The sequence below is a fragment of the Pseudomonas sp. PS02288 genome, assembly GCF_029959715.1.
GTDB classification, from domain to species: domain Bacteria; phylum Pseudomonadota; class Gammaproteobacteria; order Pseudomonadales; family Pseudomonadaceae; genus Pseudomonas_O; species Pseudomonas_O kuykendallii.
In genome coordinates this window covers 1-54,753 of the sequence record NZ_JASCPA010000032.1, presented here as the reverse complement: position 1 = coordinate 54,753, position 54,753 = coordinate 1, and the positions used below count along the sequence as shown (strand labels likewise).

Below are 54,753 nucleotides of genomic sequence, written 5' to 3'. Positions count from 1 at the left end.
CTGGGCGGAGAAATCGATCTGCATCGGGGAACCACTTGGTAGGAGGATCGCCACCGGCGCCACGGGCGTGGCGCCGGCGTGCGGGTCAGCGGCCGGCGCGGGATTCGCGCAGGTAGAAGCGCGCTTTCTCGACCTTCTTCACGCAGCCCGAATAGGCTTCGAACTGCTGCTGGGTCTTGGCGGCGGTGAGCAGGGTCACCGCCTTGGAATAGCTGACCGTACCGGCGAAGCCTTCGGCTTCGGCCAGGCTCTGCTCTTTCCAGGCGGCATCCAGACCATTGGCGCAGCTGGTGCGGTATGAGGTCTTGCCTGCACAACCGGCCAGCGTGAGCGCCATCAGGGGAATCAGTATCCAGGCTTTCATGTGTTTCTCCTTCGGAAGGTGTACAGCTTGCCTTCGCTGAGACCGGTCTGCCACTCAAAAAGTGCCGGCCTGGCGCGGCTTCTTGGCGTCGGCAAAGCGGACGCGTATCGTCGCACGATCGGTTTCCGGGGAGGTGTGGATGAGCAAGCGAGTGGCCCTGGTTCTGGGTTCGGGAGGCGCGCGTGGCTACGCGCACATCGGCGTCATCGAGGAGCTCGAGGCGCGCGGCTACGAGATCGGCTGCATCGCCGGCTGTTCGATGGGCGCGGTGGTCGGCGGCGCCTATGCCGCCGGGAAGCTGCGCGAGTACCGCGAGTGGATCGAGAGCCTGGACTACCTCGACGTGCTGCGCCTGGTCGACGTCAGCTTCTCGCTGGGGGCGATCCGCGGCGAGAAGGTCTTCGGCCGAATCCGCGAGATCGTCGGCGAGATCGATATCCAGGACCTGCCGATCCCCTATACCGCAGTCGCCACCGACCTCACCCACCAGCAGGAAATCTGGTTCCAGGAAGGCAGCCTGCACCAGGCGATGCGTGCCTCGGCGGCGATACCGAGCCTGTTCACCCCGGTGGTCCAGGGCAACCGCATGCTGGTCGACGGCGGCCTGCTGAACCCGCTGCCGATCGTGCCGGTGGTGTCCAGCCACTGTGACCTGATCGTCGCGGTCAATCTCAACTCGTCCAGCCAGCAGCATTACCGCTTGCCGGTGATCGAGCGCCCGGCGCTGCTGAAATCGCGCTTCGATGCGCTGGTCGCGGCGCTGAGCACGCGGTTGCCCTTCCGTCGCCGTGAAGAAAGCGGCGAGCCGCTGCTGATGATCGCCGCGGAAGGCGGCGAGACCGTCGACCCCTGGCTGGATGCCGCGCCCGACGCCCAGCAACCCTCCGCCGCGCCGCAGGGCAGCAGCTCGCCGAAATCGGCCAGCGGATCGCGGGTGCTGGAGAACGTCGGCCCAGCGTCGTTGCTGGACCTGGTCAACCAGAGCTTCGAGGTGATGCAGACCTCGCTGGCGCAGTACAAGATCGCCGGCTATCCACCGGATGTGCTGATCAACGTGCCCAAGCGCGTCTGCCGCTTCTTCGAGTTCTACAAGGCGCCGGAGCTGATCCAGCTCGGCCGGCAGATCGCCAGCGACACGCTGGACAGTTACGAGGCGATGCACTGACCCGCCATGTAACGATCTCGTTACCTGGCGGAAAACGGGCCGATATGAATGCGTGCGAGCATCGCGACCTTTTTTGTGATCGCCTCGGGAGCCGAGCCTCGTGGAAACAGCCAGCAGCGCCTTCAAAGCCACCCGCGTCCTGATCGTCGATGACGATGCCGACATCCGCGAACTGCTCTGCGGTTACCTGGAGCGCTTCGGCATCCAGGCCGAAGGCGTCGCCGACGGCGTGGCGATGCGCGCAGCGCTGGATCGCGAGCATTTCGACGCCCTGGTGCTGGACCTGATGCTGCCCGGCGAAGACGGTCTTTCGCTGTGCCGCAGCCTGCGCGCCAGCTCCGACATTCCGATCCTGATGCTCACCGCGCGTTGCGAACCCACCGACCGCATCATCGGCCTCGAACTGGGCGCCGACGACTACATCGCCAAGCCCTTCGAGCCGCGTGAACTGGTCGCGCGCATCCAGTGCGTATTGCGCCGGGTGCGCGATGGCCGTGACGCGCCACGCAGTGACCAGCGCAAGAGTGTCCGCTTCGATGGCTGGCGACTGGACAGCGTGCTGCGCCAAGTCGAATCCGCGGACGGCATGCTGGTGCCGCTGTCCAACGCCGAATTCCGCTTGCTCTGGGTGTTCCTCGAGCGCCCGCGACGCGTGCTCAGCCGTGAACACCTGCTCGACGCCGCGCGCGGGCGCAGCATCGAGGCGTTCGACCGCAGCATCGACCTGCTGGTCTCGCGGCTGCGGCAGAAGCTGCGCGATGATCCGAAGGCGCCCCGGCTGATCAAGACCGTGCGCGGCGAAGGCTATCTGTTCGACGTGCGGGACATCGACTGATGCGCCGCGGCGATACGCTGTTCGCCCGGCTGTTCGGCATCTTCGTCGCCGCCATCGTGCTGGGCCATCTGATTGGTTTTCTCTGGTTCCGCGCTTATGGCCCCCCGCCACCGCCGCCACCCAAACACCCGAATTCACTGGTGATTCTCGAAGAGTCCGAACTGCGCCAACCCTCACCACTGGGCGGGCCGCTGGTGCCGCTGCTGCTGCAACTCCTCCTGTTGCTGGCCGCCGCCTGGTTCGGCGCGCGCCTGCTGACCCGGCCGATCCGCCAGTTGAGCGCCGCCGCCGAACGCCTGAGCGAGAACATCGACAGCGCACCGCTGGCCGAGAGCGGCCCGCAGGAGGTGCGCAAGGCCGCCCGCTCGTTCAATCGCATGCAGGCGCGTATCCGCGAACAGATCGCCCAGCGCAGCCGCATCCTCACCGCCGTCTCCCATGACCTGCGCACGCCCCTGGCGCGGATCAAGCTACGCGTCGAAGAACTGGATGACGGCCACCTGCGCACCCGCATGAGCCAGGACCTGGGCGAAATGACCGCGATGCTCGACGCCACCCTCGCCTACCTGCGCGAGCAACGCGCCAGCGAGACGCGGCACCTGTTCGACCTGCAGTCGCTGGTCGAATCACTGGTGGAGAACGCCCAGGACAACGGCGCCGCAGTCAGCGTCATCGGCGCGTGCCGGCCGCTGCACACCCAGCCGCAGGCCTTGCGTTCGTGCCTGAACAACCTGCTGGACAACGCCCTGCGCTACGCCGGCCACGCGCGCATCGAGCTGCACGACAGCGAGGGGCGGGTCGAAGTGCGGGTCATCGACAATGGCCCGGGCATTCCGGCCGAACAGCGCGAAGCCGTCTTCGAGCCGTTCTTCCGCCTGGAAAGCTCGCGCAACCGCAACTCGGGTGGCGTCGGATTGGGATTGTCGATTGCCCGTGAGGCGGCGCTGCGCCTGGGCGGCGAGCTGCTGCTGGAAGAGAGTCGCGGCGGCGGGCTGACCACCGTGCTGCGCCTGCCACGCCGCTAACGAGTGCCGTTCCACGCCCCGGGATTGAACGTGCCTTCAGCGCGCCGACGCTCAGAGCGGCGGCGCATCCTTCTTGTCGCCAGCGGGCAGAACCTGGTGCGCCCGCGGCGCGATCCAGTCGGAAATCAGGCTGAAGGCTACTGCCAGAAGCGTCGGGCCGAGGAACAGGCCCATGAAGCCGAACGCCAGGATGCCGCCGAACACGCCGAGCAGCACCACCACCAGCGGAAGGTTGCCGCCCCGGCTTATCAGGTAGGGCTTGAGCACGTTGTCCACCCCGCTGATGACGAACACGCCCCACACACCAAGGAAGATGCCCATCCCGTAGCTGCCGTGCCAGAGCAGCCAGGCCGTCGCCGGAATCCACACCAGCGGCGGCCCAACCGGTATCAGGCTGAGCACGAAAGTCAGCAGGCCGAGCACCAGCGCGCCCGGAATCCCGGCGATGGCGAAACCGATCATCGCCAGCAGCGCCTGGGCCGCGGCGGTGCCGATCACACCGTTGACCACGCGCTGGATGGTGCCCGCCACCAGCCGCTGGTAGTGATCGGCGCGCTCGCCGATCAGCCGCTCCAGCAGGCGCATGACGAAATCGGCCATGCGCGGGCCGTCGCGGTAGAAGAAGAACACCAGCACCAGGCTCAGGGCGAGTTCCAGCATGCCGCCGCCCACCCGCGCGCTGCGTGCCAGCAGCCAGTTGCCGACCTCGCCGACGTAGGGACGCAGGGTGACGAAATAGGCGGTGCCCTGCTCGTCGACCCGATTCCACCATTGCACCAGCCGATCGCCCACCAGCGGCACGTTGTCCAGCCAGTCCGGCGGAGGCGGCAGGCCGTCGACCTGGACTTCCTTGATCAGTTGCATGCCGTCGCGGATGTGGTCGGCGACGTTGAAGCCGAGCAGCACCAGCGGCACCGCCACCAGAATCATCCAGCCTGCCGTGAGGATCGCCGCCGCGAGATTCTCTCGCCCTTTCAACGCCCGCGTCAGCAGGCGCATCAGCGGCCAGCTGGCGAAGGCCAGCACGGCGGCCCAGAACAGCGCGGAAACGAACGGCGCCAGCACCCACAGGCACGCGCCGAGCAGCCCGAGGAGCAGAATCTGCACCAGCAGGCGGTCGTTGTTGGGCATCGAAAAACGCTCCGAAAACACGATTGGGGGAGGATCAGGCCGCCGAGTGTGACACTTCGGCGGCTTGGCGGCATGCCGCCTAGCGCAACAGGTCCAGATGCAGCCCCTCGCGGGTCGCGCCGTCCACCTCGATGCGCGGCGCGCGTACGCCGCCCTGCACCAGCGCATCGCGCCATTGCTCGGCCTGCACACCGGACAGCGTCACGCGTACGCCGCTGTTCTGGTTGAGGCTGCGCACCAGCAGTTTCACCCAGTCGTCCTGCGGGCCTTCGTCGAGCAGGCTCAGGTCCAGCTCGCCGCTATCCAGCAGTTGCCGCAGCAGGGTCGCCGGGGTCGGCAGAACCACGCCCAGCGGCCTGCTGGCGTCGAACTGCTCGACATGCAGATAGGCGCGCCGGTTACCGCGAGTGATCGCATAGAGCGCCACCAGGCGGTCGTCTATCTCGCCGACGCTCAGGCGCACCAGCGCATAGGCCTGGCGATCGTCGGGGCCGTAGAGCTTGGAGCTGCCGAACACCGCGTTGGCCCACAGGCTGCTGGAGCCGCAATCGCGCTCCTCGCACCAGTAGAGCAGATGCCCGCCCTGCTGCTGCAAGGCGCGGCGGGCCTGAGTGAAGGCTTGCTCAGAGGTGTGTTCGGCAGGCAGTTCGTAGGTCAGCGAAAGCTGTCGTCCCTGGGTCGCCACCTGCTGCTCGAAGCGCAGGTCGCCGCTGATCCTGCGGATCGAGCCCTGCGGGAAGATGCGCTCGAGATCGGCGGTTTCGCGGAAATCGACGATCTCGGCATTCGTCGGACGCGGCAGTATCTCGAGGTCGTGACTGCCGGCGACGTCCGCCGCCTGGGCATGCCCGACCATGACGAAGAGGCCGAACAGCATCGGCCGAAGGCTATGAATGCTCACCGGACCAGGATGTCCTGGGCCGTCTTGATCTTTGCGTCGCCCTCTTCCCGGCTCGGCCTGGCGAGGCCGCGCTGCACCGCGGGTCGCGAGTCGATGGCGTCCAGCCAGCGCTGCAGATGCGTCAGCCCGTCAAGTGAAACGCCGGACCAATCGTGGATCTTCACCCAGGGGAAGGTGGCGATATCGGCGACGCTGTAGTCGCCGGCGAGATACTCGGCCTCGCCCAGGCGGCCATCGAGGACCTCGTAGAGCCGCCGGGTTTCGTTCTGGTAGCGGGAGATCGCGCCGGGCAGTTTTTCCGGAAAGTAGCGGAAGAACACGTTGGCCTGGCCTTGCATCGGACCGACGCCGCCCATCTGGAACATCAGCCACTGCAAGACCCGCGAACGGCCCTTGACGTCGCTGGGCATCAGTTGGCCAGTCTTCTCGGCGAGGTAGACCAGAATCGCCCCGGACTCGAAGACGGCGAAGTCGTCGTTGTCGCGGTCGACGATCGCGGGAATCCGCCCATTGGGGTTGATGCGCAGGAATTCGGGGGTCTTCTGCTCCTTGCGATCGAAGCTCAGCACGTGCAGGTCGTACGGCAGGCCGAGTTCTTCCAGAGCGATTGAGACCTTATGGCCATTGGGCGTGGCGGCGGTGTAGAGGTCGATCATGATCTTCTCCCTTGTCTGGCCGCCCAGCCTTCCCAGTTGCCGGCGGCAAGTCAAGCCGAAGCGAAGCGCCTATTGAAACAGTCTGCTACGGAGGCGGCGCCCGCCTCGTCGTCTAGGTGAAGGTGATGACCGCCGGCGAGCCGGGTGACGTTGAACGGCAGCGCTTCGAGCATCTGCAACAGCGGCAGCTCGCCCTTGAGCAGGCCGTTCTCGGCGAGCACCAGGTCGACCGGGCACTGTACCGCGGCGAGAAACGCCTGGCTGTGCGCGCGGGTGAAACGCAACGGGCTGGGCAGCGTCAGCCGCGCATCGGTACGCCAGGTGTAGCCGCCGGGCACCGGCATCAGCCCGCGCTGCGCGAGCAGCTCGGCGGCGTCCCGGCTGACCGCGCCCACTCCCTTCATGCGCGCCATCACCGCCTGCTCGACCTTTTCGTAGACCGGCTTGCGCTTGTTCGGCAGGTCGAGCTGCGCCTGCAGCGCCTCGCCCAGTTTGCGCGGCGCGTCGGCGGCCTCGCCGAGGTAGGGAATCAGACCGTCGATCAGTGCCAGGCGCTCGATGCGCTGTGGCATGGCGCCGGCCAGCAGGACGGAGACGATGGCGCCCATCGAGTGGCCGAGCAGCGAGAAGCGCGGCCAGCCCAGTTGCTCGGCGACTAGCAACACGTCCAGCGCGTAGTCCCAGAGTTGATAGCCGGCGCCCACGGCGCGGTGCGCGGAATGGCCATGGCCGGCGAAATCCAGGGCGACGATGCGCATTCCGGTCAGCTTAGGCGCCAGCCGGGCGAAGCTTGCCGCGTTGTCCAGCCAGCCGTGCAGGGCGATCACCGGCCGCCCGTCCTCCGGACCGTAGAGATGGGCGGCCAGCTCGATGTGCGGGAGGTTAAGGCGGATCTCTTCGACGGGCGCGCTCATGCGGGCTCCTTTTCGGCATCGGAATGGGGTTCCCAGCGCTGGAACAGCGACCTGAGCAGGTCCGCCGTCTGCGCCGGGCGCTCCAGCGGGAACATGTGGCCGCCAGGCAGCGTCAGGTACTCGCCGCGCGGGATGCGCTGCACGGAACGCGCATGGTGCGGCAGTACTACCCGACTGTGCCGGCCGCGCACCACGGCCAGCGGCACCTGCAACTGCTGCGGCCGCCCGGGGCTCAGGTGCGGCACGCTGCGGTAGATACTGATCTCGGTGGCCGGGTCGAATTTCAGGCGCAGTCCCTTATCGCTGAGTGCGAGGCCGTGCTCGACGTAGGCGTCCAGGCATTCCGGATCGAAGCGGCGGAACAGACTCTTGCCGGCGAAGTACAGGCGCGCCTGGGCGGCGTCGTCGAAGGCTTCGCGGCGCCCCAGGGTGCGCCCGGCCGGGGTGATACGGTCGATGAAGCCAAAGCGTTTGGCGGCGCGAATGACCAGCCGGTCGGCGAGCGTCAGCACCGGCGAGTCGAGCATCACCACGCCGCGGTACAGCTGCGGGCGGCGTAGCGCCGCGTGGTAGTGCAGCACTCCGCCGAGCGAGTGGCCGACGCCCCACACCGGCTGCTCGAGGGCCTCGAGGTGATGCAGCAATTCATCCACCAGCCCGCCCCAGTTGTCATCCACCGGGAAGCGCGGGTCGTGGGCATGCTGCTCCAGGTAGTGCAGCGGGTAGTCGGGTTGCAGCGCGGCGAACAGCTTGCCGTAGGTGGCGGACGGAAAGCCGTTGGCGTGGGCGAAGAAGATCGGCGATGGCATGCGCGGCACTCGGCTCGGGATTCTCTGGGGAATCTATCGGGGAATCGTCCAGCGGATTCTTCCGCAGCCGTTCCAGCGCGGCAACGATCGTAACTGCCAGTGATGGCGGTGCAACGGCCAGGCGTCAGTGCGGCAACGCCAGCCGCAGCAGGATCGCACCGGCCACCAGCAGGAACACCAGCCCGCAGAGGCCGTCGATGACAGGCGCGGCACGCAGCAGGCGCCGCTGCAGGCGCGGCTGGGTCAACGCGACGCTGAGCAGGCTGAACCAGGCCAGGCCGAAGAAGAACAGGATGCCCGCGGCGGCGAACTTGCCCGGCAGCGACATGTGCGGCGGGATCAGGCTGGTCAGCAGCGCGAGGAAGAACACCAGGGCCTTGGGATTGAACAGGTTGGTCGCTACCCCGCGCAACCAGGGGCCAAGCGGCGACGGCGCGAGTTCACCGTCGAGCCTGCCTCCGGACGCTTCGCCGCGGCGAAACCAGGCGCGCAACGCACCGACGCCGAGCCAGCCGAGGTAACCGGCGCCTAACAGCTGGATCGCCGTGAACAGCAACGGCGACCGGCTCAACAGCAGCGAAACGCCGGTGAGCACCAGGGTGCCGTGCAACAGGATGCCGCACGCCAGGCCCAGCGCGCTGAGCAGACCGGCGCGACGGCCCTGATGGATCGCGGTACGCACCACCAGCGCCACGTCCGGGCCGGGGCTGACCAGCGCCACGGCGAACACCGCCATCAACGACAGCAAGACAGAAGTCTCCTGCATGCTTTTCTCCAAAATTCGGGGGTAAGGTCGCAATGAACGAGCGTGGCCGTCAGCCCTGGCGCAGGCGCGCCGGCGGCAGCCCGTAGGTACGGCGGAACAAGCGAGAGAAGTGCGCCTGGTCGTAGAAGCCCAGGCGCAGGGCGATGTCGCTAAGCGGAAGACCGCGCAGCACCAGCGGCAGCGCCCTCTCCAGGCGCAAAGACATCAGCCACTGGTGCGGCGGCAGGCCGGTGTGCTTGCTAAAGCGGCGCAACGCCTGCCACGGGCTGACGCCACAGAATGCCGCCAGCTCTTCCAGGTTCGGCGGCGACTCGAGGCGCGATTCGAGCCAGTCGCGCAGGCGCCTCCAGGTCGTCGGGTCGAAACCCAGGGCGGGCTCGCTGATACGCAGGCTCGAACCCATGTCCAGCAGATGCGCCAGCGCCTGCCAGAGCGTGCTTTCCTGGGACAGCGGCGAGCCGCCGAGCATGGCCGCGTGGAACTCCTGCAGATACGCCTGCAGGCGAGGATCGCGCAGTACCGCGCTGGTCAGCCGCGGCGCGCCCTGGCGCCCGTCACTGAGGCTGCGACTGGCGTCGTCGAGCCATTGCGGGTCGAGCGCCATCACGCGGATGCGATAACCCTCGCCCGTCAGGCTGGCGCCGTCGTGGATGCATTCTGGAGCCATCAGCAGCATGTCGCCGGCGCCGACCTGGCGCTTTTCTCCGCGGTGCACGTAGCGGTGCTCGCCGCGCAGCAGCAGGCCGACGTGGTACTCCAGATGGAAATGCCGGGGGAAGGCGAAGCTGTGGTACTCGGCATCGATGAGACGCACGCCCGACAGCCCGCTGGTGATGTGGTTGATCTGCTCCATGCGCCCATTTTACCCGCTGACGGCGCCACGCTCTTGGACAAAATTGCAGCGCGGCGCCGGTGGGCACCGGCGGTCAGTCGTGCCAGAGCACCGCCTGCGATCGGGCCGCCCATTCGCCGAAGCGCGCTCCGTAGGCATCTTCGATCATCGCCCGCTTGATCTTCAGGGTCGGCGTGAGGAAGCCGTTGTCCACTGCCCAGACGTCCTTGACCAGCACCAGCCCCTGCAGCCGTTCGTGCTTGTCGAGGCCGTCGTTGACCTCTTCGAGCAGGTTGCGCAGGCTGTTTTCCAGTTCATTGCGGGTGCCGTTAGCCGCTTCCGCGCGACCGACCTCGGAGAGCACGCACAGCGCCATCGGCTGCGCGAGGCCATCGCCGATCACGCAGACCTGCTCGATCCGCGAATGCACCGCCAGGCGGTTCTCGATCGGTGCCGGGGCGACGTACTTGCCCTTGCTGGTCTTGAAGATTTCCTTGATCCGCCCGGTCAGCCGCAGATAGCCCTCGGCATTCTGTTCGCCCTTGTCACCGGTACGCAGGAAGCCGTCCTCGGTGAGGGTCTCGGCGGTTTTCTGCGGGTCCTTGTAGTAGCCGCTCATGGTCGCGTCGCTGCGAATCAGCACTTCGCCGGAATCGTCGATCCGCACCTCGACGCCCGGGCTGGCGATGCCGATCCAGCCCGGGCGTTGCAAACCGGGGCGGCCAAGGTGCGAGTAGCCGCAGTTCTCAGTCATGCCGTACACCTCGAGCACCTCCAGGCCGAGGCGCCGATACCAGTCGAGCAGCGCCTCGGGCACCGGCGCGGCGCCGGACAGCGCGAAGCGCACGGCGTCCAGGCCTAAGCCGGCGAGCACCTTGCGCCCGACGACACGGCCAACCAGCGGCAGCGCCAGCAGGCGATCCAGCTTGCGCGCGGGCATCTTGCTGTAGACGCCCATCTGGAACTTGGTCCAGATCCGCGGCACGCCGAAGATCACCGTAGGCCGCGCACGCCGCATGTCATCGAGGAAGGTTTCCAGGCTTTCGGCGAAGAACACCGTGAGCCCGGCATACAGCGAGGCCATCTCGACGAACATGCGCTCGGCGACATGACACAGCGGCAGGTAGGACAGCACGCGATCGTCCTCGCCCACCTCGGTGAGCTGGCTGCCGTTGCTGGCGGCGAAGCCGAAGCTGCCAAAGGTCTGCATCACGCCCTTCGGCGTGCCGGTGGTGCCGGAGGTGTAGATGATGCTGGCGAGCTGATCGGCCGCCGGCAACGGATTGTCGTGGATCGGCGAGCAGGTCTGCAGCTCGTCCCAGGTGTGGTCGAAATCGGCCGCCGGATGCAGCGGCAGGCTGACCGTCTTCACGCCCGGCGGCACGCCCGGCGCCATCGCGCCCCAGTCGTCCAGCTTGCCGATGAAGGCCACCTGCGTCTCGGAATGCTCGAGTACCTGGCGCACCGAATCGGCCGTGAGGTTGGGATACAGCGGGACGGAGACATGCCCGGCCATCCAGATCGCCAGGTCGGCGACGATCCAGTGCGCGCAGTTCTTCGAGATGATCGCGACACGGCTGCCCGGCTCCAGTTCGAGGCCGCGCAGCCAGCACGCGGCACGCCGCGCCTGCTCGCCCACCTCGCCCCAGCTGAGCACCTGCAGTTCTCCGCCGGGCAACGGCTGGACCAGATAACGCTTGTTCGGATGCCGCTGTTCGCGCTCATAGAAGAGCGCGAGGGGTAAACGCTGCGCAGTAGCCACAGGGACGCCTCCATTGTTGTTATTATGGGGATCAACCAAGCACTTGCTTGGTTGACTATTCCATGAGCAACAAGGGGCTGCAACCGCGAGATTGTGTCTTTTTGAAATCAGACCCGCGGGTGGGTCAGGGAAACCAGCTGCATGCCGCCGGCTAGAGCCATGTCGCCGTCAAGGACCGCCAGGCTCGCCGTGCTCATGGGCAGCGGCTGCTGGCGGTGGCCGTGGACCAGCAGCCCGCCCAGCGCGCCAACCAGGGGCTGATGGGTGACCAGCAGCAGCTCGTCTTCGCCGCGCTCGTTCAGGCGGGCGAGGGCGTCGCGCAGGTCGCTGTCGGGGGTCAGCCAATCGGCGCTCTCGATCACCCCGCGGTAGCCGAGGTGGGTCGCCACCAGCTCGGCGGTCTGCTGGGTGCGCACGTAGGGGCTGGCGAGGATCGCCTGCAACGGTCTTTCGGCAAGCAACGCCGCGCTGGCGCGGACTTCGTCGCGACCGTGTTCGGTCAGTGCGCGGCGCGCATCGTTGGTACGCAGTGCCTCGGCTTCGCCGTGCCGCAGCAGGTACAACCTCACGGTTGTGCCTCGTCGCGGCTCAGCGGCTCGACCGGACGCAGGGGGGCTTCTCCGTCGGCGGCACGCGGCACCGGCCAGTCGGCGAACGGCCAGGGCTTGCTGTCGGTGTGAAAGGCGCCGAAGCGACCGATCTGCGCCAGGTACTGCGCGAGGCTGTCGCCAAAGTCCATCAGCGCACCGCTCGGCGCGCCGTTGATCAGACGGAACACCACCTGCGCCACCACCAGCAGCGCCAGCAGGACCTCGGTCACCTGCCAGACGAGAAAGAACAGCAGCATCCAGAGAATCCGCAGCACAAGGGATTCACGGCGCGGTTTGGCGTCGTTCATGTACAGCTCCTTGGGTTCAGAAATCGCTGATCGAGATGAAGTCCACGTCGGTCTTCGGCTCCGCCCGCATCAGGGCCTCGATGACCTGGGCCAGGGTACGGCCCTCGAAGAGGATCGCGTGCAGACCGGCGACCAGTGGCATGTAGACCCGCAGTTCCTCGGCCTTGGCACGCAGCACCTTGATGGTGTTGACGCCCTCCGCCACTTCGCCGAGGCGATTGACCGCCTGCTCCAGGCTGAGTCCTTCGCCGAGGGCGAAGCCGACCTGGTAATTGCGGCTCTTCGGCGAGGAACAGGTGACGATCAGGTCGCCCACCCCGGCCAGGCCGAGAAAGGTCATCGGATTGGCGCCCAGCTTCACCGCGAACCGGGTCATCTCGGCCAGCGCACGGGTGATCAGCATGCTCTTGGTGTTTTCGCCCATTCCCAGCGCCACGGCCATCCCGGCGATGATCGCGTAGACGTTCTTCAGCGCGCCGCCCAGCTCGACGCCGAAGCGGTCCTGGCTGGCGTAAACGCGGAACGTGCGGCCGTGCAGGACCTGCTGAACGCGGCTGCAGAGGTCGGCGTTCTCGCTGGCGACGACTGTCGCGGTGAGGGCGTGCTCGGCGATTTCGCGGGCCAGATTCGGCCCGGAAATCACCCCGATGGAAGCCTCCGGGGCGATCTCCTCGAGAATCTGGCTCATCAGCAGAAAGCTCTGCGCCTCGATGCCCTTGGTGGTGCTGACCAAGTACTTGCCGCTCAACCGATCGGCCACCGGCGACAGCACGCTGCGCAGCGCGCTCGAGGGCAGCGCGACGAACAGCAACTGGCTCGCCTCAAGCGTGGCAGCCAGATCGGTGACCGGCTCCACCGCCGGATGCACCTTGATGCCCTTGAGATAACGCGGGTTTTCGCGGTTCTGGCGAATCGCATCGGCCTGCTCGGGGTCGCGCATCCATTGGCGGACCGCCTGGCCGTTCTCGGCCAGAAGGTTGGCGATGGCGGTGCCGAAGCTGCCGCCACCGAGGACCGCGATGGGTTGCTGTGCTGTCATGGAAGGTCCGCAGGGTTATGGCAATCGGCGTCCATTATACGGCGCGCCGTTGAAGCGACCAGTGGCATGGCCAAATGCAACCGTGGTGCGCTGGCAAAGCCCGGCCGCTCGGTTAACATGCGCGCTTTGCTGCCCCCGATGATCGCCGTCGTGCCATTACGCCCTTCGCTCCCCTTCTCCTTCGCGCTGCTGGCGCTGGCCACGACCCATCCGGCAGTTGCCGAAGACCTCTTCGCCGACGGCGAAAGCGTGCCGCAGATTCTCACCGCGACCCGACTCAAACAGTCGCCCGCCGCCGTTCCCGGCAGCGTGACCCTGCTTGACCGGCAACTGATCGAGTCCAGCGGCGCGCGCAGCGTGCCGGAGCTGATGCGGCTGGTACCGGGGATGATGGTCGGCTACCTGTCCGGCAACCAGGGCATGGTCAACTATCACGGCAGCAGCGTCAGCGAAGCGCGGCGCATGCAGGTACTGATCGACGGCCGCTCGGTGTACCGCGCAGGCCTGGCGACGGTGGACTGGGCGGACATTCCGGTCGCCCTGGAAGACATCGATCGGATCGAGGTGTTTCGCGGGCCGAATACGGTCAGCTACGGCGCCAACGCGCTGATGGGTGTGATCAACATCATCACCCGCTCGCCGTCCGAGAGCATCGGCACGCGCCTGAAGGTTACCCGCGGCAAGCGTGGCGTAAACGACTGGTACGCCAGCCAGGGCTTCAACTGGCTGGACGGCGATATGCGCCTGTCGCTCTCCGGGCTGCAGGACGACGGTTTCGACCATGACGACGAAGGCAACGACTTCCGGGACAGTACCCGCGCCAACCGTTTCAACCTGTCCACCACCCACCGCCTCGATGCGCAGCAGACGATCGACTGGCAGCTGGCGGCCAAGGAAGGAACCAACCAGCGGCCCTACAACTATGAACCGGTGTTCGACAGGCTGATTCCGGGGGGCATCGCGCCGGGGGACAACAACTCCGACGTGGTCGCCCGCGACTATGCCGGCTCGATGCGCTGGACCTTCGACATGAACCCGCGCCACAGCCTTTACGTTCAGGGAGCGGCACAGCACTGGGACCGCAAGCAGGAATGGGTGGCCTGTGACGCCGCTCTGGCCTTCAGCCCGCAGCTCGCCGAGCTCTGGAGCCTGAACCCGGTACTGACCAAGCGGGTATTCCGCCTCCGACCGCTACCTGCCGGCACTACACCGAGGGAAGCAGAACTGGCGCAACAGGTGCTGCAACAAATGCAAGAACAGGTGACCACGCAGCAGCCGGCCGTCTGCGGAGACGTCAACCAGAACATCCGCGAAACTCGCTACGACCTCGAACTGCAGGACACCTACAGCGTCACCGACAGCCTGCGCCTGCTCAGCGGCGCCGGTTACCGCCGCGAGGAAGTGGCGTCGGACACCTACTTCGGCGGCAAGCTGGACAACGACATCCTGCGCACCTTCGCGCACCTCGAGTGGACGATCGACCCGCACTGGATCCTGCAGGGCGGCGCGATGCTGGAGAACGATCGCAACAGCGGCGAATCGCTCACCCCGCGCCTCGCCGTGAACTACCTGATCACCCCCAGCCACGGCTTGCGCGCCGTGTATTCCGAAGCCGTGCGCACCCCAGACATGGCCGAGAACAACCTCGACCTGCGCTATGAGGTGAGCAACCTTTCACCGAGCGTGAATGGCCGGAACAGCGCCTATTATTTCTCCAGGGTCACGGGTACGGGTGGCCTGAAGGAGGAGCACATGCGCTCGCGCGAGCTCGGCTACAACGGACTGTTCTCTAACCTGGGGTTGAGCATCGACCTGAAACTGTTCCGTGAAGACGTGAGCGACATGATCAGCGAGGCCTTCACCAGCGACGGCTACACCCCCAGCAATGCCAACAGCATGAGTTTTCAGGGTGCCGAACTGCAGGCGGACTGGCGCCTGAGCGCCAGTGACCGCGTGCGCCTGACGTACGCCTACATCGACCAAACCGCCACCGAAGACCGCGACCTGCGCCTTTCGGCACGCAACAGCGGCTCGGCGGCCTGGATGCGCGAATGGGCCCACGGCTGGTCGAGCAGCGTCATCTACTACGGCGCCGACGCCCTCAACGAACGACGCTTTGAACGGCTCGACCTGCGACTGGCCAAGCGCCTGCGCCTGGGCAGCGCCAACCTGCAGATCGTTGGCGTACTGCAACAGCGGCTGGACGACGAGGCGCTGACCTGGAAAGAAAACCTCTACGACGACCGCCAGCAGTTCTACCTCAGCGCCGAACTGGGCTTCTGAGATGCGCCCCTCCTCAAGGACGAGTCTGCTGAGCGCCACGCTGGCCTGCATGGCGATGCTGCTCGTCCTCGCGCTGCGCGGCGCGGATGCCGCCGAGATCATCCTCAGCGCCCAGGACGCTCCGGCGGTGCGCCAGTTCACTGCCGCACTGGCGGCGCAGCGGCCCGAAGATCAGGTGCGCTTCGTGCCGATCGGCGAGCTGGCGATCGGCCCGCTTCCGCCACCGACCACGCGGCTGATCCTGATCGGCGAGGACGCCCTCGTCTGGCGCCTCAAAACGGCCATCGAATCGCCCACCCTGATCATGCGGGTCAACCGCCTGGAGGCACGCCGCTGGCTGAATGGCCAGCGGCCGGAAAACGTCACGCTGCTGTGGAACGATCCGCCGCTGGATCGCCAGTTGAAATTGCTGCGCCTGCTGCTCCCCCATGTGCGCCGGGTAGGCGTGCTCTTCGACGCCGACAGCCAGCACCTGCTCGAACCGTTGCGCCAGGCCGCGGCGCCCTTGCAGCTGGAGATCGTCGCTCGGGAATGGCACAACCCGCGCGACAGCCGTCCACTCCTGGAGCTGCTCAACGACAGCGAGGTGCTGCTCGGTTTCGAGGCGCCCAGCTTGTACAACTCGCTGACCGCCAAGAGTCTCCTGCTGACCAGCTACGCCCGCCAGCGCGCGCTGATCGGCCCCAACGCGCCCTTCGTCCGCGCCGGTAGCCTGAGCAGCACCTACAGCGACCAGGACGACTGGCTGCAAAGCCTCGACGAACTGCTCGACCAGCCCCCAGCGAGCTGGCCGAGAGCGCTCTATCCGACGCATTTCAAAGTGCTCAGCAACCCCCAGGTCGCCCGCGCCCTGGGCATCGCCCTGGACGACGACGCCGAACTGGCGAGGCGCCTGGCAGCAGGAGAACACAGCCGATGAAGTTCCGACCGAGCTGGGATATCCATACCCGGACGCAGCTGATCAGCGTGGGGCCGGCGCTGTTGCTGACCCTGCTGCTCACCGGCCTGTTCACCTTCACCCGCCTGCAGGACCTGCAGCAGGAGCTGCAGCACACCGGCCAGTTGATCGCCGACCAGTTGGCGCCGGCCTGCGAATACGGGGTGATTTCCGGAAACCTGCCGGTCCTGCGCAGCCTGCTCAAGGCGACGATGGAAACGCCCCATGTGCGCTATCTCGAGGTACGCGACCGCGACGACAAGGTCCTGGTCTATCTCGAACGCGGAGGCCGGGATAGCGGAGGGAAATCCTCGGCGACCTTCCAGGCGCCCATACGCCTGCAGCCGCTGGTGTTTCCCGATGACGAGGCAAGCCTGACCGGTGAGCCGGAAATACCACCGCTGGCTAGTGGCGAGCACCTCGGCCGCGTGGTGGTCGGCATGTCCAACGACGCGTTCAGCAGCCGCCAGCAGGAAATCCTCCTGAAAGCCGCCGCGCTGGCACTGTTCGCGCTGGTCTTCACCTTCATGCTGGCGCGCCGGCTGTCGCTGCGCCTCGCCGAACCGATCAGCGCGATGGGCCAGGCGGTGCAGGCGATCCGCGCGGGGCGTTTCGAGACCCAGCTGCCGGAAGTCGACGAACATGAGCTGGGCGACCTGGCGCGGCACATCAACCGCCTGGCCGACGGCCTCGCCCAGGCCAGCGCCGAACAGGAAGGCACCATCGCCCAGCTGACCAACGCCCGCGAGGAAGCCGAGCAGGCCAACCGGGCGAAATCCGACTTTCTGGCGATGATGAGCCACGAGTTGCGCACGCCGATGAATGGCGTGCTGGGCATGCTGCAGCTGCTGGAAACCACCGAAATGACCCGCGAGCAGGAGGAATATGCCGCGCTGGCCAGCGAGTCCACCGAGCATCTGCTCAAGGTGATCAACGACATCCTCGATTTCTCGCGTATCGAGCGCGATGCACTGGAGCTGGAGAGGATTCCATTCTCGCTCTTCGAGCTGATCCAGACATCCGCCATGGTCTTCCAGCACAGCGCCGCGCAGCGCGGCCTGGAGCTGCGCATCGATACCCAGCCAGGGCTGGAATGGCTTCAGGTACAGGGCGATCCGACACGCATCCGGCAGATCCTCGTCAACCTGATCGGCAACGCGCTGAAGTTCACCGAGGAAGGCCAGATTCTGGTCGAGGTGCGCTGGCAGCCGCTGGACGCCGAAGTGCTCTGGCTCACCTGCGCGGTGAAGGACAGCGGCATCGGTATCCCGCCGGAGCGGCTTGAGCACATGTTCGACGCCTTCCAGCAGGCCGACAGTTCCATCTCCCGCCGCTATGGCGGCACCGGCCTCGGGCTGCCGATCGCGCGGACGCTGGCCGAGCGCATGGGCGGCACGCTGCGGGCGGAAAGCCAGGCGGGGCAAGGTTCGGTATTCACCCTGGAAATCCCCCTGCCGTTCCGCCAGCAGGTGCCTGGTGGTCACGGCCAGCGCGCCGTCGTCGGCAGTACCGGCAGCGGCCAGCGCGTGCTGCTGGTGGAAGACAATCCGGTCAACCAGACGGTCATCGAAGCGATGCTGCGCAGCCTCGGCTACACCGTCGCGCTGGTCGACGACGGCGTGCAGGCGGTGCGCGAAGCCGAGCGCAACGAATTCGACGTGATCCTGATGGACTGCCGCCTTCCCGGCCTGGATGGCTATGAGGCGACACGTCGCATCCGCCGGCTCGAAGGTCGCGCGATGCTGCCGATCATCGCGCTGACGGCGAACGCCCTGCAGGGCGACCGCGAACGCTGCCTGGAAGCCGGGATGAACGATTACCTCGCGAAACCATTCAAACGGGCAGAACTGCAGCATTTGTTGCTGCGTTGGCTGCCGCCCCGCCCGTTCGGAAGCGGTGAGTAATGATAAAGTGCCGCACGCCCGCCGAATCGGCGACAATGCAAGTGTACGACTGTACTCGCTACGCTGTGACTTTCAGCCATGCCGCGCAGTCTATGACTAGGCTGACGGCATGCGCTGCCGTCGCCAGGACGACGATCCACCCCGGTCTTCACGCACGGGACCATTGAGGAGCTCGCATGACCAAACAACACGCCTTTACCTACGAAGACCTGCTGGCCTGCAGCCGCGGCGAGCTTTTCGGTCCGGGTAATGCGCAACTGCCCGCCCCCAACATGCTGATGATCGATCGCATCGTTCACATCAGCGAAAGCGGCGGCAAGTACGGCAAGGGTGAGATAGTCGCAGAGCTCGACATCAACCCTGACCTGTGGTTTTTCGCCTGCCATTTCGAGGGCGACCCCGTCATGCCGGGCTGCCTGGGCCTCGACGCCATGTGGCAACTGGTCGGGTTCTACCTCGGCTGGCAGGGCAATCCGGGCCGCGGCCGTGCGCTGGGGTCGGGCGAGGTGAAGTTCTTCGGCCAGGTCCTGCCGACCGCCAAGAAGATCACCTACAACATCCATATCAAACGCACCATCAACCGCTCGCTGATCCTCGCCATCGCCGATGGTTCGGTAAGCGTCGATGGCCGCGAGATCTACAGTGCCGAAGGCTTGCGCGTCGGCCTGTTCACATCCACTGACAATTTTTAAGGGTTATCCGCATGCGCCGCGTCGTAATCACCGGTCTGGGTATCGTTTCCTGCCTGGGCAATGACAAAGACACCGTCTCAGCCAACCTGCGCGCCGGCCGTGCGGGGATCCGCTTCAACCCGGAATACGCCGAGATGGGCCTGCGCAGCCATGTCTCCGGCTCGGTGCAGCTGAACCTCGAAGAACTGATCGACCGCAAGCTGTTCCGCTTCATGGGCGATGCCGCCGCCTACGCCTACCTGGCGATGCAGCAGGCCATCGAAGACGCCGGCCTGAGCGAGGAGCAGATCTCCTCGCCGCGCGTCGGCCTGATCGCCGGTTCCGGCGGTGCCTCGACGCTGAACCAGATGGAAGCCATCGACACGCTGCGCGAGAAAGGCGTCAAGCGCATCGGCCCATACCGCGTCACCCGCACCATGGGTAGCACGGTTTCCGCCTGCCTGGCCACGCCGTTCAAGATCAAGGGCGTCAACTTCTCGATCTCCTCGGCCTGCGCCACCAGCGCGCACTGCATCGGCAGCGCCATGGAGCAGATCCAGTTGGGCAAGCAGGACATGGTCTTCGCCGGCGGCGGTGAAGAAGAGCACTGGAGCCAGAGCTGCCTGTTCGACGCCATGGGCGCCCTCTCCACCCAGTACAACGACACCCCGGAGAAAGCCTCGCGCGCCTACGACGCCAAGCGTGACGGTTTCGTCATCGCCGGTGGCGGCGGCATGGTGGTGGTCGAGGAGCTCGAACACGCTCTCAAGCGCGGCGCGAAGATCTACGCCGAAATCGTTGGCTATGGCGCCACCTCCGACGGCTACGACATGGTTGCGCCGAGCGGCGAAGGCGCGCTGCGCTGCATGCAGCTGGCGATGAGCACCGTCGACCAGCCGATCGACTACCTGAACACCCACGGCACCTCCACGCCGGTGGGCGACGTCGCCGAAATCAAGGCCGTGCGCAACATGTTCGGTGACAAAGCCCCGGCGATCAGCTCCACCAAGAGCCTGTCCGGTCACTCTCTCGGCGCCGCCGGCGTCCAGGAAGCGATCTACTGCATGCTGATGATGGAAGGCAACTTCATGGCCGGTTCGGCCAACATCGACGAGCTGGACGCCGAGGTCGGCGACCTGCCGATCCTGCTGAAGACCCGCGAGAACGCCAAGATCGACACGGTGATGAGCAACAGCTTCGGCTTCGGTGGCACCAACGCCACCCTGGTGCTGAAACGCTTCCAGAACTGATCGATTGCGATGACGGAAACGGCGCCCCAGGGCGCCGTTTTTCATGGTCGCGACGCATGTCGGCGCATCGTCACCATCCTCGCTCCGTCGTGCTCTGCATCGGCGGATTCGTTCATACGCATTGGAATTTTCCGCTGGAAACACCGCGCGGCGCTGCCGAAGATGAAGGCCTGATCAAGGAGTTCACCATGCTGCCCAGCCTGTTCATTTCCCACGGTTCGCCGATGCTCGCCCTGGAACCCGGCGCCAGTGGCCCGGCCCTGGCGCGCCTGGCCGCCAGCCTGCCGCGCCCGCGAGCGGTGCTGGTGGTATCCGCGCACTGGGAGAGCCCCGACCTGCTGGTCGGCAATGCCATGCAGCCGGAAACCTGGCACGACTTCTACGGTTTCCCGCCGGCACTGTACGCCGTCGACTACCCGGCACCGGGCGCGCCAGGCCTGGCCGACGAGCTCATCGCGCAACTTCGCGAGGCCGGGCTGGACGCCCAGCTCGACCCGCAGCGGCCCCGCGACCATGGTGCCTGGGTGCCGCTGCGGCTGATGTACCCGCAGGCGGATATCCCGGTGCTGCAGCTTTCCCTGCCGTCGCGCCGCGGCCCAGCCTTCCAGGAGCAGGTCGGGCACGCGCTCGCCGGCCTGCGTGAGAGCGACGTGCTGCTCGTTGGCTCCGGGAGCATCACCCACAACCTTGGCGAACTGGACTGGCACGCCGGGCCGGACCGCATCGAGCCCTGGGCGAGCGCGTTTCGAGACTGGATGGTCGCGCGACTGGCCGGCGACGACGAGGCCGCGCTGCTCGACTACCGTCGCCAGGCGCCATTCGCGGTGCGCAATCACCCCAGCGATGAACACCTGCTGCCGCTGTATTTCGCCCGCGCGGCTGGCGGGCCGGCGTTCAGCGTCGCGCACGCCGGCTTCACCCTAGGCGCACTGGGGATGGACATCTACCGCTTCGACTGAGCGCGGCACTTTCCAGCACCCATGAAAAAGCCCCGCAACGGCGGGGCTTTTTCGTTCAGCGAAGGATCAATCCTCGCGATAGCGACGCAGCTTCAGCTGCTTGCCGGCAACACGGGTGTCCTTGAGCTTGCCCAGGAGGCGGTCCAGGCCGTCTTCCGGCAGCTCCACCAGGCTGAAGCTCTCGCGGATCTGGATGCGGCCAATGGCTTCGCGAGCCAGACCACCCTCGTTGAGGATGGCGCCGAGGAGGTTCTTCGCGGCGATGCCGTCGCGAGTACCCAGCGCGGTGCGGCAACGCACGCGACCTTCAGCCAGAGGAACCGGCGCACGGCGTTCGCCGCTGCGTTCGCCGTCACGCTCACGGCGTTCGCGCGGAGCGCTGGAGCTCGGCACCAGCGGCTGCTCGCGCTCGACTTCGGCAAGGGTCAGCGCCTGGCCGTTGGTGGCCTTGCGCAGCAGGGCTGCGGCGAGGGCACGCGGGCTGCAGCCGATGTCGGCGATCAGACGGTCGAGCAGATCGCCGTGGCTGGCTTCGGCATCGGCCACCAGGGGCGAAAGGCTGGTGGTCAGCTTGCGGATGCGCGCATCGAGCACCTGCTGGTTGTCGGGCAGGCGCACTTCGGCGACCTTCTGCCCGGTGACGCGCTCGATCACCTGCAGCATGCGGCGCTCGCGCGGGGTGACCAGCAGCAGCGCGCGGCCGGCACGCCCGGCGCGGCCGGTACGGCCGATGCGGTGCACGTAGGACTCCGGATCGTAGGGCATGTCGACGTTCATCACGTGGGTGATGCGCGGCACGTCCAGGCCACGGGCGGCGACGTCGGTAGCGACGACGATGTCCAGACGGCCATCCTTGAGCGATTCGATGACGCGCTCACGCTGGTTCTGCGCGATGTCGCCGTTCAGTGCCGCCACCTTGTAGCCCTTGGCTTCCAGCGCCGACGCGAGGTCCAAGGTGGCCTGCTTGGTGCGCACGAAGGCGATCAGGGCGTCGAAGTCCTCGACCTCCAGCAGGCGGCACACGGCGGCGACTTTCTGGTCGGCGTGCACCATCAGGTGCGCCTGCTCGATCGCAGTCACGGTCTGGGTCTTGGTCTCGATCTTGACGTGCTTCGGCTCTTTCAGGTGCTTTTCGGCGATGGAGCGGATCGAGTGCGGCAGCGTGGCGGAGAACAGCACGCTCTGGCGGGACTCCGGCATGGCCTGGAAGATCACTTCTAGATCGTCCATGAAGCCGAGCTTGAGCATTTCGTCCGCTTCGTCGAGCACCAGGTGCTGGATGGTCGACAGGACCTTCTCGTCACGACGCAGGTGGTCGACCAGGCGACCCGGCGTGGCGACGATGACCTGGGCGCCCTGGCGGATGGCCTTGAGCTGCGGGCCCATCGGCGCGCCGCCGTAGACGGCGATGACGTTCAGACCGGGCATCTGCTTGGCGTAGGTTTCGAACGCGGTGGCGACCTGCAGGGCCAGCTCGCGGGTCGGCGCGAGGATCAGCGCCTGGGGTTCTTTCTTGGCCGGGTCGATGCGCGACAGGATCGGCAGGGCGAAAGCCGCGGTCTTGCCGGTACCGGTCTGCGCCTGGCCGATCATGTCGTGGCCGGCGAGGATCACCGGAATTGACTGCAGTTGGATGGCCGACGGCTCTTCGTAGCCGGTTGCGATAACCGCTGCGAGTACGTTGGGATTGAGTCCGAGCGCGGCGAAGCCGCCGAGTTCCTGGGTCATGGGTCTGCCTCGTGTGCATCCGCAAAGACCCATTGTTCCAAGGCTGCACATGCCGTGTAGGACCTTTTGGGTCACCCTGGCAGCCTGGTCGGCGAGAATTTGCGAGAACGCGTGATGAATGAATGAAACTAGATGCCCGCCTTGCGTGTGCAACCGAAGCAGCGCTTCGTGAGGTGCACAGTAACGGGGCCGGCTTTACGGCGGGCGCGCATCATACCGGAAAAACCTGACCCGTGGGCAGGTTTTTTCGATGGACGACGCATACTTAGCCAACGTCGAAGCAAGCCCTGCTACCGCGCGCGCCCGGATCGAACGCCTCGGTGGCGAAGCATTCTGACCCGCGCGTCGCGCGAAGATTCAGCGGGGCGGCCTGAAGTCCCCAGGCTAGAGGCCTTCGGACAGCAGCGTGGCCGCTTCCCTGAAGTCGCCATCCGCCTCAGCAGGCGGCCGACAAGCCCCCCACCGAGCTGACCTCGAATTGGCCGACCAGCTTCTGCAGCTTGTTGGCATTCAGCCGCACGGTTTCAGCGCTGTTCTGCAGCACGATGACGGTCTGGCGCATTTCTCCGGACGCCTGGTCGACCTGCTGGATGGTCTTGCCGTAGTCCAGGCTGCTCTCGTTGAGCTGCTGGATGATGTTGAACATCCGCTCGACCGCCTGGTGCAACTGGACGTTCTCCGACGAGGCTTCCTCGGCCAGGCGCAGGCTGTCGTCGACATCCTTCACGCCCTCCTCCATGAACGCTACGGCCTGCTGGGTTTCGCCCTGCAGTCCTTCGACCACCTGGCGTATCTCCTCTGCCGCCTTGGACGTGCGCGCCGCCAGGGTGCGTACCTCGTCGGCGACCACCGCAAAGCCGCGTCCATGGTCGCCGGCACGTGCAGCCTCGATGGCGGCGTTGAGGGCCAGCAGGTTGGTCTGGTTGGTGATGTCCGAAATCAGCCCGACGATACTGCCGATCTGCGACATGCGGCTGTCGAGCATCTGCACGCTGCTGGACGAGCGCTCGACCACGTCGCGGATGTTCTGCGTGCCGGCGCGCACGGCCTGGAACTGCTCGCGGGCGCGCCCGACCACCTCGTCCATCGCTCGCTTCATCTCTTCCGCGGTCATCGACGCCTGCTGGATTTCGCCCAGTTGCCCCTCGACGATGACCATCATGCGATGGACCGCCTCCGCGACTTCGCCGGACGTCATGTTCGCCTCCTGGCTGCGCCCAAGCATCATCTCGTTGGTCCTGCCGACAGTGAGGGACGCATTGATCACCTGTCCGACGATGCCGTCCAGGTTGTCGATGAAACTGTTGATCCAGCGTCCCATGTCGCCGGTCTCGTCGTTCGCCATGTGCGCGACGTCCAGGCGCTGGCTGAGATTGCCTTCGCCCTCGGCGAGCGTGCGGATGACCCCGGTGAGCTCGTTCATCCGCGCCGCCAGCCGCCTCGGGCCCAGGGTGGTGAACAGCAACGCGGCGAACAGCATGCTCAGCAGCTGCAACCCGTCGATCCAGGCCAGGCTGAGGCCGCTGTAATGCTGCACGATGAAATTGCAGCCGAGCACGCCCAGCATGGTGAAAACGTAAGGCTTCATCAGGTTGAAGCTCAGCGAGCGGCGCCGATAGACCTCTTCCAGGTCCGCCTCGCACATCATTCCCCAGCGGTCCGGCGAGCCGGGCAACTGGAAGGTGACGCCCTTGCCGATCACCGGAATGTGCCGGTAATCCGAGTAGCCGGGATAGGTGACGAACAGGTTCGAGCCGTTGCGGATGGTCTCCCGCACGCCGGGGTGCAACTGCCTGGTCGCCGGGTCGATGAAGCGCAGCTCCAGCTCGGTGTGGTGCTGGATGCGCACCGGGCCCCAGTCGGTATTGACGCCGCTGCGCAAGTTTTCGCCGTGAGTGAAGGTGTCGTCCTCGAAACGCGAGCGGGACAGCGCCACGCCCGGCTGGATGGAGGGGTCGAAATCCGAACGCACCATGAACAGGTAGTTGTCGCCGGATTCCGTATAGATGTGCCCGGCCTCGCGCTGGATCAGATCGCCCAGCACGTCGTTCGGCACGCGGCCACACAGGCAGCCCAGGGTGGTGCCGTCGAGCACCAGCGGCTGATAGAACATCAGCGTCACTTCATCGTGGAAGCGTGAGGAGGAAGGCCCGATCTCCAGGGTCAGCGGATCGGTGTAGGGGCCATGCAGAAAAGGCTGCCTGAGGCCCTGCGACAGTGCACGCGGGTCGAGATCCTTGCCGTTGCAGTGCGCCTGGTGCGTCGATGCGATCACCTCGCCACCTGGCGAGACGACGAAAAGCTCCGAGAAATCCCTGGCCTGGAGCAGTTTTTCGCCAAGTACGCGCGGGTCCAGGGCGTCGAACTCGCGGGCTAGGGTGGTCGCCAACTCGGCCAGATGATCCCACTGCTCCTGCGTCCAGTTCTGCAGGAGCTTCACACGGGTCTCGGCGATGCCCTCGAACGTCTGCTCGATAATGGGATAGATCGAACGATTGGCGCGGCAGGCCCAGCCCATCGCCAGTTTCCCGGTCTTGCCGAACACCGGTAACCAGCTTTTTTCGGCGGAGGTTAGCTGCATGGATTCACTGCGAAGATACATGGCCCGACTCCTTGACTTCTGCGAACGAGGCACATCGAATCTGATATCAATGCGACATCATGCAGAGCAAGTTCCGGACCATTGCAGTCGGGTATCGGACGAGACCTGACACAAGGCGGGTTCGACCCGCCGCTCTAGCTCGACGGGCGCAACGCGGCGAGCAGCGAATCCAGCGAATAACCGAGCCGACCTTCCAGTACCTTGCAGCGCGATCCCAGGGCATCCATGTCGAGCGACTGCTCGAGGTCCGCCGGCACCAGCAGGATGACGTTGCCCTCCTTCACCGGACACTCCCAGTAATGCCGATGGAAGAGGCCGCGCAGCAGCGCCGCGCCCAGCGGCTTGCCGTCGGTGGTGGCCCACTGGTTGATCACCAGCCAGCCGCCCGGATTGAGCTTGAGCTGGCAGGCTTCGAGGAATTTCCAGGCCAGGTGGCCGACGCCCGGCCCCTGGTCGGTATAAAGGTCGACGAAGATCAGGTCGGCGGTTTCCGCCGAGTCCAGCAAATCCAGCGCGTCGCCGATGCGGATGGTCAGCCGCGGATCGTCGGTCAGGCCGAGGAATTCCATGGCGAGCCGCGGCACGTCGGGGCGCAGCTCGATGACTTCGACATCCTCCAGCGGCAGGAAGCGCAGGCACGCCTGGGTCAGGTTGCCCGCACCCAGGCCGAGGAACAGCGCGGTTTCCGGCGCCTCGTGGCAGAGCGCGCCGATCAGCATGGCGCGGGTGTAGTCGTACTCCAGCCAACTCGGATCGCGGACGAACACGCAGCTCTGCTCGACCGAATCCCCGAATTCGAGGAAGCGGTAATCGCCCACCTCCAGCACCCGGATCAGGCCGAAGTCGTCGTGCACTTCGGCCAGCAGGCGTTCCTCTCGTTCCATTCCCGACTCCTCGTTGGCTCGGCGCATCTTAGAGGCTGCGCGAGGCGATTTCACCCCGCCGCCATACAGGCGCTCTATCGGCGGCCCGGCGGATGATCGGTTACCATGCCGCACCGCCGCCCTTCGACGAACAGAGCACGCAATGAGCCAGACCTGGAGCCCCGATAGCTGGAGAAGCAAGCCGATCCAGCAGCAACCCGAATACCCCGACGCCGCGCACCTGGCACAGGTCGAGCGCACGCTGGCCAGCTATCCGCCGCTGGTGTTCGCCGGCGAGGCGCGCGAGCTGCGCCGGCAGTTCGCCGAGGTCACCCACGGTCGCGCCTTCCTGCTGCAGGGCGGCGATTGCGCGGAAAGCTTCTTCGAGTTCTCCGCGGCGAAGATTCGCGACACCTTCAAGGTGCTGCTGCAGATGGCCATCGTGATGACCTTCGCCGCCGGCTGCCCGGTGGTGAAGGTCGGACGCATGGCCGGGCAATTCGCCAAGCCGCGCTCCTCCGGCAACGAGACCATCGACGGCGTGACCCTGCCGGCCTACCGTGGCGACATCGTCAACGGCATCGGCTTCGACGAGAAGAGCCGCATCCCGGACCCGGAGCGCCTGCTGCAGGCCTATCACCAGTCCACCGCCAGCCTCAACCTGCTGCGCGCCTTCGCCCAGGGCGGTTTCGCCGATGTGCACCAGGTGCACAAGTGGAACCTGGATTTCATCGCCAATTCGGCGCTGACCGAACGCTACAGCCAGCTCGCCGACCGCATCGACGAGACCCTCGCGTTCATGCGCGCCTGCGGCCTGGACAGCGCACCGCAACTGCGCGAGGCGAGTTTCTTCACCGCCCACGAGGCGCTGCTGCTGAATTACGAGGAAGCCTTCGTCCGTCGCGACAGCCTGACCGGCGAATGCTACGACTGCTCGGCGCACATGCTCTGGATCGGCGACCGCACGCGCCAGCTGGACGGCGCCCACGTGGAATTCCTCAGCGGCGTCGGCAACCCCATCGGCGTCAAGGTCGGCCCGAGCATGGACACCGACGAGCTGATCCGCCTGATCGACATCCTCAACCCGGAGAACGATCCCGGCCGCCTCAACCTGATCGTGCGCATGGGCGCGGACAAGGTCGAAGCCAATCTGCCGCGCCTGGTTCGCGCCGTGCAGGGCGAAGGCCGCCAGGTGCTGTGGAGTTCCGACCCCATGCACGGCAACACCATCAAGGCGTCCAGCGGCTACAAGACACGCGACTTCGCGCAGATTCTCGGCGAGGTGAAGCAGTTCTTCGACGTGCACCAGGCCGAGGGCAGCTACGCCGGCGGCATCCACATCGAGATGACCGGGCAGAACGTCACCGAGTGCATCGGCGGTGCCCGGCCGATCACCGAGGACGGCCTGTCGGATCGCTACCACACCCATTGCGACCCGCGGCTCAATGCCAACCAGTCGCTGGAACTGGCCTTCATGATCGCCGAGACGCTGAAACAGGTTCGACGCTGAGCTTCTAGAGCGCGGCCCGGAGCCGCGCGTCCAGTTCTCCACTGCCGGTCAACGCCACCTCCGGGAGGCCCAGCCAGCCGGCCATCGCTCGCAGCTGACCGGCGAGCGCGGCCAGCGCGGCATCTTCCAGTCCCATGCTTTCCGCATGCACGCCGTGCACCGCCAGGCGGCCATGGGCGCGCTCGGCGCGCAGGTCGACGCGTCCGACGAGGCGTTCGCCGTGCAGGAACGGCAGCACGTAGTAGCCGTACACGCGCTTGTGCGCCGGGGTATAGATCTCCAGCCGGTAGCGGAAATCGAACAGCCGCTCGGTGCGCGCCCGCTCCCAGACCAGCGAATCGAAAGGCGAAAGCAGCGCGCTGGCCTCCACCTTGCGCGGAATGCGCGGCTCGCCGAGGCAATACGCCGGCGTCTGCCACCCCTCGACGCCGACGCGCCGCAAGGTGCCGGCCTCGACCAATTCGGCCAGGCGCGCCTTGCTGTCCGTAGGGGTCAGCCGGAAGTAGTCGCGCAGGTCCTTTTCCGTGGCGACACCCAACGCCTGCATCGCATGCAGCAGCAGGCCGCGTTGCGCCTGCGCCGTTTCCAGCTCGGGCGCGTTGACCAGCGCCGCGGGCAACACGCGCTCGGTGAGGTCGTAGAGACGCTCGAAGCCCCGGCGCCCGGCGACGCTCACCTGGCCGGCGGCGAACAGCCATTCCAGCGCGGCCTTTTCCTTGCTCCAATCCCACCAGGGGCCGGCCTTCTCCACCCGTTTGGCGAGCGCGCCGGCGCCCAGCGGCCCCTGTTCGCGCACCGTTTGCAGCACCTGGGCGATCGCCTGCGGATGCTCGCGGCCGAAACGCGACAGCCAGTCATAGATTCCGATGCCCTGCTCGGCGCGGCGCATCCGCCAACGCAGCAGCGAGTAGAAGCCAAGCGGCAACAGCGACGCCTCATGGCCCCAGTATTCGAACAGTGCGCGGCGCCGTTTCGGGCCCCAGGCAAGTTCCTCGAGCAGCGCGGCGGGATAGTCGCCCAGGCGGGAGAACAGCGGCAGGTAGTGCGAGCGCACCAGCGCGTTGACCGAGTCGATCTGCACCACGCCGAGGCGTTCGATCAGCCCGCGCACGCGGCGCGTGTCGACCGTCCCGATCGGCTTGCCGAACTGCTGGGCCAACAATGCCAGGCGCCGGGCCTGCTTCAGCGAGAGCGAATCACTGCCGCGCATCGGCACTCCCGGCTGCCCGCAGGCCGAACGCCTTTCGCAGCAAGGCCTCACCATTCACCAAGCCGATACCGGCCAGTACCAGCAGCGCGGCGGCGATGAAGCTGGGCGCCAGTTTTTCGCCGAGGATCATCACACCGAAGCTGACACCGAACAGCGGGGTCATGAAGGTGAACACGCCGAGGTTCGCCGCGCGATAGCGGCGCAGCAGCCAGAACCACATGAAGAAGCTGAAGAAGGACACGACCAGTCCCTGGAACATCAGGCTGGCGACGCTGACGCCGGTCAGCCGGACATGATCCAGTTGCCCGCTCAGCGCGGCGTAGGCCAGCAGCAAGACCACCGCCATCGACAGCTGGTAGAACAGCGTCAGGCTGGGCGGTGCGTCGGACAGTTTCGAGCAACGCACCACCACCGTGGTCGCGCCCCACGCCAGTCCCGCCAACACCCCGAGGGCATCGCCGATCAGCACGCTCGAACCCATCGCCCGGCTGAAGCCGCCACTGAAGGCCACGCCGATGCCGATGAAACACAGGCCGATGCCCATCCACTGCAAGGGACGCAGGCGTTCGGTGGGCTGCAGCAGGTGCAGGCCCAGCGCGGAGAAGATCGGCGCGGTGTAGAGGAACACCACCATGTGCGAGGCCGACGTGTACTGCAGCCCCACGGCGACCAGACAGAACTCCAGGGCGAACAGCGAACCGGCGAGCATGCCGACCGCGCGCGTGCCCTTCCCCGTCGCCCAGGCGCCGCTCCAGCACAACGGAATCAGCATCAGCAACCCAGAGATGACCGAACGCAACGCCACCTGCATGACGGGCGCGATGTCGCCGGCGGCCAGCTTGATCGACACCTGCTGACCACCCCAGATCGCGCAGAGCAGCACCATCAGGAGGAACGCCTGGAGATCGGCACTCTTGCGTCCGCTCATCGGCGGACTCCGGCCAGGCAGGAGGGAACGGCTTGGAAGGACACGCGGATACCCTTGTTGGAGGCTGACGGGAAAGAACCCTCCCGGAGAACCTGTTCACGATCCGGGAACGTCACAACTGACGCGATCTTGAACAGTTTCCGAGGGGCGGCAAGGATAACCTCAATCATGCGGCCGGTCGTCGCTGAGCACGTCGCTCTCCGCCGGGCCGTCCCAGAACGGGCGATTGATTTCCTGCTCGATATCGGCACGCGAGAGGCCGAGGTCCTTCAACGTGGCCTCGCCGAGGGTCGCGAGACGATGACGCTGTACCGAAAGTGCGTGCCAGGACCTGACGCGTTGTGCCAGCCGCCGCCACAGCGGCAGGTAAGACGTTGGGCGCACTACCAGGGCGTAGCCTTGCTGTTGTTTTTTCATGCTGCCTCCGAGCGGAACAGGTCCGCGGACCGATTGATTCGTCCAGGAATCTATCCGGCGAGAGCCCGGAGCTCTTGGACGATCCTGCACGCCCGACACCGAATCGACTGCGTATCGGAGAAGGGATTGGCAACAGTCTCGGCTGCAGCTTAAGATCAATCCAACGAATGTTATTTATGCGTCGCATCTTGGAGATTGATGAATGAGCAGCTTCCCCAGCATCGATACCGAGTTGCTGCGCACCTTCGTCGCGATCGCCGACAACGGCGGCTTCACCCGTGCGGCGAAGATGGTCAACCGCACGCAGTCGGCGGTGAGCATGCAGATGAAGCGGCTGGAGGAGGACGTTCTGCAGCGTTCGCTGTTCGCCCGCGACGGGCGGCAGATCCGGCTGACGGCGGAAGGCCAGGTGCTGCTGGGTTTCGCCCGGCGCATCCTCAAGCTGCATGGCGAGGTATTCACAACGCTGCGCGAACCGCACATGATCGGCGCCGTGCGCATCGGCACGCCGGACGACTACGTGATGCGCTTTCTGCCGGGAATCCTGTCGCGCTTCGCCCAGGCCTATCCACTGGTGCAGGTGGACGTGCATTGCGAATCCTCGCTGCAGCTGTTGCAGCGGCAGGACCTCGACCTGACCATCGTCACCCGTGAGCCGGGCAAGGAAATCGGCCAATTGCTGCGCCAGGAGCGCTTCGTCTGGGCCGAAGCCAACGGCTTCACGCCGCACGAGCAGAACCCGATTCCCCTGGCGATGTTCAACACCGACTGTTTCTGCCGCGACTGGGCCTGCAACGCGCTGACCAGCCTCGACCGGCCCTACCGCATCGCCTACACCAGCCCGAGCCTGTCGGCGATCATGGCAGTGGTCAGCGCCGGGCTGGCCGTCACCGCGCAGTTGCAGAGCCTGATCACCGCGGACATGCGCATCCTCGGCGAGGCCGAGGGGCTCTGCGAGTTGCCGGTGGCGAACATCATGCTGCTGCGCAACGCCTCGAGCCAGGGACCGATTACCGAATGCCTGGCCGAACACATCGCCGAAGGCTTCAAGCTCTGAGCGACGCGGCGCTCACTTGAGATAGAGCGCCACCGCACTGATCACCAGAAACAGGCAGAAACCGGCCCGCAGTGCCTGTTCCGGCAACGTATGCGCCAGGCGCACACCCCAGCTGATGCTGAGCAGCCCGCCGATGGCCATCGGGATGCCCAGCGCCCAGTCCACGTCGCCATGCAGCGCATAGCTGACCAGGGTCACGAAGGTGCTCGGCAAGGCCAGCGCCAGGGAAAGCCCCTGGGCGACCACTTGGGAGGCGCCGAACAGGCTGGTCAGCCCCGGGGTGGCGACCACCGCGCTGCCCACCGCCATCAATCCGCCCATCACGCCGGCAATCGCACCCAGTACGGCGAGCGCGAACAGCCCGTGGCGCAACTGCGCACCGCCCGAGGGCGCACGGGTGACCAGTCGATAGAAGTTGTAGAACGCCAGCACCAGCAGGAACACCACGAAGAACAGGCGCATCACCTCGGCCGGCAGGCTCAGCGCCAGGCGCGACGCCAGCAGCGCGCAGCAGAGGCCGGGAATCGCCAGCGCGGCGGCCTGGCGAAGGTCGATGCGGTTGTGCTGGTTGTAGCGCCAGACCGCAAGCACCACATTGGGCACCACCATCACCAGCGCCGTGCCCTGGGCCATCTGCTGGTCGAGGCCGAAGAACAGGCCGATCACCGGAATCGCGATCAACCCGCCGCCGATGCCGAACAGCCCCCCGATGGTGCCGAGCACCAGGCCCAGTAACAGATCCAACAGCACGCCCAGCACAGTCATTATTGTTATCCCGAAAAAAAGCGGGTCATCCTACCGCAAATGCACGGCAGGTTGACCCGCGATGGCGTTCGACTTTCCGCTCGCTGTCGATGCGTCAGGCACCCTCGCCCAGTTCACGCATCACCGCGTACAAGGCCGACTTGGCTTCGAAGCCGACCCCGGGAATCTCCGGGAGACCGACGTAACCGTCCTCGACGCGGATGCCGTCGGCGAAACCACCGAACGGCTGGAACACATCGGGGTACGACTCGTTGCCGCCCAGGTGCAGGCCGGCGGCGATGTTCAGCGACATCTGGTGACCGCCGTGCGGCACCACGCGGCGCGACGACCAGCCCAGCTCGTCCATGACTTCCAGCGTGCGCAGGTATTCCACCAGGCCGTAGGACAGCGCGCAGTCGAACTGCAGGAAGTCGCGTTCCGGGTTCATGCCGCCGTGACGCAGCAGATTGCGCGCGTCCTGATGGGAGAACAGGTTCTCGCCGGTGGCCATCGGCCGGTCATAGTGCTTAGACAGTTCGGCCTGCAGCGCGTAGTCCAGCGGGTCGCCTGCCTCTTCGTACCAGAACAGGTTGTAGGGTTTCATCGCTTCGGCATAGGCGATTGCGGTTTTCAGGTCGAAGCGCCCGTTGGCGTCCACGCACAGGCGCTGGCCGTCGCCGACCACATCGAGCACCGCTTCGATGCGGCTGATGTCCTCGTCGAGCGAAACGGCGCCGATCTTCATCTTCACCGTGCTGTAGCCGCGATCCAGGTAGCTGCGCATTTCGTCCTGCAGCTTCGAGTGGTCCTTGCCCGGGTAGTAGTAGCCACCGGCGGCGTAGACCCACACCTTGTCGTCGGCCACGCCGCCGCGATAACGCTCGGCAAGCAGGCGATAGAGCGGCTTGCCGGCGATCTTCGCCACCGCGTCCCATACCGCCATGTCGATAGTACCGACCGCCACCGAACGCTCGCCGTGGCCACCGGGCTTCTCGTTGGTCATCAGGGTCTTCCAGATGGCGAACGGATCGAGGTTGTCGTTGGCATGGTCGATCAGGCTTTCCGGATCAGCCTCGGCGATGCGCGCGAGAAAGCGGTCGCGCATCAGCGCGCCCTGCCCATAGCGCCCGTTGGAGTTGAAGCCGTAGCCGATCACCGGCTTGCCGTCGCGGATCACGTCGGTGACCACCGCGACCACCGAGCAGGTCATCTTGGAGAAATCGATGTAGGCGTTGGCGATGGGCGATGCGATGGACGCGGTCTTTTCGCGGATTTCGACGATGCGCATGGGTACGGCCTCTTGTTGTAGAGGCCCGGACAGTAAGGCTTGTGAGCGCGCGACGACCAATGCTAAAAATGCGCCGCCCCATGCAGCCACGGCATCACCCATGGAATTGATCTGGTTGGAAGATTTCGCGGCCCTCGCCGAGCACGGTAACTTCTCGCGGGCCGCCGAGGCACGGCACGTCACCCAGCCGGCCTTCAGCCGGCGCATCCGCGCGCTGGAAAACTGGATGGGCGCCGAACTGTTCGAGCGCAGCGTGCACGGCGCCAACCTGACCGACGCCGGCCGCCAGGTGCTCGGTGGCGCCCGGGACCTGACCCGGCGCCTGCAGCAATTGCGCAGCGAGGCGCAGGAAGTCGCCGGCAAGGCCGCCAGGACGCTGCAGTTTGCCGCGACCCACTCGCTGTCGTTCACCTTCTTCCCGCGCTGGATCCGGCGTGCCGAGCGCGGAGCGCCGATCGAGGCCGTGCGCCTGCTGTCCGACAGCATGGCCAACTGCGAACAAATGCTGCTGCAGGGCCAGGTTCAGTTCCTGTTGTGCCATGGCGACCCGCACGCCTCGCCGCTGTTCGAGCCCGAGCGTTTCCACAGCAAGGTGATTGGCAGCGACGTGTTGCAACCATTAATCAGCCCTGCGCTAGGGCCGGGCGATGCGACCGGTGCCCTTCCCTATCTGGCCTACAGCGCGGACTCGGGGCTCGGCCGGATCGTCGCCGCGCGGCTCGCCAGCCGGGCGACGCCGCACGCGCTCGACGCACTGTTCAGCAGTCACCTCGCCGCCGTGCTGATGTCCATGGCGCTGGAAAACAAGGGCGTCGCCTGGCTACCGGAAAGCCTCGCCGAGGCTGAAGTCGCGGACGGCGCACTGATCCGCGCGTTCGACCAGGACTGGGACATCCCGCTCCAGATCCAGCTGATCCGCCCAAAGGCCCCGCTGAGCGATTTCGCCGAGGCGTTCTGGGCGCGTCTCTGACATTTGCGCAGGCATGAAAAAGCCCGGCAAATGGCCGGGCTTTTTCGTCGCGACAAGGATCAGGCCTTGATGCGCGACTTGTACTCGCCGGTACGAGTATCGATCTCGATCGAGTCGCCGATTTCGCAGAACGCGGAAACCTGCAGCTCGGCGCCGTTGTTCAGGCGCGCGGTCTTCATCACCTTGCCCGAGGTATCGCCACGTACGGACGGCTCGGTGTAGGCGATCTGGCGAACGATGGTGGTCGGCAGTTCGACGGAGATGACCTTATCGCCGAAGAAGATCGCTTCGCAGACATCGGTCATGCCGTCTTCGATGAAGGTCAGCACGCTTTCCAGGTCGTCTTTCTCGATCTCGTACTGGTTGAACTCGGTATCCATGAACACGTACAGCGGATCGGCGAAGTAGGAATAGGTCACTTCCTTGCGATCCAGAATGATCGGCTCAAGCTTGTCGTCGGCCTTGTACACGGTCTCGGTAGCGGAACCGTTGAGCAGGTTCTTCAGCTTCATCTTGACCACGGCGCTGTTGCGGCCGGACTTGTTGAACTCGGCTTTCTGGATGACCCAGGGAGCGCCGTTGATGTTGGCTACCTGGCCAGCGCGAAATTCTTGTGCGGTTTTCATACGGGATATCCGGTTGGATGAGTGACGAAAAATTGGCCGCCTATGATAGCCAATTTGCACCGAGCTGTAACCAGGGGCCGACCGGGGGCCCGGGCACCTGAGTCAACGGGGTCGGCCCGCGCGGTCAGGCGCGAGGAATCACCCCGGAGAACGCCAGCAGTTGCGTGGCCAGATCCTCCTGCGCCGCCAACGCCGCACACCAGTGCTCGGCATGCGCGTTCAGTTCCGCCTCGTGCCGGGCCAGTTCCGCCCATGCCGCGCCTATCGCTCCGTCGGCATTCCAGACGCGCCAGAGCGCCTCGAACGCGGCGCGCGCCGGAGCCGACAGCCCCTCGAGGTAGAGCCTGAGGAACGCCTCCAGCTTGTCCCAGTGCGCGTTGTCCTGCTGGGGATAGATGTGCCAGAGCAACGGACGGCCGGCCCACTGCGCGCGGAGGAAGGAATCCTCGCCGCGAACAGCGTTGAAATCGCAGCACCACAGCAGACGGTCGTAGTCACCCTGGCTGAGGAAGCTCAGCACCTGAATCGTCAGGGCGCCGCGCGCGAAACGCTCGCCGGCGCGGACGGACTCCACGCCGAGCCAGGCGGCAAGGCTCGTCCCGATGCGACCTTGGGGAACCAGCAACTGGGTGGGTATGCCGTCGCCGGACAGCGCCTCCAGCCAACTGCCCAATGCGGGGTTCTCATAGGCGAACAGCGAGACCAGACGGGAGCCCGCCGCCCGGGCCACGCCGATACCGGAGAGAAAGGCGGCCTGGGCCGCCGGGTCGCTCTGGAATGCCTTACGGCGCTCGAGCAGATCGCCTTCGCGCAATAGACCGCCGGTGCCGGAAACGAAGCCGGGAAAGAAAAAATACTTGCGCACGCCATTCGGCTGCAGCGACGGCAACGCGTGGCAGTTACCCACCCACTCCTCGGCGCTGAGGTATTCGAGGTTCAGCCAGAGACTGCGCGCGTGGCTAGCCATGGCGGCCTCGTACGCCTCCGGCAACTGGCAGGCGAACGCCTCGATCACCACGTCGGCCGGCTCGGTAGCGTTCGGCCAGCGCTGCGGCCATTGCCGGACCTCGACACCTTCATGCCATTGCTGCGCCGCGAGCGGGTCGGCTTGCGGACACAGCGCGGCGAACGCGCTGAGGTCGTCGACCCACAACCGGACCTCCTGACCATGCTCGCGCGCCAACTGCTTCCCCAGACGCCAGGTCACCCCGATATCGCCGAAGTTATCCACCACTGCGCAAAAGATGTCCCAGGATCTGCCCTGCATGCCCGCCTCGTTCGATCGGATTTCCAGATTGATGATGCTCTTTACTATCGGAGCAATAGTTAAACCGACATGGTCTTTCTGTAGACTTCCTGTAGAGTTTTATTGACGTCAATATGACATCACACAGCAGGCCCTTCCGCTAGGCTGTTCAGGCGATGGATCGCGCGCTTCCCCACGGGTGAAAAAATGAATCTTACCGTCAAGGCGAAGCTGGGCCTCAGCTTTGCCTCCGTCACCGCCACGGCGCTGCTCGTCTCGCTGATTTCCCTCTACGCACTCAATGCCGCCAACGACCGCCTCTCGGACATCGTGCACGGCGCCAACGAGCGCAGCCAGTTGGCCGGCAAGGCCCGTCTGGCCACCACCCTTCGAGCCATCGCCGCACGCAACCTGGTGCTGGTCAGCGAGAACGACGATCGCCAGCACGAGCGCGCGGCCGTGCTGGCCGCCCACGAGGACGTGCAGACCACCATCGACCAGCTGAAGCAGAAGATCGCTGCCAGCCCGGACGTAACGCCCGAAGAGAAGAACCTGGTTGCCCGCATCGACAGCGTCGAAGCGCAGTACGGCCCGGTGGCGCTGAAGATCGTCGACCTCGCCTGGAAAGGCGAGCGGGAAAAAGCCATCAGCATGATGAACACCGACTGCATGCCGCTGCTCAGCCAACTGATCGCGGCTACCGGCGACTACATGGCCTACAGCGAACGCCAGGCCGAGCGTGATTTGAGCGACGCCCAGAATGCCTACTTCAACCAACGCAACCTGCTCCTGCTGGTCTGCGTCGCCGCCATCATCCTCGCCTCGGTGCTCGGCCTGACCATCACCCGGGGCCTCTTCACCTCCCTCGGAGCGGAACCTTCGCTGCTTTCCGACGAAGCCCGGCGTGTCGCCGAGGGCGATCTGCGTGCCGCTGCCACAAGCCAGCCGGCGGGCAGCGTGATGGCATCGCTCGGCGAGATGCAGTCGAAACTCAACGAGCTGATCGGCAGCGTGCGAGGCTCGGCCAACGTCATCTCCTCGGCGGCCGAAGAGCTTTCCGCCAGTGCCGAGCAGACCCGCTCCGGTGTCGCCGCGCAGAAATCCGAGGTCGACCAGGTTGCCGCGGCGATGCACCAGATGACCGCCACCGTGCAGGAAGTTGCACGCCACTGCGAACAGGCCGCCGCAGCGGCACAACACGCCACCGACGAAGCCACCGCAGGCAACGGCATGGCGAGCCGGGCGGTTAGCCAGATCGAACGTCTTTCCGGGGAAGTGAACCGCTCGGCCGAGGCCATGGGCCGCCTGCAGCAGGAAAGCACCAACATCGGCGGCGTGCTGGACGTGATCAAATCGGTCGCCGACCAGACCAACCTGCTGGCCCTCAACGCCGCCATCGAAGCCGCCCGTGCTGGCGAAGCGGGCCGCGGTTTTGCCGTCGTCGCCGACGAAGTACGCAGCCTCGCGCGCCGGACCCAGGACGCCACCCAGGAAATCGAAACGCTGATCGCCGGGCTACAGAAGATCGCCCAGGAAGTGTCCACCATCATGCTCAACTGCAAGGTGACCAGCGACGCAACGGTCAAGGACGTTGGCGACACGGGCAACGCCGTCCTGAGCATCACCCGCATGATCAGCGACATCCAGCAAATGAACCTGCAGATCGCCACCGCCGCCGACCAGCAAAGCCAGGTTGCCGAACAGATCAGCCGCAACGTCCACAACGTCAGCAGCATCGCCGACCAGTCGGCCAGCGCCACCGACGAAACCGCCGCCTCGAGCATCCAGCTCGCCCGCCTGGGCAGCGACCTGCAATCGCAGGTGGCGCGTTTCCGTCTCTGAGTCTCAGCCAGAAGCCGCAGCTGTCAGCACAGCTGGCCGATCCCGGAAGGCCCGGAAAAGCAAAGCCCCGAGAGCCTGCCGGTTCTCGGGGCTTTTGGTCTGGCGGTGAAGGCGGAATTCGAGCCTTATCGGCATACGCTCGCTAGGGTCTGCATCGGTCAAAGCCAGCCAGAACAAGTCTCCCCGTCTCTTTCATTCGGTAACTCTTGCCTTGCATGGCTGCGATTTCGACACCATGGCTTCCGGGCATTGTTCTTCGCTTCATCTGCAAGCTAATCTCCGCTCAACCGCCAGCTTGCTGGCAAAGGGACTTGCAGAGCTGAGGCCGGTGTATAACGCCCCCCTCGTAGCGCGTGCCGCTGACTAGAGCTGTGCGCTAGATCTGCAAGAGATTTTTATCCACCAATTTTCGGTTTGTTATGCACCAATTGGTGTCTATTTATAGTTATGTCGCAAGCGATAGACCACAGTCATGAGCCAATCCAAAATTTGTAAGCGTTGCAACTTGCCTGTAATCGAAAACGCCGACCAGTATGAGGTTTTCGAGAATATGCATTGGCTTTGCTTCCACCTAGAGTTCGAGCACGAAGGCGATCCTGACGCTGCGTGTGGTGATCCAAGCTGTCCTTGGTGGCATATTGCAGCACTCAAAGGAAAACTGGTTGAGCTTGGCTTCGACCCCCAGCAAGTTTTGCTTGAAGCAACAAAAGAAAAGTGGAAACACTAAATGCGACATAACAAGTGGTTCAAATCGTTCGCTTCGCTCACTGGGACGGGCTAAAGCCCGCCCGTTAACCAAACGTTAGACCTGCGGAGGATGCATGAAGAGCTTTGACCGCTTTGCCCATCAAGGTGTTACACAAGAACTCTCGCGCCTCAAAGAATTTACGAGCGCCTTCGGCGATTTTAAATATGGAAGCAGCGGAGATGGAGAAATTACCATCCAAGGCCTTAACGCACCTTTTACGCCAGAAAATACAAAACAAAAAGCGGCTGGCGCCTCGTCACATATAAGAGCGGCAAGAAAACAGAGACTTTTCCGCCTACAACTGAGGCAGTTCTAGAGCACATAAGAAACGAATTCCGGTAAGGTCTAAAAATGCGTTCAACTATCGCTCACTTCGTTCGCTGGACAGCGCAAAAGCTGCGCTTTTGTCTGCCCATTAGCTTAATCATTAGGCCGCATTTGGCACTATAGAGGCGTTGCGGGCAGATAACTCCGTAGCGTTCCACCCTGGACTCCAGCATCCCATAGATCATTCGATGGATAACCTCACCGGAGCCTATTCCAGGCGCATCAATATCTAACACAGACTGGCTTATCAATCGCTCTAGGATGAACAGACGGTGAAGGTGCTCAGGCGCTGGCCCATCTACGCGTGAGACGCTCGACAGTTCTTCGACACCTGCAGGCCCCAGAAAGCAAAAAGCCCCGAGAACCTGCTGGTTCTCGGGGCTTTAGCTTTTTGGTCTGGCGGTGAAGGTGGGATTCGAACCCACGATACGGTTTCCCGTATACACACTTTCCAGGCGTGCTCCTTCAACCGCTCGGACACTTCACCGGATCTCGGCGGACTGTCTGGTCCGTCGAGGCGCGCTAATTTAGTCGAAGGCCGCCACGAAGGCAAACTTTTTTTCAGGCTATTCATGCGTTTAGGTGGCGGGCGTTTTTCGAGGGGCGCGCCGGTCGCCGCCGTGGTCGATCGGCGCACCTTCCGGCCCGGCACCAGGCGGGAAACCGCCGGAGGCGGCTGACTCACCGGTCAGTCACGGCGCTTTACCTGTGGCCTGTGGGTGGGTAAGTTCGGCCGACTAATTCCAAGGAATACCCGCCATGAGTGAGCTGATCTCCTACCACCTCGACGACGGCGTCGCGACCCTGACGCTTAACAACGGCAAGGTCAACGCGATCTCCCCGGACATGATCGTCGCCTTCAACGAGGCGCTGGACCGGGCGACGCAGGACAAGGCGATCGTCATCATCACTGGCCAGCCCGGCATTCTCTCGGGCGGATACGACCTCAAGGTGATGACCTCCGGCCCGCAGAACGCCATCGAGCTGGTGGCCCAGGGTTCGACGCTGGCGCGGCGGATGCTCGCGCACCCCTACCCGATTATCGTCGCCTGCCCCGGTCACGCGGTGGCCAAGGGCGCCTTCATTCTGCTCTCGGCGGATTACCGGATCGGCGTTGAGGGTCCGTTCAACATCGGACTTAACGAAGTACAGATCGGCATGACCATGCATCACGTCGGTATCGAGCTGGCGCGTGATCGCCTCGGCAAGGCCGCATTCCAGCGCTCAGTCATCAATGGCGAGATGTTCGATCCGCAGGGCGCGCGCGAGGCCGGCTTCCTCGAGCGGGTGGTGTCGGTCGGCGAATTGCTGCCCACGGCGATGGCCGTCGCCGCGCAGTTCAAGAAGATCAACATGAACGCGCACCGCAAGACCAAGCTGAAGGTTCGCAAGGCGCTGCTGGAAACCCTCGACGAGGCCATCGAGCTGGATAAACAGCACGCTGTCTGAGTCGCGCAACGTCCTCCTAGAGCCCGGCCCCTCGCCGGGCTTTTTTGTTGCCAAGTGCCCGGCTGGCGCGGCCGCGAATCCCGATTGCCGAAAACAGTGAACACTCATACACTCGGCGCCGTTTTCATCCCCGGGCGACGACCGATGCTGTTTCTCCTGCGTATGTTCTTCATGGGCGTGCACTTCATTGTGGCGGGTATCCTCGGCTTGCTGATCGGTATCTGCCGCCCGTTCAACCCGGATAACAGCCGTCTGTGCGCCCGCCTCTACGCACTCGGCGGGCTGCCGATTCTGGGATTGCGGCTGAACGCCGAGATGGCCGCGCCGAAGGATGTGCGCACCTGCGTTTACATCGCCAATCACCAGTCCAACTACGACCTCTACGTACTCGGCCGCGTCGTCCCCCGGCGCACGGTGAGCATCGGGAAGAAGAGCCTGAAATGGGTGCCGCTGTTCGGCCAGCTGTACTGGCTGGCCGGCAATGTGCTGATCGATCGCAGCAACGCCCGTCAGGCGCGCCAGGCGCTGCAGGCCACCACCGATGCGCTGCTGCATCGCGACACTTCGATCTGGGTGTTCCCCGAGGGCACGCGCAACCAGGGTGAGTTGCTGCCGTTCAAGAAAGGTGCGTTCCAGATCGCCCTGGATGCCGGCGTCCCCATCGTCCCGGTCTGCATCAGCAGCTACGCACGGAGCATGCGCCTGAACCGCTGGAACAGCGGGCGCATCCTGATCCGCTCGCTGCCCGCCATCCCGACCTTGGGGTTGACCCAGGCCGACCTGCCGGCGCTGGCGGAGCGCTGCCGGGTACAGATGCAGCTGTGCATACAGGCGATGGACCAGGAACTGGCGCGCGACTGAATCGGTACGGAGACGAAAAAGCCCGGCAATCGCCGGGCTTTTTGCTGGGCGGCGATCAGGCCGTGTCGGTCACTTTCTCGCGGGCTGGCGAGAACTGTGCGAGCCGTTCGCCAGCAACGAAGCGCATTATCCACTCGGCCACCGTGGGGCCGTGGTGCGGATGCTCCAGACTGGCGATGCCCTGCTGGTAGACATGCTCACCAATGCACTTCTGGCGGATATCCAGCAACGCCCGGGAATAGTCTGGAATGAACTCCGGATGGCCCTGGAAGCACAGCACCTGATCCTCGATACGGTAGGCGGCGATCGGGCAGAAATCGCTGGAGGCCAGCACCGTAGCGTTTTCCGGCAACTGCGTGACCTGATCCTGGTGGCTGATCAGCAGCGTCAGTTCCTCCACCGCCGGCTTCATCCAGGCCGGCTGCTCGGCGAGGCGGTATCGATGGATGCCTACGCCCCAGCCCTGGCTCGCGCGCTCGCTGCGACCTCCCAGCAGCAGCGCCAGCAACTGGTGGCCGAAACAGATCCCGAGCAGTTTGTCGCCGCGCCGATAACGATCTAGGAGGAAGGCTTTGAGCGTCTGGATCCACGGGTCGCTGGCGAAGGAATCGGCCTTGCTACCGGTTACCAGGTAGGCGTCGTAGCGCTCGTCTTCGTCCGGGTAGACGCCCTCGACGACGTTGAACAGCTCGAAACGGGCCGGAATCGGTTGCTGCGCGAACAGGCGCTCGAACATGCGCCCGTAACCCTGATAACGGTCGACCAGTTCGGGACGAAGGCTATCGGTTTCAAGAATGCAGATACGAAGCGACATTGGCGGATCCTGATTGTGACGATAAGGCGCACCCATAACGGATGATGGCCTTTTCTTAACATAGCCTCCGCTTCCGCGAAACAGGCTTCGGCTCACTGGCGCGTTCCGTGACCGTATCGAGCCGAACGATGGGCCGCGCCCGAATCATCAGCCGCTTCGATGTTCACCATGCGTGCCATTCACTTCCTGGCGCACCGGCACTCGGCAATGATTCAGCCATCGGGCACATCGCCCCATTGCCATTTCGAGAATACGCAGATGAACAAATACGCCGCCATCGCCAGCCTTATCGCCGCCTCCGCATTCGCCACACCGGCCTACTCGGAGTTCTATCGTCCGACGCCGAAAAGCACCGGCCAAAATGACCGCCAGGCAAACGCCAGCAAAAACCGCTGATACGGACGCCACTTCGCGGTGGCGCCAAGGAGCCGAGCAATGAGCAATATCCTTCACAGCAAGCGTGCCTATGGCGTCACTTATGTGACCCTGAGCGATGCGGGGCTGGAGTTCGAAAGCGAGGCAGCGCTGCATCTCGATGATGGTGGCCTGATGACCCTGAAGGTTCCAACGCTGCACAGCGAGCGACTGGCCGTACATGACCTGCTCTGCCTGCAGAACGGTCTATGCCAGGCGGCCTGAAGGCCGCTGGTTTTCGCCTTGATGCCTCTACTCAATCGGTCATGTTCACGCCATCGGCGCGGTCCTGATCGACAGGAGCAACCGCTGATGAACAGCCAGACCGTGAGATTCGCTCGTAACGGTGCCTTCGGCGCCATCTGCCTGTACCTGCTGGTGGCGCTTCCGCTGCTCGTGGTCAGCATGGCCCCGCACACCGCCAACGCGGCCTCGGCGGCTACGTTGGAAAGGCCCCGCTGACGTCGCGGTAGGCGTTCGCCCGAAGCGACGTACCTGATAAGGCACAGGGGCGCAACCTCAGTCGAAGCCCTCAACAGCCATTCCTGCTGGCCTGAAACGCGCCGGCACCCTACTGCTTGCGCTGGTTTTCCATCTCTCTGCCGATCTGCCGTCGCTGTTGTTCGAGCGAGGGGCGCTGCTGCGCCGAAGGTTCAGGGGCTGTGCTTCGCGCGTTGTTATTCGAGTTGTAGGCCGGTGCGTTGGGCGCACGCGGCGCCATCGGTGCACGCGGCGCCTGGTTCGAGACATTACCAGGAGCGACGCTGCCGGCAGCGCCGCCCGACGGCTGCTGCACCGGAGCTGCCTGCATGCCCGCCGAATCGGCGGCGACGCCGGTGCTGGCAGACACGCACAGCGCGAACAGCAACGGCAAACCAGCCGTTCGGATGAGCGTATTCATGGCTGATCGCCTCCCCTGGTCTGCTTGCGCAGTTGCTCTTCGGTGGTCTTCTGATCTTCGGCGCGGGGCTGTTCGCCCTCCTGATTCATGCGTTTGTTCTTCTCGCCGACCTTGCTCGCCTGCTCTTCGGTGTTCTCGACCGACTCTTTGCGCTGGCCTGACATGCTGAGGTCCTCTGTTGTGGGTCCTGAAGTTTTGGCAGCGCGCGCAGGCAAAGGTGCTATCGGGTGGCCTCCGCCAGCTGACCGGCGGGCAAGAAAAAGCCCGGCGGGTGCCGGGCTCTTTGTATCTTTCACCGCTCAGAAGCGCGCGCCGCTGGCCGCCTTCTCCAGCAACAGCGCCGGGGGCTCGAAGCGCTCGCCGTACTGTTCGGCAAGGTACTGCGCGCGGGCGATGAAGTCATCGATGCCGTACTGGTTGATGAACTGCAGCGCACCGCCGCTCCAGGCGGCGAAACCGATGCCCATGATCGAGCCGACGTTGGCATCGGCCACCGAGTTCAACACGCCCTCCTCCAGGCAGCGCACGGTTTCCAGGGCCTGCACGAACAACAGGCGGTCGCGCACGTCCTCCTCGGAAATGCGCGCCTCGGCCTTCTCGAAGTGCTCCTTGAGTCCAGGCCACAGGTGCTTCTTGGCGCCGGCCGGATAATCGTAGAAGCCGCCTCCAGCCGCCTTACCGGGGCGCTTGTACTCCTCCAGCATCAGCGCGATGGTGGCGAACGCCGGGTGCTGTGGCACCGCTTTGCCTTCGCCGGCGAGGTCCTTCTCGGCCTGCTGGCGGATGTGCTGCATCAGGCTCAACGAAACCTCATCGGAGATCGCCAGCGGGCCGACCGGCATTCCCGCCTTGCGCGCCTCGTTCTCGATCAGCGCCGCACCAATTCCTTCGCCGAGCATGGCGATGCCCTCGTTGGTGAAGGTGCCGAACACCCGTGAGGTGAAGAAACCACGGCTGTCCTCGACGACGATGGGCGTCTTCCTGATCTGCTGGACGAAGTCGAAGCCGCGCGCCAGGGTTTCGTCCGAGGTCTGCGCGCCGCGGATTATTTCCACCAGCGGCATCTTGTCCACCGGGCTGAAGAAGTGCAGGCCGATGAATTTCTCCGGGCGCGCCACGGCCGACGCCAGGCCGGTAATCGGCAGCGTCGAGGTGTTGGAGGCGATCAAGGCATCGGGCAGCGCGGAGGCCTCGGCGCTGGCGGTGACCTTGGCCTTCAACGCGCGGTCTTCGAACACTGCCTCGATGATCAGGTCGCAGCCGGAAAACGCCGCATCGCTGTCGGTCGGCTGGATCCGCGCGAGGATCGCATCGCGTGCTTCCGCGCTCATGTGGCCGCGGCCCACCTTCTTCTCCAGCAGCTTGGCCGAGTAGGCCTTGCCCTTCTCGGCCGCTTGCGTCGACACATCCTTGAGCACCACCTCGATGCCGGCGACAGCCGACACATAGGCGATCCCCGCGCCCATCATGCCGGCGCCGAGCACGCCGACCCGGCTGACCTTGCGCCGCTCGAAGCCCTTAGGCCGGGAGCCGCCGGCATTGATCTCGTTGAGCTGGAACCAGAAGGTTCCGATCATGTTCTTCGCCACCTGGCCGGTCGCCAGCTCGGTGAAGTAGCGCGTCTCGATCAGTTGCGCGGTGTCGAAATCCACCTGCGCACCTTCCACCGCGGCGCACATGATCTTCTCCGGCGCGGGGAAGCAGCCCTTGGTCTTGTCACGCAGCACGGACGGCGCGATGGTGAGCATCTGCGCCACCGCCGGGCTCGACGGCGTGCCGCCGGGAATCTTGTAGCCCTTCTGGTCCCACGGCTGGCTGGCGTTCGGGTTGGCCAGCACCCAGGCCCGCGCCTGGCTCAGCAGGTCTTCGCGGCTGCTGGCGACGGCGTGGATCAAGCCGGCCTTGAGCGCCTCCTGCGGGCGCACCTTCTTGCCTTCGGCGAGGTAGGGCAGCGCCTTCTCCAGTCCGAGCAGGCGCACCATGCGCACCACCCCGCCCCCGCCGGGCAACAGGCCGAGGGTGACTTCCGGCAGGCCCAATTGCACGCTGGAATCGTCCAGCGCGATGCGCTGATGGCAAGCCAGGCAGATTTCCCAGCCGCCACCCAGCGCCGCGCCATTGATGGCGGCCACGACCGGCCTGCCGAGCGCTTCCAGGCGGCGCAACTGAGCCTTCAGGCCGAGCACCATGCGGTAGAAGCCTTCGGCATCGGCCGGGGTGACCTTGATCAGCTCGTTGAGGTCGCCGCCGGCGAAGAAGGTCTTCTTGCCCGAGGTGACGATCACCCCGGCGATGGAATCCTTCTCCGACTCGAGGCGCGCGACGGTGTCGGCCATGGCGGCACGGTAGGTTGCATTCATGGTGTTGGCGCTTTGGCCGGGCATATCGATGGTCAGCAGGACGACGTTGTCCTGGTCTTTCTCGTAACGGATGGCGTCGGTCATTGTGTTGTTCTCCTGGTGGAGGAGCGCTTCAGGGGCATTACGGGCGAAGGTCAGGCAAGGCGGAAATCCTCCGGGAAGCGGAGTTGGCTGTAGCCAATGAGCATTCTCGGTGGATTTCCAACGCGGCATGGCCGAGCGCAGTAGCCCGTGATCGCTCCTCAGAGGCGTTCGATGATGGTGGCGATACCCATGCCGCCGCCGACGCAGAGCGTCGCCAGGCCGAAGCGCAACTGGCGGCGCTCCAGCTCGTCGAGCAGCGTGGCGAGGATGATGCAGCCGGTGGCGCCGAGCGGATGGCCCATGGCGATGGAGCCACCGTTGACATTGACCCTGTCTTCGCTGACGCCCATTTCGCGCATGAAGCGCATCACCACGGAGGCGAACGCCTCGTTGACCTCGAACAGATCGATGTCCTCGATCCGCATCCCGGCCTTCGCCAGCGCCTTGCGCGTGGCCGGCGCCGGGCCGGTGAGCATGATGGTCGGATCGCTGCCGGTCACCGCCGTGGCGACGATACGACCGCGCGCCTTCAGGCCCAGCTCGCGGCCCTTGGCCTCGGAGCCGATCAGCATGGCCGCGGCGCCATCGACAATGCCCGAGCTGTTGCCCGGCGTATGCACGTGCTCGATGCGCTCCAGGTAGCTGTACTTGCGCAGCGCCGTGGCGTCGAAGCCCATCTGCCCCATCATCTCGAAGCTCGGCTTGAGGGCGCCGAGGCCTTCCAGGGTGGAGTCCGTGCGGATGAACTCGTCGTTGTCGAGCAGGACGATGCCGTTCTGGTCGGTCACCGGCACCAGCGTGCGGGCGAAGCGCTGTTCGGCGCGGGCGCGGGCGGCTTTCTGCTGCGAGCGCAGGGCGAAGGCATCGACGTCCTGCCGGCTGAACCCTTCGAGGGTGGCGATCAGGTCGGCACCGATCCCCTGCGGGACGAACTGGGTATGCAGGTTAGTTTCCGGGTCCATCGCCCAGGCACCGCCATCCGATCCCATCGGCACGCGCGACATGGACTCCACGCCGCCGACCAGGACCAGGTCCTCGAAGCCCGAGCGCACCTTCATCGCGCCAATGTTCACCGCTTCCAGGCCAGAGGCGCAGAAACGATTGATCTGCTGCCCGGCGACCTGCTCGTCCCAGTCGGCCACCAGCGCGGCAGTCTTGGCGATATCGGCGCCCTGGTCGCCCACCGGCGTCACGCAGCCAAGCACGATGTCGTCGACCTGCGTGGTGTCCAGGTCGTTGCGCTGCTGGATCGCGCGCAACAGCCCGGCCATCAGGTTCACCGGCTTGACGCTGTGCAGCGCACCGTCCTTCTTGCCCTTGCCGCGGGGCGTGCGCACCGCGTCGAAAATCATTGCTTCGGTCATGGTTTGTTCTCGTTTTGATCACGAACGAACCGGCGGCAGGCCGGGGTGAGTTCACCTTAATCGCGCGTGTACAGGAGGCAATGACCGATGCGCTCAGCGAACTTGACCGCGACGCTCAGACGAACGGCAGCCCGCCGGCGCGTGGGGCGAGGCGCCTGGTAAGGCTCTGGAATGGGGAATTGCGCCGTAAAGGCCGGCATCGGGACACGCACAGCGAAGCGGTGCAACAGGACACGGCGCGTGGAGTCTACTCGAACAGACGCTATCGACCGGCAGCGCCGCCCTCGTGTCGACCGGTCGCAGCACCGTCAACAACAAGAAGAAAGGCCGTGCCTATGTTCAAAAAGCCGAAAATGCGCCAGGCAGGATTGATCGTGGTCGCCATCGCCCTGATCCTGATCGTCCCGAACCTCACCGGCTTCATCGGCTGAAGCCGTCGCCCCTCAGCTCGACGCGGGCAGCAGCCAGAGCAGCAGCAGCGGAAGAAACACGAACGAGAGCAACGTCGAACACAGCACCAGGCTCGCCACGTCTTCCGGCGAGCGGTTCGCACGTACCGCGAACAGGTAGTTGAACACCGCCACCGGCATCGCGGACTGCATCACCAGCACGCCCAGACTCAGCGGCGGCAGGCCGAGCAGCACGCCGACCAGCCAGCCGACACCGGCCCCGCACAGAATCCGCAACCCGCCGAGCAGCATCCCGCTGCCCAGATGATGCACGCGGATCGATGCCAGCGAGACCCCGAGCGTGAGCAGCATCAACGGAATGGTCATCCCGGCCAGCAGATCGAGGCTGTTGTCCAGCCAGCGCGGCAGCTCGATATCGAAGATCACCAGCGGTAGGGCCAGCACCAGGCTGATCAGGATCGGATTGCTGAAGACTTTCTTCAGCGGGGGCGCGCTGCCGGAAATCGCCGGCCCGATGCTGAAATGCCCCACCGAGAGGACCATGAAGAACGCCACCGCCAGCGCCAGGCCGTGCTCACCGAAGGCATACAGGCTCATCGGCAGACCCATGTTGCCGGAGTTGGGAAACAGGAAGCCCGGCACCAGCACCCGCCAATCCTTGCCCGACATCCGGCTGGCGATAAACCCGACCACCCCCATGGCGACGGTGACCAGCACACAGGCTATGGCCATCTCGGCGAACGCGTGACGATCGAGCTGCGCGCGGCTGAGGGTGGAAAGAATCAGGCAGGGCGTGGCGATGTTCAGCACCAGCTTGGCGATGAAGTCGGTGGGGTACGCATGGCCGCTGCGGGCCCAGCCATAACCGAGTCCGGCGGTGATCAGAACGGGGGCCAGAACGGCGAACAACTGGGCCAGCATGGTGACTCCGAAACAGTAAAACGCCCATGCTAGCGGGCCGCGACACCCGGCCGCAATCGACGGCAGCGAAGCGGCAGAGTTGCGTCCATCAGCCGGTGCGCACGCATCAGGCTTGCCAGCCAGACGGCGCCGACCTACCCTGCCGTGCTTATCTGCGTACATCCCTAGGTAGATCAATGTCCCTGGAAAAGAATTACACGGAAATCCTGGCCGAGATCGGCGAGGACGTGAACCGCGAGGGCCTGCTGGACACCCCCAAACGGGCGGCCAAGGCCATGCAGTACCTCTGCCGCGGTTACCAGCAGACGCTGGAAGAAGTCACCAACGGCGCGCTGTTCAGCTCCGACAACAGCGAGATGGTGCTGGTGAAGAACATTGAGCTGTACTCGATGTGCGAACACCACATGCTTCCGTTCATTGGCAAGGCGCACGTCGCCTACCTGCCCAGCGGCAAGGTCCTCGGCCTGTCGAAGGTCGCACGCATCGTGGACATGTACGCGCGCCGCCTGCAGATCCAGGAAAACCTCACCCGGCAGATAGCCGATGCCGTGCAGAGCATCACCCATGCCGCCGGCGTTGCGGTGGTCATCGAGGCGCAGCACATGTGCATGATGATGCGCGGCGTGGAGAAGCAGAATTCCTCGATGGTCACCTCGGTAATGCTCGGCGAGTTCCGCGAGAACTCCGACACCCGCGCCGAGTTCCTCAGCCTGGTGAACTGAACCGCCCGCCATCGAGCGGCAAGAAAAAACCGGCCCTCGAGGCCGGTTTTTCGTTTCTCAGTCGAGCATCCCGACGTGCCGCGGATGGCTCGCCACTCGCTTCATCCAGGCCTGGATAGCGGGGAATCCGGCGAGGTCGAAACCGCCTTCGTCGGCGATGTGGGTGTAGGCGTAGAGCGCGATATCGGCGATGGTGTACTGCTCGCCCACCAGATACGGCGTGCGTTGCAACTGCTGCTCCATCACCGCGAAGGCGTGGTAGCCGTCGATCAGCTTGCCTTCGTACTCTTCACGACGCGCCTCCGGCATGCCCTCCAGCCACTTGATGCGCCGCGCCACCGCCACGAACGGCTCATGGCTGTACTGCTCGAAGAACTGCCACTGCAGCACCTGGGTACGCAGGCGCGGCTCGGTCGGCAGCAGGTCGCTGCCGTCGGCTAGGAAATTCAGGATCGCGTTGGATTCCCACAGCGTGGTGCCGTCTTCGAGTTGCAGCACCGGAATCTTGCCGTTCGGATTCAGCGCGAGGAACTCGGGGCTCTTGGTGCCGCCGTTGAGGATGTCCACCGTCACCCACTCGTAAGGCTTGCCGAGCAGGTTGAGGATGAGTTTGACCTTGTAGCAGTTGCCCGAACGGAAATCGCCGTAAACCTTGTACATGCCGATGCTCCCTATGTTTCCGTACTCAGGCCGCCTCGGCGGCCTGGGCTTCGCGTATCACGCCTGCCAGCCGCCTGAGGCCTTCGCTCAGTCGTTCCGGCGCCACATGGCTGAAGTTCAGCCGCAGATAACCCGGATTGGCCTCCGGATCGATGAAGAAAGGCTCGCCCGGCATGAAGGCGACGTTCTGCGCCAAGGCCGGATTCAACAGTGTGCGCGTGTCCAGCGGACGATGCAGCTTGAGCCAGTAGAACAGCCCGCCCTGCGGCACTTCCCAGCTGGCGAGGTCGCCGAAATGCTCTTCCAGCGCGGCCTGCATCGCGTCGCGGCGCGTGCGATAGAAGCTGCGCAGCTCGACCAGGTGCGCGCGGTACTGCTCGCTGCCCAGCCACTGCAGCGCCTGCCACTGGCCGATGCGGTTGGTGTGCAGGTCGGCCGACTGCTTCAGCCGCAGCAGATGCGGATAAAGGTCCGGCGTGGCGATCAGAAACCCCACGCGCAGGCCCGGCAGCAGCGTCTTGGACACGGTGCCGGTGTAGATCCAGCTGGTTTTTTTCAGGCGCGTGACGATGGGCGTGGCACTGCCGCCATCGAAGGTCAGCTCGCGATAGGGTTCGTCTTCGATCAGGGTGACCTGGAATTCGTCGAGCATCGCCGCCACGGCATCGCGCTTGGCCTCGCTGTAGCGCACCGCGGACGGATTCTGGAAGGTCGGGATCAGGTAGGCGAAGGCCGGCTTGCGGGTTTCCAGCGCTTCGCGCAGGGCGCCCAGTTCCGGACCATCGGCTTCCTGCGGCACGCCGATGCAATCGGCGCCGAACAGCTGGAATGCCTGCAGCGCCGCCAGGTAGGTCGGCGCTTCGAGCAGCACTTCGGTGCCCGGATCGATGAACAGCTTGGCGGCGAGGTCGAGCGTCTGCTGCGATCCGCTGACGATCAGCACCTGGCTGGCCTCGCAGGCCACGCCCAGCGCGCGCGCCTCGGCGGCAATCGCCTCGCGCAGCGCCGGCTCGCCTTCGCTCATGCCGTACTGGCCGATGCTCGCCGGCAGCGCGCTCCAGTCCATCGCCGGCAGCATGGATTCGGCCGGCAGCCCGCCGGCGAAGGACATCACTTCCGGACGCTGCGCCGCGGCGAGGATTTCGCGGATGAGGGAACTCTTGAGACGGGAAACGCGTTCGGAAAAGGCCATGATGTCACCGGGGCAAGGCGTGGAATTTTGGTCAAACTGCTTGACCGAAACTACGCTGCCCGTTGTATAAACGTCAATATGACTGACCTAAAAAAATCGACCGATCAGCGCCAGGCGATGGAAGCCTTCTTTTTCGGCTACCAGGCCTTCACCGCCAAGCCCGACGAGATGCTCGCGCGGCGCGGACTGTCCCGCGTGCACCATCGCATCCTGTTCTTCATCGCCCGCTATCCGGGGCTCAGCGTGAAGGAGCTGCTCGGCTACCTGGGCGTCAGCAAACAGGCGTTGAATACCCCGTTGCGCCAGTTGGTGGAAATGCGCCTGGTGCAGAGCGTGACCGCTGAGGATGACAAACGTAAGCGCCTGCTCGGTTTCACCGCCGAAGGTGCGAAGCTCGAGCAGGCCCTGCGTCGCGAGCAGGCGCGAATCCTCCAGCGGGTGTTCGCCGAGACCGGCGAGCAGGCGGTGGAAGGCTGGCTGGCGGTCAACCTTGCGCTAAGCGCCGGGCGCCTGGCCGGCAGCGAAGAGGACTGACGTCTCAGGCGATCTGCTCACGCACCTCGGCCGCGCCCTTGAAGAACACCACCATCATCGCCAGCGTGGCGCCGAGCAGGGGCAGCATGCCCAGCAGCATCAGCACCAGGGTCGCCATCATCAGCCCGCCGACGATCTCCAGCCAAGCCATCAGGCGGAACACCGGATAGACGTTCTGCACCTTCAGCAGCCGAATGCCGTACCAGGTGCTGCTGGCGCCAAGCGCGAACACCAGGCCGAAGTACACCAGCGTTTCCCAGCTGAAATGGGTGAACGAGCGGTTGCCGAAGGCCAGGTCAAAGGCTTCCATCAGCAGGCTCAGCGCCACCACCGTCCACACCGGCGCGCTCAGTCCCCGCGCTTCGAAGCGGGCCTGGGCGAAGCTGTTCAGGCGCAGCAACAGGTAATCCCCCAGCAGCACCATGACCAGGCCGAGCCAGTTCGAGTAGCGCTCTAGCCCGGCCTGCGCGGTCAGTCCGCCGACGAACGCCAGGACCAGCAGGACCAGCGTGCCGAGCACCGAAACCAGACTCAGCCAGCCGAGCAGTTCCAGTTGCGCGACACTCCAACCAGGCAGTTTCGAGGGGCGGTGGTCATCGACCAGTGCGACCTGGGGTGCGCTGTAGGGGTTTTCTTCCATGTTCCGATCTCCATGACACTGGACAGTGCAGACAGTACCTACCGATACAGTTCAATAACAGTCCTCGACTGTACCGCTCAAAGCAAAACCGGCTGTATGGCGACTCCATCCGGGGGCGCCCTTAGGCTTTCCGCTCCCAAGGAGAACGCCCCATGAGCCCGGACCTGCTGGTCGCCCTGATCGCCTTTGCCTTCGTCACCTCAGTAACGCCCGGACCGAACAACATGATGCTCCTCGCGTCCGGCGTTAACTTCGGCGTGCGTCGCACGCTGCCGCACATGCTCGGCATCAGCCTGGGCTTCATGCTGCTGGTGATCGCCGTCGGCCTTGGCCTCGGCCAGCTGTTCGAGCGCGTGCCGCTGCTGTTCACCGCGCTGCGTTACCTGGGCGCGGCCTACATGCTCTACCTCGCCTGGAGGATTGCCGGCTCCGCCGCGCCGCAAACCCGCGCCGACGCGCGTGGCAAGCCGTTCACCTTCCTTCAGGCCGCCGCCTTCCAATGGGTCAATCCAAAAGCCTGGATCATGGCGATAGGCGCCATCACCACCTATGCGCCCCAAGAGAATTTCATCGTCAACGTGCTGCTGATTGCCGCGCTGTTCGCCCTGATAAACTGCCCCAGCGTCGGCCTCTGGACGGTTGCCGGCAGCCTGTTGCGGCGCTGGCTGGAGCGGCCACGCATCCTGCGTGTGTTCAACGTCGGCATGGCGCTGTTGCTGGTGGCCTCGCTGTACCCCATTTTCGCGGATGTTCAGGGAGCGTTCCGATGAATCAGATGACGACGGCGCGGGTGCGCCCGTTCGCCGACAGTGCGCCCTCAGCGGTAGTGGCCGGTTTCATCGCCATGCTGGTTGGCTACACCAGTTCGCTGGTGCTGATGTTCCAGGCCGGGCAGAACGCGGGGCTCAGCGGCGGCCAGATCGCTTCGTGGATCTGGGCACTGTCGATCGGCATGGCGGTGTGCAACATCGGCCTGTCGCTGTACTACCGCACGCCGGTGACCGTCGCCTGGTCTACGCCGGGCGCGGCGCTGCTGGTGACCAGCCTTGCCGGCGTGCCTTACAGCGAGGCGATCGGTGCCTACCTGTTCAGCGGCGCGCTGGTGCTGCTCTGCGGCCTTACCGGCAGCTTCGAGAAGATCATGCGCAAGCTGCCCGGCTCGCTGTGCGCCGCCCTGCTCGCCGGCATCCTGTTCAAGATCGGCAGCGAAATCTTCGTCGCCGCACAGCACCGTACCGGGCTGGTTCTGGGCATGTTCTTCTCCTACCTGATCGCCAAGCGCCTGGCACCGCGCTATGCGGTGCTGGTGGCGCTACTGGTCGGCTGCGTGCTGGCGGGCGCCCTGGGACTGCTGGATTTCAGCCACTTCACCCTGGAACTGGCAGCACCGGTGTGGACCACGCCGAGCTTCTCCTTCGCCTCCGTGGTCAGCATCGGCATTCCGCTGTTCGTGGTGATGATGACCTCGCAGAACATGCCCGGCGTCGCCGTGCTGCGCGTCGATGGCTACCAGACACCCGCCTCCCCGCTGGTCAGCGCGACCGGGATCATCTCGCTGATCACTGCCCCGTTCGGTGCCCACGGCATCGGTCTGGCGGCGATCAGCGCCGCCATCTGCACCGGCCCGCACGCCCACGAAGACAAGAACAAGCGCTACACCGCCGCCTTCTGGTGCGGCATCTTCTACGCCATCGCCGGCACTTTCGCCGCCACCCTGGCCGCGCTGTTCGCCGCCTTCCCGCGCGAGTTGGTGCTGTCGATCGCCGCGCTCGCCCTCCTCGGCTCGATCATGAACGGCCTGACCAATGCCATGCAGGACGCCCGCGAGCGCGAGGCGGCGCTGGTGACCTTCATGATCACCGCCTCCGGCATGACCTTGTTGTCCATCGGCTCGGCGTTCTGGGGCATCGTCGGCGGCGTGGTGACCCTGCTGATCCTCAACGGGCGCAAAGCCTGATCGCACTCAACGCGCCGCGACTCTCCAGGATGGATTCGTAGTACCTCCCGATACGCTTCCGTAGGGCGCGCGGCGTGAGCACCGCTGTTTCGGGCTGGATTCGTGAGATGTCTGGTCGGTACGCGGATGAGCATTCGTAGGGTGCGCCGTGCGCACCATGAGCCCCAACGCTCAAAGATGGACTCGTAACACATCCGCGGCAATCGGGGAGCGGCTCGGTGCGCGCGGCGCACCCTACGGTGGCGCTGCGCATAAAAAAACGC

The 54,753-nt window shown here is 65.2% G+C and carries 55 protein-coding genes and 1 tRNA gene; 24 read left to right on the top strand and 32 right to left on the bottom strand.

Annotation, left to right across the window (positions count from 1 at the left end):
• Positions 1-85: 85 nt before the first annotated feature.
• Positions 86-364, bottom strand: coding sequence for a hypothetical protein (locus QMX85_RS13995; RefSeq protein ID WP_090231018.1), 279 nt, complete (start codon positions 362-364; stop codon positions 86-88).
• 139 nt (positions 365-503) lie between these two features.
• Here QMX85_RS13995 and QMX85_RS13990 point away from each other — a divergent pair, with 139 nt between their 5' ends.
• From QMX85_RS13990 to QMX85_RS13980, 3 genes are all read left to right on the top strand, one after another.
• Entirely contained in the window at positions 504-1,529 is a 1,026-nt protein-coding gene (locus QMX85_RS13990) for a patatin-like phospholipase family protein (protein ID WP_282341815.1), read from the top strand.
• A gap of 100 nt (positions 1,530-1,629) precedes the next feature.
• The gene (locus tag QMX85_RS13985; RefSeq protein ID WP_090231020.1) at positions 1,630-2,364 is read left to right on the top strand and encodes a response regulator; all 735 of its coding nucleotides are present in this window, start codon (positions 1,630-1,632) and stop codon (positions 2,362-2,364) included.
• Positions 2,361-3,389 (top strand): ATP-binding protein, encoded by a 1,029-nt coding sequence (locus QMX85_RS13980; protein WP_282341821.1) that lies wholly within the window; start codon positions 2,361-2,363, stop codon positions 3,387-3,389. The genes QMX85_RS13985 and QMX85_RS13980 overlap by 4 nt, the downstream gene beginning before the upstream one ends.
• A 51-nt stretch (positions 3,390-3,440) precedes the next feature.
• On the opposite strand, the gene QMX85_RS13975 is transcribed toward QMX85_RS13980, so the two are convergent.
• From QMX85_RS13975 to QMX85_RS13925, 11 genes are all read right to left on the bottom strand, one after another.
• Positions 3,441-4,520 carry an AI-2E family transporter gene (locus QMX85_RS13975; protein WP_282341812.1) on the bottom strand — a complete coding sequence of 360 codons (1,080 nt, stop codon included), beginning with the start codon at positions 4,518-4,520 and terminating at the stop codon, positions 3,441-3,443.
• A gap of 79 nt (positions 4,521-4,599) precedes the next feature.
• Positions 4,600-5,397 (bottom strand): DUF4892 domain-containing protein, encoded by a 798-nt coding sequence (locus QMX85_RS13970; protein ID WP_282341819.1) that lies wholly within the window; start codon positions 5,395-5,397, stop codon positions 4,600-4,602.
• Between the two features lie 20 nt (positions 5,398-5,417).
• Positions 5,418-6,077: a glutathione S-transferase N-terminal domain-containing protein gene (locus QMX85_RS13965; protein WP_282341810.1), complete on the bottom strand. Its 660-nt coding sequence runs from the start codon at positions 6,075-6,077 to the stop codon at positions 5,418-5,420.
• Between the two features lie 50 nt (positions 6,078-6,127).
• Positions 6,128-6,991, bottom strand: coding sequence for an alpha/beta hydrolase (locus tag QMX85_RS13960; protein WP_282341808.1), 864 nt, complete (start codon positions 6,989-6,991; stop codon positions 6,128-6,130).
• Positions 6,988-7,800: an alpha/beta hydrolase gene (locus QMX85_RS13955; RefSeq protein ID WP_282341806.1), complete on the bottom strand. Its 813-nt coding sequence runs from the start codon at positions 7,798-7,800 to the stop codon at positions 6,988-6,990. The genes QMX85_RS13960 and QMX85_RS13955 overlap by 4 nt, the downstream gene beginning before the upstream one ends.
• A 124-nt stretch (positions 7,801-7,924) precedes the next feature.
• Positions 7,925-8,566 carry a LysE family translocator gene (locus tag QMX85_RS13950; protein ID WP_282341804.1) on the bottom strand — a complete coding sequence of 214 codons (642 nt, stop codon included), beginning with the start codon at positions 8,564-8,566 and terminating at the stop codon, positions 7,925-7,927.
• 49 nt (positions 8,567-8,615) lie between these two features.
• Positions 8,616-9,419, bottom strand: a complete 804-nt coding sequence (locus QMX85_RS13945; RefSeq protein ID WP_282341802.1) for an AraC family transcriptional regulator — start codon at positions 9,417-9,419, stop codon at positions 8,616-8,618.
• Between the two features lie 73 nt (positions 9,420-9,492).
• Entirely contained in the window at positions 9,493-11,160 is a 1,668-nt protein-coding gene (locus QMX85_RS13940; RefSeq protein WP_282341800.1) for an AMP-binding protein, read from the bottom strand.
• A 107-nt stretch (positions 11,161-11,267) separates the two neighbouring features.
• On the bottom strand, positions 11,268-11,729 hold the full coding sequence (sixA, locus tag QMX85_RS13935; RefSeq protein ID WP_282341798.1) for a phosphohistidine phosphatase SixA: 462 nt from the start codon (positions 11,727-11,729) through the stop codon (positions 11,268-11,270).
• Complete coding sequence (locus QMX85_RS13930) at positions 11,726-12,058, bottom strand: DUF4389 domain-containing protein (protein WP_282341796.1); 333 nt, start codon at positions 12,056-12,058, stop codon at positions 11,726-11,728. Before QMX85_RS13930 ends, sixA begins: the two co-directional genes overlap by 4 nt.
• 16 nt (positions 12,059-12,074) lie before the next feature.
• On the bottom strand, positions 12,075-13,097 hold the full coding sequence (locus QMX85_RS13925) for an NAD(P)H-dependent glycerol-3-phosphate dehydrogenase (RefSeq protein ID WP_282341794.1): 1,023 nt from the start codon (positions 13,095-13,097) through the stop codon (positions 12,075-12,077).
• A gap of 150 nt (positions 13,098-13,247) precedes the next feature.
• On the opposite strand from QMX85_RS13925, the gene QMX85_RS13920 reads away from it, so the two are divergent.
• The 6 genes from QMX85_RS13920 to QMX85_RS13895 all read left to right on the top strand — a co-directional run bounded on the left by QMX85_RS13920 (position 13,248) and on the right by QMX85_RS13895 (position 21,101).
• Positions 13,248-15,380 carry a TonB-dependent receptor gene (locus QMX85_RS13920; RefSeq protein ID WP_282341792.1) on the top strand — a complete coding sequence of 711 codons (2,133 nt, stop codon included), beginning with the start codon at positions 13,248-13,250 and terminating at the stop codon, positions 15,378-15,380.
• Position 15,381: 1 nt separating this feature from the next.
• A complete protein-coding gene (locus tag QMX85_RS13915) occupies positions 15,382-16,299 on the top strand; it encodes an ABC transporter substrate-binding protein (RefSeq protein WP_282341790.1) in 918 nt (305 codons plus the stop codon).
• On the top strand, positions 16,296-18,221 hold the full coding sequence (locus QMX85_RS13910) for an ATP-binding protein (RefSeq protein WP_282341788.1): 1,926 nt from the start codon (positions 16,296-16,298) through the stop codon (positions 18,219-18,221). The genes QMX85_RS13915 and QMX85_RS13910 overlap by 4 nt, the downstream gene beginning before the upstream one ends.
• Positions 18,222-18,397: 176 nt before the next feature.
• On the top strand, positions 18,398-18,913 hold the full coding sequence (fabA, locus tag QMX85_RS13905; RefSeq protein ID WP_090231035.1) for a 3-hydroxyacyl-[acyl-carrier-protein] dehydratase FabA: 516 nt from the start codon (positions 18,398-18,400) through the stop codon (positions 18,911-18,913).
• An 11-nt stretch (positions 18,914-18,924) separates the two neighbouring features.
• The gene (fabB, locus tag QMX85_RS13900) at positions 18,925-20,142 is read left to right on the top strand and encodes a beta-ketoacyl-ACP synthase I (RefSeq protein WP_090231036.1); all 1,218 of its coding nucleotides are present in this window, start codon (positions 18,925-18,927) and stop codon (positions 20,140-20,142) included.
• Between the two features lie 188 nt (positions 20,143-20,330).
• Positions 20,331-21,101, top strand: a complete 771-nt coding sequence (locus QMX85_RS13895) for a class III extradiol ring-cleavage dioxygenase (protein ID WP_282341784.1) — start codon at positions 20,331-20,333, stop codon at positions 21,099-21,101.
• A 66-nt stretch (positions 21,102-21,167) separates the two neighbouring features.
• Here QMX85_RS13895 and QMX85_RS13890 read toward each other — a convergent pair whose 3' ends face one another.
• The 3 genes from QMX85_RS13890 to QMX85_RS13880 all read right to left on the bottom strand — a co-directional run bounded on the left by QMX85_RS13890 (position 21,168) and on the right by QMX85_RS13880 (position 26,315).
• On the bottom strand, positions 21,168-22,862 hold the full coding sequence (locus QMX85_RS13890) for a DEAD/DEAH box helicase (RefSeq protein ID WP_273231622.1): 1,695 nt from the start codon (positions 22,860-22,862) through the stop codon (positions 21,168-21,170).
• 403 nt (positions 22,863-23,265) lie between these two features.
• Positions 23,266-25,431 (bottom strand): methyl-accepting chemotaxis protein, encoded by a 2,166-nt coding sequence (locus QMX85_RS13885; protein ID WP_282341779.1) that lies wholly within the window; start codon positions 25,429-25,431, stop codon positions 23,266-23,268.
• Positions 25,432-25,565: 134 nt separating this feature from the next.
• Positions 25,566-26,315 (bottom strand): spermidine synthase, encoded by a 750-nt coding sequence (locus QMX85_RS13880; RefSeq protein WP_282341777.1) that lies wholly within the window; start codon positions 26,313-26,315, stop codon positions 25,566-25,568.
• Between the two features lie 142 nt (positions 26,316-26,457).
• Between QMX85_RS13880 and QMX85_RS13875 the strand changes: the two genes are divergently transcribed.
• On the top strand, positions 26,458-27,804 hold the full coding sequence (locus QMX85_RS13875; RefSeq protein ID WP_282341775.1) for a 3-deoxy-7-phosphoheptulonate synthase class II: 1,347 nt from the start codon (positions 26,458-26,460) through the stop codon (positions 27,802-27,804).
• A gap of 4 nt (positions 27,805-27,808) precedes the next feature.
• Here QMX85_RS13875 and QMX85_RS13870 read toward each other — a convergent pair whose 3' ends face one another.
• The 3 genes from QMX85_RS13870 to QMX85_RS13860 form a co-directional block, all read right to left on the bottom strand.
• The gene (locus QMX85_RS13870) at positions 27,809-29,014 is read right to left on the bottom strand and encodes a winged helix-turn-helix domain-containing protein (protein WP_282341772.1); all 1,206 of its coding nucleotides are present in this window, start codon (positions 29,012-29,014) and stop codon (positions 27,809-27,811) included.
• Positions 29,001-29,942, bottom strand: coding sequence for a DMT family transporter (locus tag QMX85_RS13865; protein WP_282341769.1), 942 nt, complete (start codon positions 29,940-29,942; stop codon positions 29,001-29,003). The genes QMX85_RS13870 and QMX85_RS13865 overlap by 14 nt, the downstream gene beginning before the upstream one ends.
• Before the next feature lie 162 nt (positions 29,943-30,104).
• Entirely contained in the window at positions 30,105-30,359 is a 255-nt protein-coding gene (locus QMX85_RS13860) for a DUF1127 domain-containing protein (protein ID WP_282341767.1), read from the bottom strand.
• A 202-nt stretch (positions 30,360-30,561) separates the two neighbouring features.
• Here QMX85_RS13860 and QMX85_RS13855 point away from each other — a divergent pair, with 202 nt between their 5' ends.
• Positions 30,562-31,416 (top strand): LysR substrate-binding domain-containing protein, encoded by an 855-nt coding sequence (locus tag QMX85_RS13855; RefSeq protein ID WP_090231044.1) that lies wholly within the window; start codon positions 30,562-30,564, stop codon positions 31,414-31,416.
• Between the two features lie 12 nt (positions 31,417-31,428).
• On the opposite strand, the gene QMX85_RS13850 is transcribed toward QMX85_RS13855, so the two are convergent.
• Both QMX85_RS13850 and QMX85_RS13845 read right to left on the bottom strand, forming a co-directional pair.
• Entirely contained in the window at positions 31,429-32,175 is a 747-nt protein-coding gene (locus QMX85_RS13850; RefSeq protein ID WP_273231668.1) for a sulfite exporter TauE/SafE family protein, read from the bottom strand.
• 100 nt (positions 32,176-32,275) lie between these two features.
• Positions 32,276-33,448 carry a mandelate racemase/muconate lactonizing enzyme family protein gene (locus QMX85_RS13845; protein ID WP_282341763.1) on the bottom strand — a complete coding sequence of 391 codons (1,173 nt, stop codon included), beginning with the start codon at positions 33,446-33,448 and terminating at the stop codon, positions 32,276-32,278.
• Between the two features lie 100 nt (positions 33,449-33,548).
• Here QMX85_RS13845 and QMX85_RS13840 point away from each other — a divergent pair, with 100 nt between their 5' ends.
• Positions 33,549-34,418 (top strand): LysR family transcriptional regulator, encoded by an 870-nt coding sequence (locus QMX85_RS13840; protein ID WP_282341761.1) that lies wholly within the window; start codon positions 33,549-33,551, stop codon positions 34,416-34,418.
• Positions 34,419-34,477: 59 nt separating this feature from the next.
• On the opposite strand, the gene efp is transcribed toward QMX85_RS13840, so the two are convergent.
• Together efp and earP are read right to left on the bottom strand one after the other, a co-directional pair.
• Entirely contained in the window at positions 34,478-35,044 is a 567-nt protein-coding gene (gene efp, locus QMX85_RS13835) for an elongation factor P (RefSeq protein WP_090231047.1), read from the bottom strand.
• 124 nt (positions 35,045-35,168) lie between these two features.
• A complete protein-coding gene (earP, locus tag QMX85_RS13830; RefSeq protein ID WP_282341759.1) occupies positions 35,169-36,311 on the bottom strand; it encodes an elongation factor P maturation arginine rhamnosyltransferase EarP in 1,143 nt (380 codons plus the stop codon).
• 186 nt (positions 36,312-36,497) lie between these two features.
• On the opposite strand from earP, the gene QMX85_RS13825 reads away from it, so the two are divergent.
• The 3 genes from QMX85_RS13825 to QMX85_RS13815 all read left to right on the top strand — a co-directional run bounded on the left by QMX85_RS13825 (position 36,498) and on the right by QMX85_RS13815 (position 39,196).
• Positions 36,498-38,132 carry a methyl-accepting chemotaxis protein gene (locus tag QMX85_RS13825; protein ID WP_282341757.1) on the top strand — a complete coding sequence of 545 codons (1,635 nt, stop codon included), beginning with the start codon at positions 36,498-36,500 and terminating at the stop codon, positions 38,130-38,132.
• Positions 38,133-38,604: 472 nt separating this feature from the next.
• A complete protein-coding gene (locus QMX85_RS13820) occupies positions 38,605-38,859 on the top strand; it encodes a hypothetical protein (protein WP_282341755.1) in 255 nt (84 codons plus the stop codon).
• Between the two features lie 94 nt (positions 38,860-38,953).
• The gene (locus QMX85_RS13815) at positions 38,954-39,196 is read left to right on the top strand and encodes a hypothetical protein (RefSeq protein ID WP_282341753.1); all 243 of its coding nucleotides are present in this window, start codon (positions 38,954-38,956) and stop codon (positions 39,194-39,196) included.
• 408 nt (positions 39,197-39,604) lie between these two features.
• Here the strand turns inward: QMX85_RS13815 and QMX85_RS13810 are convergent.
• Positions 39,605-39,694, bottom strand: a tRNA-Ser gene (locus tag QMX85_RS13810).
• 272 nt (positions 39,695-39,966) lie between these two features.
• Here QMX85_RS13810 and QMX85_RS13805 point away from each other — a divergent pair.
• Both QMX85_RS13805 and QMX85_RS13800 read left to right on the top strand, forming a co-directional pair.
• The gene (locus QMX85_RS13805; protein WP_282341751.1) at positions 39,967-40,656 is read left to right on the top strand and encodes a crotonase/enoyl-CoA hydratase family protein; all 690 of its coding nucleotides are present in this window, start codon (positions 39,967-39,969) and stop codon (positions 40,654-40,656) included.
• A gap of 144 nt (positions 40,657-40,800) precedes the next feature.
• Positions 40,801-41,517 carry a 1-acylglycerol-3-phosphate O-acyltransferase gene (locus QMX85_RS13800; protein ID WP_282341750.1) on the top strand — a complete coding sequence of 239 codons (717 nt, stop codon included), beginning with the start codon at positions 40,801-40,803 and terminating at the stop codon, positions 41,515-41,517.
• A 55-nt stretch (positions 41,518-41,572) separates the two neighbouring features.
• Here QMX85_RS13800 and QMX85_RS13795 read toward each other — a convergent pair whose 3' ends face one another.
• Positions 41,573-42,331, bottom strand: a complete 759-nt coding sequence (locus QMX85_RS13795; RefSeq protein ID WP_282341749.1) for an amidotransferase — start codon at positions 42,329-42,331, stop codon at positions 41,573-41,575.
• A 168-nt stretch (positions 42,332-42,499) separates the two neighbouring features.
• Between QMX85_RS13795 and QMX85_RS13790 the strand changes: the two genes are divergently transcribed.
• The 3 genes from QMX85_RS13790 (at position 42,500) to QMX85_RS13780 (ending at position 43,207) form a co-directional block, all read left to right on the top strand.
• Positions 42,500-42,727: a hypothetical protein gene (locus QMX85_RS13790; RefSeq protein ID WP_282341747.1), complete on the top strand. Its 228-nt coding sequence runs from the start codon at positions 42,500-42,502 to the stop codon at positions 42,725-42,727.
• A 39-nt stretch (positions 42,728-42,766) separates the two neighbouring features.
• The gene (gene ptrC, locus QMX85_RS13785; protein ID WP_282341745.1) at positions 42,767-42,970 is read left to right on the top strand and encodes a type III secretion system co-regulatory protein PtrC; all 204 of its coding nucleotides are present in this window, start codon (positions 42,767-42,769) and stop codon (positions 42,968-42,970) included.
• A gap of 87 nt (positions 42,971-43,057) precedes the next feature.
• Entirely contained in the window at positions 43,058-43,207 is a 150-nt protein-coding gene (locus tag QMX85_RS13780; protein ID WP_175534392.1) for a hypothetical protein, read from the top strand.
• 109 nt (positions 43,208-43,316) lie between these two features.
• Here QMX85_RS13780 and QMX85_RS13775 read toward each other — a convergent pair whose 3' ends face one another.
• From QMX85_RS13775 to QMX85_RS13755, 5 genes are all read right to left on the bottom strand, one after another.
• Positions 43,317-43,646: a hypothetical protein gene (locus QMX85_RS13775; protein ID WP_282341742.1), complete on the bottom strand. Its 330-nt coding sequence runs from the start codon at positions 43,644-43,646 to the stop codon at positions 43,317-43,319.
• Positions 43,643-43,810, bottom strand: coding sequence for a hypothetical protein (locus QMX85_RS13770; RefSeq protein ID WP_282341740.1), 168 nt, complete (start codon positions 43,808-43,810; stop codon positions 43,643-43,645). The genes QMX85_RS13775 and QMX85_RS13770 overlap by 4 nt, the downstream gene beginning before the upstream one ends.
• 135 nt (positions 43,811-43,945) lie before the next feature.
• Positions 43,946-46,090 carry a 3-hydroxyacyl-CoA dehydrogenase NAD-binding domain-containing protein gene (locus QMX85_RS13765; protein ID WP_282341738.1) on the bottom strand — a complete coding sequence of 715 codons (2,145 nt, stop codon included), beginning with the start codon at positions 46,088-46,090 and terminating at the stop codon, positions 43,946-43,948.
• 158 nt (positions 46,091-46,248) lie between these two features.
• Positions 46,249-47,454 (bottom strand): acetyl-CoA C-acetyltransferase, encoded by a 1,206-nt coding sequence (locus QMX85_RS13760; protein WP_282341736.1) that lies wholly within the window; start codon positions 47,452-47,454, stop codon positions 46,249-46,251.
• Positions 47,455-47,897: 443 nt separating this feature from the next.
• The gene (locus tag QMX85_RS13755; RefSeq protein ID WP_282341734.1) at positions 47,898-48,785 is read right to left on the bottom strand and encodes an AEC family transporter; all 888 of its coding nucleotides are present in this window, start codon (positions 48,783-48,785) and stop codon (positions 47,898-47,900) included.
• Between the two features lie 176 nt (positions 48,786-48,961).
• Here QMX85_RS13755 and folE point away from each other — a divergent pair, with 176 nt between their 5' ends.
• Positions 48,962-49,507 (top strand): GTP cyclohydrolase I FolE, encoded by a 546-nt coding sequence (folE, locus tag QMX85_RS13750; protein WP_090231059.1) that lies wholly within the window; start codon positions 48,962-48,964, stop codon positions 49,505-49,507.
• 57 nt (positions 49,508-49,564) lie between these two features.
• Here folE and QMX85_RS13745 read toward each other — a convergent pair whose 3' ends face one another.
• Positions 49,565-50,167, bottom strand: a complete 603-nt coding sequence (locus tag QMX85_RS13745) for a glutathione S-transferase family protein (RefSeq protein WP_090231060.1) — start codon at positions 50,165-50,167, stop codon at positions 49,565-49,567.
• A 25-nt stretch (positions 50,168-50,192) separates the two neighbouring features.
• Positions 50,193-51,359, bottom strand: a complete 1,167-nt coding sequence (locus tag QMX85_RS13740; protein ID WP_282341730.1) for a PLP-dependent aminotransferase family protein — start codon at positions 51,357-51,359, stop codon at positions 50,193-50,195.
• A 78-nt stretch (positions 51,360-51,437) separates the two neighbouring features.
• Between QMX85_RS13740 and QMX85_RS13735 the strand changes: the two genes are divergently transcribed.
• A complete protein-coding gene (locus QMX85_RS13735) occupies positions 51,438-51,893 on the top strand; it encodes a MarR family transcriptional regulator (protein WP_282341728.1) in 456 nt (151 codons plus the stop codon).
• Positions 51,894-51,897: 4 nt separating this feature from the next.
• Here the strand turns inward: QMX85_RS13735 and QMX85_RS13730 are convergent, their stop codons facing one another.
• A complete protein-coding gene (locus tag QMX85_RS13730) occupies positions 51,898-52,533 on the bottom strand; it encodes a hypothetical protein (protein WP_282341726.1) in 636 nt (211 codons plus the stop codon).
• Between the two features lie 152 nt (positions 52,534-52,685).
• On the opposite strand from QMX85_RS13730, the gene QMX85_RS13725 reads away from it, so the two are divergent.
• Both QMX85_RS13725 and QMX85_RS13720 read left to right on the top strand, forming a co-directional pair.
• Positions 52,686-53,303, top strand: coding sequence for a LysE family translocator (locus tag QMX85_RS13725; RefSeq protein ID WP_282341724.1), 618 nt, complete (start codon positions 52,686-52,688; stop codon positions 53,301-53,303).
• Positions 53,300-54,490 carry a benzoate/H(+) symporter BenE family transporter gene (locus tag QMX85_RS13720; RefSeq protein ID WP_273234719.1) on the top strand — a complete coding sequence of 397 codons (1,191 nt, stop codon included), beginning with the start codon at positions 53,300-53,302 and terminating at the stop codon, positions 54,488-54,490. Before QMX85_RS13725 ends, QMX85_RS13720 begins: the two co-directional genes overlap by 4 nt.
• Positions 54,491-54,753: the final 263 nt, after the last annotated feature.

Coding starts and splice junctions, on each gene's coding strand:
- QMX85_RS13995 (WP_090231018.1), bottom strand. CDS start 364: ATGAAAGCCTGGATACTGATTCCCCTGATGGCGCTCACGCTGGCCGGT.
- QMX85_RS13990 (WP_282341815.1), top strand. CDS start 504: ATGAGCAAGCGAGTGGCCCTGGTTCTGGGTTCGGGAGGCGCGCGTGGC.
- QMX85_RS13975 (WP_282341812.1), bottom strand. CDS start 4,520: ATGCCCAACAACGACCGCCTGCTGGTGCAGATTCTGCTCCTCGGGCTG.
- QMX85_RS13970 (WP_282341819.1), bottom strand. CDS start 5,397: ATGCTGTTCGGCCTCTTCGTCATGGTCGGGCATGCCCAGGCGGCGGAC.
- QMX85_RS13965 (WP_282341810.1), bottom strand. CDS start 6,077: ATGATCGACCTCTACACCGCCGCCACGCCCAATGGCCATAAGGTCTCA.
- QMX85_RS13960 (WP_282341808.1), bottom strand. CDS start 6,991: ATGAGCGCGCCCGTCGAAGAGATCCGCCTTAACCTCCCGCACATCGAG.
- QMX85_RS13955 (WP_282341806.1), bottom strand. CDS start 7,800: ATGCCATCGCCGATCTTCTTCGCCCACGCCAACGGCTTTCCGTCCGCC.
- QMX85_RS13950 (WP_282341804.1), bottom strand. CDS start 8,566: ATGCAGGAGACTTCTGTCTTGCTGTCGTTGATGGCGGTGTTCGCCGTG.
- QMX85_RS13945 (WP_282341802.1), bottom strand. CDS start 9,419: ATGGAGCAGATCAACCACATCACCAGCGGGCTGTCGGGCGTGCGTCTC.
- QMX85_RS13930 (WP_282341796.1), bottom strand. CDS start 12,058: ATGAACGACGCCAAACCGCGCCGTGAATCCCTTGTGCTGCGGATTCTC.
- QMX85_RS13925 (WP_282341794.1), bottom strand. CDS start 13,097: ATGACAGCACAGCAACCCATCGCGGTCCTCGGTGGCGGCAGCTTCGGC.
- QMX85_RS13915 (WP_282341790.1), top strand. CDS start 15,382: ATGCGCCCCTCCTCAAGGACGAGTCTGCTGAGCGCCACGCTGGCCTGC.
- QMX85_RS13910 (WP_282341788.1), top strand. CDS start 16,296: ATGAAGTTCCGACCGAGCTGGGATATCCATACCCGGACGCAGCTGATC.
- fabA (WP_090231035.1), top strand. CDS start 18,398: ATGACCAAACAACACGCCTTTACCTACGAAGACCTGCTGGCCTGCAGC.
- fabB (WP_090231036.1), top strand. CDS start 18,925: ATGCGCCGCGTCGTAATCACCGGTCTGGGTATCGTTTCCTGCCTGGGC.
- QMX85_RS13895 (WP_282341784.1), top strand. CDS start 20,331: ATGCTGCCCAGCCTGTTCATTTCCCACGGTTCGCCGATGCTCGCCCTG.
- QMX85_RS13890 (WP_273231622.1), bottom strand. CDS start 22,862: ATGGGTCTTTGCGGATGCACACGAGGCAGACCCATGACCCAGGAACTC.
- QMX85_RS13885 (WP_282341779.1), bottom strand. CDS start 25,431: ATGTATCTTCGCAGTGAATCCATGCAGCTAACCTCCGCCGAAAAAAGC.
- QMX85_RS13880 (WP_282341777.1), bottom strand. CDS start 26,315: ATGGAACGAGAGGAACGCCTGCTGGCCGAAGTGCACGACGACTTCGGC.
- QMX85_RS13875 (WP_282341775.1), top strand. CDS start 26,458: ATGAGCCAGACCTGGAGCCCCGATAGCTGGAGAAGCAAGCCGATCCAG.
- QMX85_RS13870 (WP_282341772.1), bottom strand. CDS start 29,014: ATGCGCGGCAGTGATTCGCTCTCGCTGAAGCAGGCCCGGCGCCTGGCA.
- QMX85_RS13865 (WP_282341769.1), bottom strand. CDS start 29,942: ATGAGCGGACGCAAGAGTGCCGATCTCCAGGCGTTCCTCCTGATGGTG.
- QMX85_RS13860 (WP_282341767.1), bottom strand. CDS start 30,359: ATGAAAAAACAACAGCAAGGCTACGCCCTGGTAGTGCGCCCAACGTCT.
- QMX85_RS13855 (WP_090231044.1), top strand. CDS start 30,562: ATGAGCAGCTTCCCCAGCATCGATACCGAGTTGCTGCGCACCTTCGTC.
- QMX85_RS13845 (WP_282341763.1), bottom strand. CDS start 33,448: ATGCGCATCGTCGAAATCCGCGAAAAGACCGCGTCCATCGCATCGCCC.
- QMX85_RS13840 (WP_282341761.1), top strand. CDS start 33,549: ATGGAATTGATCTGGTTGGAAGATTTCGCGGCCCTCGCCGAGCACGGT.
- efp (WP_090231047.1), bottom strand. CDS start 35,044: ATGAAAACCGCACAAGAATTTCGCGCTGGCCAGGTAGCCAACATCAAC.
- earP (WP_282341759.1), bottom strand. CDS start 36,311: ATGCAGGGCAGATCCTGGGACATCTTTTGCGCAGTGGTGGATAACTTC.
- QMX85_RS13825 (WP_282341757.1), top strand. CDS start 36,498: ATGAATCTTACCGTCAAGGCGAAGCTGGGCCTCAGCTTTGCCTCCGTC.
- QMX85_RS13820 (WP_282341755.1), top strand. CDS start 38,605: ATGAGCCAATCCAAAATTTGTAAGCGTTGCAACTTGCCTGTAATCGAA.
- QMX85_RS13815 (WP_282341753.1), top strand. CDS start 38,954: ATGAAGAGCTTTGACCGCTTTGCCCATCAAGGTGTTACACAAGAACTC.
- QMX85_RS13805 (WP_282341751.1), top strand. CDS start 39,967: ATGAGTGAGCTGATCTCCTACCACCTCGACGACGGCGTCGCGACCCTG.
- QMX85_RS13800 (WP_282341750.1), top strand. CDS start 40,801: ATGCTGTTTCTCCTGCGTATGTTCTTCATGGGCGTGCACTTCATTGTG.
- QMX85_RS13795 (WP_282341749.1), bottom strand. CDS start 42,331: ATGTCGCTTCGTATCTGCATTCTTGAAACCGATAGCCTTCGTCCCGAA.
- QMX85_RS13790 (WP_282341747.1), top strand. CDS start 42,500: ATGCGTGCCATTCACTTCCTGGCGCACCGGCACTCGGCAATGATTCAG.
- ptrC (WP_282341745.1), top strand. CDS start 42,767: ATGAGCAATATCCTTCACAGCAAGCGTGCCTATGGCGTCACTTATGTG.
- QMX85_RS13780 (WP_175534392.1), top strand. CDS start 43,058: ATGAACAGCCAGACCGTGAGATTCGCTCGTAACGGTGCCTTCGGCGCC.
- QMX85_RS13775 (WP_282341742.1), bottom strand. CDS start 43,646: ATGAATACGCTCATCCGAACGGCTGGTTTGCCGTTGCTGTTCGCGCTG.
- QMX85_RS13770 (WP_282341740.1), bottom strand. CDS start 43,810: ATGTCAGGCCAGCGCAAAGAGTCGGTCGAGAACACCGAAGAGCAGGCG.
- QMX85_RS13765 (WP_282341738.1), bottom strand. CDS start 46,090: ATGACCGACGCCATCCGTTACGAGAAAGACCAGGACAACGTCGTCCTG.
- QMX85_RS13760 (WP_282341736.1), bottom strand. CDS start 47,454: ATGACCGAAGCAATGATTTTCGACGCGGTGCGCACGCCCCGCGGCAAG.
- QMX85_RS13755 (WP_282341734.1), bottom strand. CDS start 48,785: ATGCTGGCCCAGTTGTTCGCCGTTCTGGCCCCCGTTCTGATCACCGCC.
- folE (WP_090231059.1), top strand. CDS start 48,962: ATGTCCCTGGAAAAGAATTACACGGAAATCCTGGCCGAGATCGGCGAG.
- QMX85_RS13745 (WP_090231060.1), bottom strand. CDS start 50,167: ATGTACAAGGTTTACGGCGATTTCCGTTCGGGCAACTGCTACAAGGTC.
- QMX85_RS13740 (WP_282341730.1), bottom strand. CDS start 51,359: ATGGCCTTTTCCGAACGCGTTTCCCGTCTCAAGAGTTCCCTCATCCGC.
- QMX85_RS13735 (WP_282341728.1), top strand. CDS start 51,438: ATGACTGACCTAAAAAAATCGACCGATCAGCGCCAGGCGATGGAAGCC.
- QMX85_RS13730 (WP_282341726.1), bottom strand. CDS start 52,533: ATGGAAGAAAACCCCTACAGCGCACCCCAGGTCGCACTGGTCGATGAC.
- QMX85_RS13725 (WP_282341724.1), top strand. CDS start 52,686: ATGAGCCCGGACCTGCTGGTCGCCCTGATCGCCTTTGCCTTCGTCACC.
- QMX85_RS13720 (WP_273234719.1), top strand. CDS start 53,300: ATGAATCAGATGACGACGGCGCGGGTGCGCCCGTTCGCCGACAGTGCG.